This window comes from Streptomyces sp. NPDC048504 (assembly GCF_043200035.1).
Taxonomy (GTDB): Bacteria; Actinomycetota; Actinomycetes; order Streptomycetales; family Streptomycetaceae; genus Streptomyces.
Map to the genome: position 1 here is coordinate 1 of NZ_JBICXA010000026.1, position 56,801 is coordinate 56,801.

Genomic DNA, 56,801 nt, shown 5'->3' on the forward strand with positions numbered 1-56,801 from the left:
GCCCCCCCCCCGCCCCCGGCGGGGCCCCCCGGCCTGGCTTTTTTGGTTTCGCGGGCCGGGGCGCCCGCCGCCCCCCCCCCCCCCGCCGGGCCCCCCCCCCCCCCCCCCCTCCGCTTGCCCGCCCACCCCGCACATCCCCGGCACACAGCGAGGAGTCCACGATGACGATACCCAACTCCCGTGACACGGCGGCCGGTTCGCCCGACACACCCGTGGTGCGGTTCGGCGCCGGTGCGGTGCGCGGGCGGCTGGAGGACGGGCTGGCGGTCTTCCGCGGCATCCCGTTCGCCGAACCGCCCGTCGGGGAGGCCCGGTTCCAGGCACCGCGGCCGGTGCGCGGCTGGGACGGCGTGCGCGAGGCCGGCGACTTCGGCCCGCCGCCCCCGCAGGAGTCCGGATTCCAGGGCCGCCGGGGCGTGTTGGAGGCGGCGACGGGCGACGACTGGCTGACCGTCAACGTGTGGACACCCGCTCCCGATCCGGCGGCCCGCCGGCCGGTCATGGTGTGGATCTACGGCGGCGCCTACAAGTTGGGACACGCGGGCAGCCCCGGCTACGACGCCCAGCACATCGCCCGGGACGGTGACTTGGTGGTCGTGACCTTCAACTACCGTGTCGGGATCGAGGGGTTCGCGCGGATCGACGGCGCCCCCGCCAACCGCGGGCTGCTCGACCAGGTAGCCGCGCTGGAGTGGGTGCGGGAGAACATCACCGCGTTCGGCGGCGACCCCGGACAGGTCACCGTCTTCGGCGAGTCGGCCGGTGCCGGGTCGGTGGCCTCCCTGCTGGTCATGCCCAGCGCCGCCGGACTGTTCCGCCGGGCCATCGCGCAGAGTCCGCCGAGCCCGATCTTCTCCGACCCGCTGGCCAGGGACATCGCGTCCGCCATCGCCGCCGAGGCGGGACTGCGCCCCACGGCCGCCGACCTCGCGACCGTGGACCCGCGTCAACTTCCCGCGGCGGGCGAGACGTTGAGCACCAAGATGCACCAGTACGAGGACCGGTGGGGCGGCCTCGCCCACACGCTGAGCCCCTTCGCACCGGTCGTCGACGGCGAGGTGCTGCCCACCACACCCTGGCAGGGTGTCGCGGCGGGCGCGGCGCGGGACGTGGACCTGATCCTGGGTCACAACCGTGACGAGTTCCGCCTGTTCACCGCGCTCGGCGGCCAACTCGGGAAGATCACCGAGGAGGACGCGGCATCCGCACTGCGCTGGTTCGGCCCGGGCCCCGAGGCCGAACAGGCCTACCGCACCGCCTTCCCGGACGCCTCCCCGGGCGAGCTGTACGAACTCGCCCACTCCGACCGGGTGTTCCGCATGCCCTGCCTCCACCTGGCGGATGCGCAGGCCGCCGCGGGCGGACGCGTCCACGTCTACGAACTCACCTGGCCCGCCCCGGGGTTGGGCGGAGTGCTGGGTGCCTGCCACGGCCTCGACATCCCGCTGCTGTTCGGCACGTTCACCGCCGACCTGGGCAATCTGCTGTTCGCCGATGTCGTGCCCTCGCCCGAGGCGTTGGCGCTGTCGTCCCGTTTCCGGGCGTCCTGGACGGCGTTCGCACGGACGGGTGACCCGGGGTGGCCCGCGTACGACACCGAGCGGCGGTCGGTGCAGGTGCTCGACGCGGAGCCCGTGGTCACGGCGTATCCGGAGGAGACCTCGCGGCGGCTGTGGGAGGGGTATGCCTTCGGTGCGGTGACGTTGGCCGAGGAGACCGGGAAATCCGAGTAGGCGGCCTCGATCGGCGGGGTGAGGTGCTGCGGTCGGTGGCGTCACGCGGGCGTGGACAGTCGTGAGGGGCCACGCCCATGCCGGAGGGCGCCACGCCCATGCCCGGTCGGCGAGCAGTTCCTCGCCCCTGCCGGCGGTACGCCCGTCTCCCCCTCACGTCACCCCAAGTCCTCGCCCTTCCCGGCCACCATCCGCTCCAACCGGTCGAAGCGCTCATGCAGAGCCCGCACCGCCTCCTCGCCCAACTCCTCCGCCCCGTGCGCGAGATGATGCCGACGACGCTGTTCCCTCCCGACGAACCAGGTGGCCAGGGCCGCGGTGACAAGTCCGTAGGTGGTGATGCCGGTGACCATGACCACCGAGCCGACGACGCGGCCCCACAGCGTCACCGGGTAGAAGTCGCCGTATCCGACGGTCGTCGCCGTCTCGATCGACCACCACAGGGCCTTCGGGTACGTCGTCAGATTGGCGCCGCGCGCTCCCTGTTCGGCGGCGACCACCGCCCAGGAACCGACCAGCACCACCACGCCGAGGACCACCGCCGCGCCGCCCGCCGCCTTCAGGTGGAGCGAGCGGCCCTGCCTGCCGAGCAGCAACTCGACCGCCCTGGTGAGGAATCCGGGCAGCATGGTCACTCCTTCGCGTCAGGGTGCCGGGCCGGCGGCCGGAGCTCGTCCCGGCCTGGGGCCAGTGTCGGGGCGGGCGGAGGTACGGGCATGCCGGGCGGGGCGTTCGAGTTGCCGTACGACCTGCGGCGTTGTGCGCTGGGGGCACTGCTTCGCCGCCCGATCCCGACCGCGCCCCACACGACGGAGGCCCCTGCCATGACCGCGGAACCCCGAGCCGTGCCGGAGACCTTCGCCTTCACCTGTGGTGACTGCGGCCACTGCTGGGAGGCCACCTTCCAGGTGATGTTCTTCACCAACCCGACGGACGCCTCCGGCCTGACCACACAGGAGTACGTCGACGAGGAGGGGAAGGCCCTCAGGTCACCCCTCGCCGACGCGATCTGCCCCAAGTGCGGCGGGCGCACGGTGCATGTGCTGGAGGCCGGACTCGCGGCACGGGCGCGCCAAGCGGAGCACGAACCCCGGCCGCCGCACGAGCACTGTCTGCACCTGCCGCACCGGCACTCCGGCCCGCCGGACGACGAGACACACTGACGCGCCGGGCACCCGAGGGACGCCGCGCCGGGGCGTCCCGCTGACCCGAACGACGGACCCACCGAGGTCCCGTCCACCCGGACGGACGGCGATCCCACGCCCCCCGTGACTCACCCGAACGGCCCCCTGCACTGGAGGCCCCGGCGCCCCGATGGTGCGCTGGAGGCACACCTGCCACTCCCCCGGAGGCCCCGCCATGCACCGTCGCCCGCCCTCCCGACCCGCCCGTCCCTTCCGTGTTGTCGCCTCGGTCCTCGCGGCGGGCGCCCTGCTGACCTGCGCGGCCTGCTCCGGGGGAGGCGACAGCGAGGGCAGTGATGCGGACCGCGGGAGCGCCTCGGACGTCGCTGCCTCCCCCCTCGCCGCCGAGTCCCCGCTCGCCTCACCCCGTACCGGGAAATCCGCCTCGCCCCGTGCCACGAGATCCGCCGCCCCCGTCCTCACCCCGGCCGGAGCCACATCCGCGCTCGTCACCGAGGCCGATCTTGAGGACGACTGGACGCAGGTCAAGGGCGCCAACGGCTGGGTCGACAAGCTCGTCATCGGCAGGGTCGACGTTGCCGACTTCCTCACCGCGAAGACGAACGCCGCCGACTGCCAGAAACTCCTCGACGCGCTCTACGACGACACCCTCCTCGGCAAGCCGTCCGGCGCGTCCGCGCTGACCGGGTTCGAGCAGGGCGACTCCCGGCTGCTGTACCAGGTCGCCGCCTACGACCGGGCCAAGCTCGGCGCCTCCCTGAACTGGCTGAAGACGCTTCCGGTGAAGTGCGACCAGTTCACCGCGACCGACTCCAAGGGCGGTCATCGGACGGTCCAGGTCATCGAGGACCCGGTGCCCTCCGTGGGCGACGCCCGCCAGGGTCTCCAGGTCACCGTCACGGGCACGAGCGGCAACGAACCCACCACGCTCACCCTGCAGTTGGCCGTCGTGCGGGTCGGCACCGACGCGATCACGGTCACGTCGGGCGGCCTCGACGGCACGGAGACCGATACGACCAAGGCCGCCGTGCAGTCCGGCACTTCGCACCTGAAGGACGTCCTGGCCGGCCGGACCCCTCCCGCCCAACCCGACAACCTGGACTGACAGTTCACCGAGTCCGCCGCTCCCGAAGAACACGCGCCGGAACATTCGCCCCGATCGTCGCGAACACTTGGGCCGAGTGATCACCTGACGGCACAATGGAGTCGACGGGTCAGACGGGCGAGCAAGGAGCAACGACGTGAGTGACAGCGACACCCCGGCAGAGGGACCGACCCGGCTCAACACCGGTGTGGCGCACAACGCCCGCGTGTGGAACTACTGGATCGGCGGCAAGGACAACTACGAGATCGACCAGCGGGTCGGCGAGCACGTCGCCGGAATGTTCCCGGTGATCCGTGAAGTGGCCCGCGCCGACCGGGACTTCCTCGGCCGCGCGGTGCGCTTCCTCGCCACCGAGCGCGGGGTCCGGCAGTTCCTCGACATCGGCACCGGACTGCCGACGGTCGACAACACCCACGAGATCGCCCAGCGCGTCGCACCCGACGCCCGCATCGTCTACGTCGACAACGACCCGCTGGTGCTGATCCACGCCCGCACCCTGCTCACCAGCACGTCCGAGGGCGTCACCGACTACATCGACGCGGACGTGCACGACCCGGCGGCGATCGTCCAACGGGCCGCCGACACACTGGACTTCGACCGTCCCATCGCGGTGATGATGCTGGGCATCCTCAACTTCATCCTCGACACCGAGGACGCCCGGGAGGTCGTACGCAAGGTCATGGCCGCGGTCCCCTCGGGCAGTTTCCTGGTGCTGACGCACCCGACGTTCGACGCCGATCTCGGCGGCGAGGGCAACGTCCCGGCCATGGAGTTCTGGAACGAGAACGCCACTCCTCCGATCATCGCCCGCGGGCGCGCGGACGTCGCCGCGTTCTTCGAGGGGCTGGACCTCCTCGACCCGGGCCTGGTGCCGTGCTCGCGGTGGCGCCCGGACTCCGACTCCCCGGCCGTGGTACCGCAGTTCGGCGCGGTGGCCGTGAAACCCTGACGGCGACGCCGACCGTGCAGGACGCGACCGTGGAGGACGTATGACCACCCTTGCCGACCCCCTGCCCGGCGGCCGCCCCGGCGAGGTCGAGCGCGCCACCGCGCTGGCCGCGGAGCTGACCGGGCGGGGTGTGCACGGGATCGTCCTGGCCTACGTCGACACCGCGGGCGTAGGCCGGGTGAAGTCGGTCCCGACCGCGAAACTCGCCTCGGCGGCGGCCTGGGGCGTCGGCATGTCTCCGGTGTTCGACACGTTCCTCGCGAACGACTCCATCGTCACCACCGACGTCCTCGGCTCCCCGGACGGCGATCTGCGGCTCTACCCCGACCTCGACCACCTGGCCATCCTGTCCGGGCAGCCCGGCTGGGCCTGGGCCCCGGTCGACCGCGTCACCCAGGAGGGCGAGCGGCACCCCGGCTGCAGCCGAACCTTCCTGCGCCGTACGGTTGTTGACGCGCAGCGCCGGCACGGACTCACCTTCCGGGCAGGCATCGAGATCGAGTGGGCGCTCGGCCTGGCCACGGCACCCGACGGCGCGTTCGTCCCCGCCACGACCGGTCCGGCGTACGGCGCGACCCGACAGGTCGAACTCAGCGACTACGGCGCCGAGTTGCTGTCGGCCCTGGCGACCCAGGGTGTCGATGTGGACCAGTTCCATCCCGAGTACGCGGCCGGGCAGTTCGAGCTGTCGATCGGCGCGCTCGACCCGGTCGCGGCGGCAGACCGCAGCGTCCTCGTACGGCAGACGATCCGCGCGGTGTCCGGGCGGCACGGCCTGCGCGCCTCGTTCACGCCGTCCGTCTTCGCCCAGGGCGTCGGCAACGGCGGCCACATCCACCTCTCCGCCTGGCGCGACGGCGCCAACCTGCACACCGGGGGCGACCGTCGCTACGGCATGACGGCCGACGCCGAGTCCTTCGCGGCCGGTGTCCTCACCCACCTCCCGGCCCTCACCGCCGTGACCGCGCCCAGCCCGGTCAGCTACTTCCGTCTCCAACCCTCCCAGTGGGCCGGGGTGTTCACCGCCTGGGGCCGCGAGACCCGCGAGGCCGCGGTACGCGTCGTCACCGGCACAGCGGGCCAACGCGCCCAGGCGGCGAACCTGGAGGTCAAGCCGGTCGACCTGGCCGCCAACCCGTACCTCGCCCTCGGCTGCCTGATCGCCGCCGGCCTCGACGGCCTGACCAGCGCGGCCGCCCTGCCCGAGGAGACCACCGGCGACCCCGCGCGCCTCGGCGCTTCGGAGGCCGGGACCCGGGGCGTACGACGACTGCCGACCTCCCTCGCCGAGTCCGTCGTGGAGTTCCGCAAGGACGAACACCTGCGGGCCGCGCTTGGACCGGTCCTGGCCGACGCGGTGATCGCCGTACGACAGGGCGAGATCGCGGCCGTGGCGGAGCTGGACGACGAGCACATGGCTGCCGTGTACCGCTGGAGGTACTGACGATGGCCACTGGACCGGTCCACGAGGCACTCGCCGCGCTGGAGTTGGTGGACCACCACTGCCACGGAGTCGTCACCGAGGACCTGGACCGGACGGCCTTCGAGCCGCTCCTCACCGAGGGCGACGCCTGGCCCGGTAGCGGGATCTCGCCGTTCGACAGCCCGGTCGGCATCGCCGTACGCCGTTACTGCGCACCGGTGTTGGACCTGGAGCGGCACGCGCCCGCGGACGAATACCTCGCCCGGCGAACCGAGTTGGGGCCGCACGAGGTCAACCGGCGCTTCCTGGCCGCCGCGGGTACCGGCGTCTTCTGCGTCGACACGGGGTTCGCACCACACCGCATCACCTCGCCCGCCGAACTCGCGGAGGCGGCGGGCGCGATCACGCATGAGGTCGTACGACTTGAGACGGTCGCGGAGTCCGTGGCCGCGCGGGGCGTCGAGCCGGACGGGTATGCCGACGCGTTCCGGACGGCCGCGCTGGACGCGGTGCGGCGGCCGGGGGTGGTGGCGGTGAAGTCGGTGGCCGCGTATCGGACGGGGTTCGATCTCGACCCGGCCAGGCCCTCGGACGCCGAGGTGACCGGGGCCGCCCGCGTCTGGCTGGCCCGTGGCGGGCGGCTCGAAGACCCGGTCCTGGTACGGCAGTTGCTGTGGACCGCGGTCGACCTGGGGCTCCCGCTCCAACTCCACACGGGGTTCGGCGACAACGACATCCGGCTGCACCGCACGGACCCCGCCCTGCTCACGGACTGGCTGCACCTGACCGCCGGCACGATCCCGGTGCTGCTTCTGCACTGCTGGCCGTATCAGCGTCAGGCCGGATACCTGGCGGCCGTCTTCGAACAGGTGTACCTGGATGTGGGGCTCACCCTGCACCACGTTGGACCGGTCCGGGCGGGGGCGGTGCTGGCAGAGGCGATGGAGATCACACCGTTCCGCAAACTGCTGTACAGCTCCGACGCCTATGGTCTTTCGGAGTTCTATGGGCTCGGAGCACTGGCGTTCCGCCGGGGACTGGGGGATCTGCTCCAGGAGCGGGTGGACGCCGACGAACTGGGCCTGCCCGACGCTCTGCGGCTGGCACGCTGGGCGGGGGCCGACAATGCCCGCCGGGTCTACCGGCTATCCGACGGACACTGAAAGTATGATCAAGCAATGTCTGACATGACCGATACCACGCCCGGTTGGCTGTCCGCCGACGACCTCGAACAGGCACGCGCCCGCATGCCGATCCTCTACGTCGAAGCGGTGCCCGTCCGCGTCGACGACAACGGGGAGGTGACCAGCATCGGACTGCTGCTGCGCATCGGCCCCGACGGCACCGTCAACCGCACCCTGGTCTCCGGCCGCGTACTGCACCACGAGCGGGTCCGCGACGCCCTTCTGCGTCACCTGGAGAAGGACCTCGGCCCGGTCGCGCTGCCCCGGATCCCGACCTCGCTGCAGCCGTTCACCGTCGCCGAATACTTCCCGACGCACGGCGTCACGCCGTACCACGACCCCCGCCAGCACGCGGTGTCCCTCGCCTACGTCGTACCGGTCACCGGCGACTGCCGGCCCCGCCAAGACGCCCTGGACCTCGTCTGGTTCAGCCCCGAGGAGGCTGCCTCGGAGGCGCTGCGGAGCGAAATGCCGGGCGGGCACGGGGTGTTGCTCAAGCAGGCGCTGGCGCACGTGGGTTGTGTGTCCTGACGAGGGCACTCAGCCCGTGACACCTCCTTCCGTGAGGCCCGCGAGGACGCGGCGCTGCAGGACGAGGTGGACGAGGACGAGCGGCAGGCTGGTCAGCACTACATGAGCGAACACCAGATTCCAGCTGACACCGTGCGTGGACGAGGAGGCGAAGGAGTACAACGTCAGCGGCAGCGTGGCCGCCTGGGAGCCACGCAGCGGGAAGCGCACGAAGCCGGTGGCCAGGAAGATCACCGCCCCGAGCCGGGTGCCGGCGATCACCAGCAGGTAGCCGAGACGCGATCCGTTGAGGCCGAGCTGGGTGAGGACGTAGATCGTCGGGATGATCGTCGGGGGCAGCACGATCGACAGCGCGGACGTGTAGTACGCGAACCGCAGCGTCCGCGAGTCGGAACGGGCGTACGCCCAGGCCGCCATGGAGCCGGGCAGCAGCACGGCGAGAATCGTCGGGACGGCCGGCAGCGCACTGTTGCGCAGGCCTGTGAAGTACGAGCCCTTGTCGATCACCGTGTGGTAATTCGCCCCGGTGCTCCAGTGCGTGGGCCAGCTCATCGACAGGACGCTCGCATCGCCCTCCGTCTTCAGGGAGTTGACGATCAGCAGCCAGAACGGGACGAGGATCCAGGGGATGGCGAAGAGAGTCAGGCACTCGTACCGGACAACCCCCTGGTCTTCAAGGCGATTGCGCTCACATCGGTACCTCCCGTCGGCGCAGCCAGCTCATCAGCGGGACCGCCGTGACGATCACCATCAGCGTGACGACGAAGCTCAGCGCGCTCGCCGTACCGAAGAAGCTCTGGCCGTACTGGGGGTGGACGGCGACGTTGAGTAGGGCCGTCGCGCGGCGGAAACCGTCACGGCGCGTCTCGCCGAGCTGCTGCGGGAACTCTGATCCCAGGCGACGCGGCCCCCGGTTCAAACCGGAGGCCGCGCCATCTCAATCGACCCTCGTTCTCAATCAGCCCTCGTTGTACGTCAGTTCTTGCCCTTGGTGACGACCCACTTGCCGCCCACCCAGTTGCCGACCGTCTCGTAGCCGGAGCGGAAGGAACCGAGCCAGTCGAGCTTGAGGCCGGCCTCGGCGGTGGACTTGACGGGCGTGTAGCTGCTCGCGTCGGTGGCCGGGCCGCCGGTGGTGTTCTTGGCGTGGTACGGGAAGGGGTAGACCGGGCGGGAGGCGGTGGTGTTCCCGCTGCTGTCGACCGACTTGGTCGTCAGGCTCGCCGGGGCGTCGCCCTTCGTGACCCAGTCGGTGATCGCCGTCAGCGCGTCGAAGGTGTCGGGGCCCTGGCCGCCGCCGCAGTGTGCGACGCCGGGGAGCAGGAAGAGGCGGGCGAAGGTCTTGGTGTCCGTCTCGCCGCCCATGATCTTCTCAACTGCCTTGTAGTAGGCCATCGTTCCCACGGCCGGGATGTGCTGGTCGCCCAGGCCGTGCCAGAGGATCAGCTTGCCGCCGGCCTTCTTGAACGCGGTGAGGTCGGGGTCGGTGGCGTCGTACATGCCCTCGCCCAGCCGCATGACCTTCTTGTAGTAGGTGGCCGTGAACTTGATGTCCTTGTACGTCAGGGTCGGCTGCGGGCTGTCGAAGATCTGGTAGCGCAGGGTCTCCCGGACGAAGCTGATGTCGCCGCTGGCACCGGTGGCGGCGGCCGGGGTGATGATCCCGGCCCAGTTCAGCTCGGAGCCGCGCAACTGGTAGCCGGGGTAGAGGAGTTGGCCGTGCTCATCGGTCGGTCCGGCGTAGATGCGGCGCAGGGTGGTGACCTGGTCGGCGGTCAGGCAGTACGCGTCGGAGGTCGAGGTCTGGCCGGCCCCGCACTGGATGGTGCCGGGGTCCCAGGTGCAGCTCAGCGGGTCGGCGATGATGCCGTCGGCGGGGGCGCCGCAGCCCTTGAGCACGGCCTGGTGGAGGTCGGCGTTGGTGATGGTCGCCGGGCCACCGTTCAGGTACACGGACTGGGCGGTCCAGGCGTGCGAGAAGGTGTTCAGCGCCGTGAAGTTGTTGGCCGGGGCGCCGGCGATGATGCCGTCGAAGTCGGCCGGGTAGCGCTGGGCCTCGGTGAGGGCCTGGTGGCCACCCTGGGAGCAGCCGTCGAAGTAGGAGTGGGTGGCGGCCTGGCCGTAGTACTGCTTGATGACGGCCTTCGCGGCCTGGACCAGTTCGTGGTCGGACTCGTAGCCGAAGTCGGCGCGCAGGGTCGGGTCGGTGGAGAACAGGCCGCCGCCCTGGTAGTGGCCCTCGTCGCTGGAGGCGACGGCGAACGCGCCGGTGGTCAGCGGGACGCAGCCGGCCGAGGCGGGGGCACTGGTGACACTGGTGTTGCCGCAGAGGCCGCCGCAGCCGACCTGGAGGTAGTTGGCCTGCCAGCCGGCTTCGGGCAACTTGATCTCGAAGTGGAGTTGCGGGGCGATCACGCCCTTGACGTCACAAGCGGCCCAGTTTCCCAGGGCGTTGGCGCTCGCGGCGAGTTCGGTGGCCGAGGTGATCTCGAAGGGCACGCCGGGGACGGCGGCGGCCAGGTCCAGTTGGGCGACGCCGGAGCAGGACATGGCCGGTGCGATGCCCGAGGTCGGGGTGCTCGCCGAAACGGCCTTCGCCGAGGCCGAGTTGGCGGCCTGCGCGCTGCCGGTCGTGCTGTTGGCCAGCGCCACGCCCGCACCGGTCACCAGCGCGACGACTGCGGCGAGGGCGGCCATGGAGGTGGCCGAGTTCCACCGACACCGTCTGAACAACTTGGGCATGCTGGGTACTCCGTTCGATCGCCGGATCGGGGTCGTGCAGGCACGGCGAGGAACGTAGCTGTCAGTCGATCCGCGAGCAATAGCGTCGACGCTATTGTTGACGATTTAGTCGAAAGCTTTGGCCCGACATCGCTGACCAGGCCCGGAGCCGACGCCCGCCACGACGTCAGCTTTCTTTTTGCGCAACTCATTGATTGTACCGACCGTTAGGTCTAATTTATCGGCTCTCTGGACCTTCGCTCCGCTCACTTACGGAAGGCCGCCGATGTCCCAGACCCAGCTCACTCCCCCACGGGACGAGGAAAGATCACCCTCGACGACCCGCAATGTCCTCGTCATCGTCGCTCTCGTATGGACCGTCCAACTGGTCGCGCTCATCGCCGCGTTGTCCGGCATCGCGCAGGCCGACGTCGCGATCCACTTCAGGACCACCGAGATCGCGTGGTTCACCCTGATGACCCTGCTGACCGGGACGTTCTTCCTGCCGTTCGCCGTCAAGGCCGCCGCCGTCTTCGGCAAGAAGCGCGTCCTGCTCGCCGCCACGGGGCTCGGCTTCATCGGCGACCTGGTCGCCGCCGTCGCCACCGACTACCGCACCCTGCTGATCGGCCGCGGCATCGCGGGCATCTACGCCGCCAGCGCCCCGCTCGCCTACGCCATCACCCGTGACGTGTTCCCGCGCAAGTGGGTCGGGGTCGCCAGCGGGATCCTGGCCGGCGGTGTCGGTCTCGTCGCGTTCGGTGGACCGTTCCTGTCCGGCTGGCTGCTGGACGACCACGGCTTCCGCGGCGTCCTGTGGTTCATGGCCATCAGCACCGCCGTCAGCTTCCTGCTGGTCGCGGTCTTCGTGCCGGAGAGTCCCATCCGTGCGGCGGCCGGCCGGATGGACTGGGCCGGCGGAATCCTCCTCGGCGGCGGCGTCACGGCGCTCATCTACGCCGTCGGCCAAGGCTCGCACTGGGGCTGGGGCAGCGGCAGGTTCATCGGCTATGTCGTCGGGGCGGCGATCGCGCTGATCACCTTCGTCCTCGTCGAACGGCGGGTCGCGGAGCCCCTGTTCCCGCTCTCCATGACCCGACGCCGCCCGGTGTGGACCGTTCTCCACGCCACCTCCATCGCGGCCGGCTCGCTCAGCGCCGTCGGCGTGGTGATCCAGCTGCTGATCCTGATGCCGAACATCCCCACCGTCTCGGCGGGCCTGGGCTGGTCGGGAACCCACAACGCCATCGTCACCAGCCCGATCAGCGCCATGATCATCGTGGGGGCCGTCGGTACCGGCCTGCTCTCCCGCCGGGTCGACGCACGCATCCTCCTGGGTACCGGCGCCGCGCTCGCGGTCCTCGGCTACGGCATCGGCACCCATCTGCACCACAGCGCCCCGCAGATCATCGAGATGGGCGTGATCGCGGGGCTGGGCACGGGCATCGTGATGGCCATCGCGCCCATCATGATCATCGAGGTCGTCACCCCCGAGGAACAGGCACTCGCCAACGGCGTCCAGACCCTCGGCCAGGGCGTCGCCCAGATCGTCGTCTCCCAACTGGCCTTCGTCGTGATGGCGCAGCACGGGGCGGTCCTCAAGGGCACCCAGTTCTACCTCGACGCCGGTTTCACCAACGGGCTCTGGCTGGTGGTCGGTTGCGTCGCCGCGGGCGCGCTGCTCGTCGCTCTGATCCCCAGGAGCAAGCGCCTCGACGAGGTGGAGGTCGGCCAGGCCGTCGCCTGACACCGCCGGCACAACCACTGGCATGCGGAAGGCCGTCCTGCCGGTGACGGACGAACGGCCTTCGGCGTGCGGCTGGTTCAGCCGCTCCGCACGTACTCCGCCGCCGCGTCCAGCAGCCAGTCCGTCAGATACCCGGCGAAGGACGAACGGACCAACACCCAGAATCCGGCGCCGGGTTCGTCCCGGGCGACCAGGACGACCTGAGCGCGGGCCAGGGTGGTCTGGGCGCAGCGTCCGGGACCGAAGGCTCGCGGGTGCAGGTCCAACGGGCAGCCGTGGGCCAGCAGTTCGCGGGCGCGGGCGCCGGAGACGAGGAGGGTGGTGCGCTGGGCGGAGACGTCGGTGACGGCGCTGTGTTCGTCCCCGGCCGCCGCCCGGATCCGGTGCTCCACGTCCCGCTGGGTGTCCGGCGGTCCGACCACCAGCCACTCGTCCGGGCCGAGCCACAGCACGGTCAACTCCTCTGCCTGCACGACCGTGTTGGGCTCAAGAGGCAGGGACAGACCGAGCGCGAGTCCTACGGCGTCCGCCGCCGCGCCCTTCGCGTCGAGCCGGAGGTTCACCTGGGCCAGGAAGGGCAGTTCGGCCAACCGGACCGTGCGGCCGGAGGAACGGGTCGTGGCCGCCAGTCGGTCGGCGGCGCCCGCGAGGGGGCTGCGGCGCGGGACGGAAAGGGCGGTGTCAGCCATCGCGGCGGGCTCCCTCGGGGTCGTAGAGGACGGGGCTTGCGACGGTGACCGGGATCAGCTGGTCGCCCACCGGGGCGTAGAGGCGTTCGCCGATGCGGTCGCGGCCGCCCTTGATCAGGGCGAGGGCGAAGGTGCGGCCGAGGGCGGCGCTGCGGTAGCTGGAGGTGACGTGGCCGAGCATCGGGACAGGCGGGGCGGGCAGCACGCTGTCCGCGATCAGTTGGGTGCCCTCGGGGAGGAAGGTGGCGGGGTCCTCGGGGAGAAGCCCGACGAGGTGTTTGCGGTCGGGGCGGACGGCGTCGGCTCGGGCGAAGGAACGCTTGCCGATGAAGTCGGGCTTCTTCTTCGACACTGCCCAACTCATGCCGAGATCCTGGGGAGTCACGGTGCCGTCGGTGTCCTGGCCGATGATCGGGTAGCCCTTCTCGGCGCGCAGGACGTGCATGGTCTCGGTACCGTACGGGGTGATGCCGAAGGGGGCACCGGCCTCGTACAGCGCCTCCCACAGGGCGAGGGCCTCCCACGGTGACACGTTGATCTCGTAGGCGAGTTCACCGGAGAAGCTGATCCGGCACACCCTGGCCTCGATGCCGGCGACGATCGTGTCCCGCCACGCCATGAAGGGGAAGTCGTCGTTGGCGACGGCCAGTTGGGGTGCCAGCGAGCCGAGCACCTCGCGGGAGCGGGGGCCGACCAGGGCGACGGTGGCCCACTGCTCGGTCACCGAGGCGCAGTGGACGCGGAGTTCGGGCCACTCGGTCTGGTGCCACTCCTCCATCCAGTCCAGAACGGCGGCCGCGTTGCCCGTGGTCGTGGTGACCAGATAGCGGTCCGGAGCGAGGCGGATGGCCGTGCCGTCGTCGAAGACCATGCCGTCCGGACGGCACATGACGCCGTAACGGATCATGCCGACCTTCACGTTGCTCATCATGTTGGTGTAGAGCCGGTCGAGGAAGACGGGTGCGTCCGGGCCCTGTACGTCGATCTTGCCGAGGGTGGAACCGTCCATGAAGGCGACGCCCTCGCGGGCCGCCGCGCACTCGCGCAGGACTGCGGTCTCCATGCTCTCGCCGTCACGCGGGTAGTACCAAGGCCGTTTCCACTGGCCGACGTTCTCGAACAACGCGCCCTGCATGACGTGCCAGTCGTGCAGCGCGGTCGTACGGATCGGGTCGTGCAGCGCGCCCCGGTCGCGGCCGGCGAGGGTGGCGAAGGACACCGGCGTGTACGGCGGGCGGAAAGTGGTCGTGCCGAGCAACGACACGTCCACGCCGAGGAGTTCGGCCACCACTCCGCCGGCCAGGACGCCTGAGGTCTTGCCCTGGTCGTTGGCCGTGCCGGCCGTCGTGTAGCGCTTGGTGTGCTCGACCGAGTTGAGGCCGGCGGCGGTGGCTCGGGTCAAGTCGGCGACGGTGACGTCTCGTTGGAGGTCCACGAAGCTGGGGGCGTCGGTGGGGCCGGGGACGACGAAGACCTGCATCGCGGGGGTGTGCGGTTCTGTGGTCACCTGGGGCAGGGAGGGCAGTTCGGCGGCGTAGCCCTCGGCCTCTATCGCTCGGGTGCCTGCGGCTGCGCCCTGCAACAGGGTTCCGGCCAGGTCGAATTCACCGTTCGCGCTGCCCGCGACCTCTACCAGCTGGCGGCAGGTGTCGGGGACGAAGGTGCCGAGGGTGTCGTCGTAGCGGAGTTTGCCGCCTGCCTGGCTGAAGAGGTGGGCGACCGGGTTCCAGCCGCCGGAGACCAGGAGGAGGTCTGCGGTGAACTGCCTTGTCGTGGCCGGGGTTTCGCCGTACGGGGCGACTGTTACGGCGGTCAGGCGTGGGGCGCCATCGGTGCCCACGACTGCGTGTCCGGGCAGTACTTCGATGCCTGCCTCGCGGGCCCGGCTCGCCCACTCGTCCGGTTCAGACGGGCGGGTGTCCACTATCGCCGCGATCTCTACGCCTGCCGCCGCCAGGTCCAACGCGGCCGCGTACGCACTGTCGTTGGTGGTGAAGACCACGGCTCGGCCACCCGGTAGAACGCCGTAGCGATTGATGTACGCGCGGGCCGACGCTGCGAGCATTACCCCGGGGCGGTCGTTGTCCGGGAAGGCGAGGGAGCGTTCGTGGGCGCCGGTTGCCAGGACTACTCGGCGGGCTCGGATGCGCCAGACGCGTTCTCGGGAGACGTGGGTGGGGGCTGCAGCGCCCAGGTGGTTCGTGCGGCGTTCCACGGCCAGGAGGTGGTTGTCGTCGTAGTGGCCGAAGACTGTGGTGCGGCGGAGGATGCGGACCTCGGGGGCGGCGGCGAGCATCTCGCTCAACCCGCCTACCCAGTCGAGGTGTTGGGCCGTGTCCAGGAGGCTGCCGCCCAGTTCGGGGCGGTCGTCGGCGAGGATTACCCGGGCTCCGGTGCGGGCGGCGGCGGCCGCGGCGGCGAGGCCGGCCGGGCCTGCGCCGACCACGAGCAGGTCGCAGTGGGCGTGGGCGGCGTCGTAGCGGGCCGGGTCGGGTTCCGTGGCCAGGCGGCCCTGGCCGGGGAGGCTGGTGGCGACCAGGCCGTCGTAGAGCTCGACCGTTGTCGCGGGGAGCATGGGCTCGGGGAACGGGGCCTCGATCTGGATGACGGCGTTGGGTTCTTCGACTCCGGCGGTGAAGATGCCTCGGGGGCGGCCGAGTTTGATGCTGGTGCCGGTTTGGATGACACCGTTCGCGAGGAGGGCGGAAGCGAGGGTGTCGCCTTTGCAGCCCTGGTATTCGGTGCCGTCGAAGGTGAAGGTGAGGGGGGTGTCTCGGTGGATTCGGCCGCGGATGGGGTGGCGGAACGGATGGCCCGCGGCAGAGCCGCTGATGGATGCAGCGCCCCCGCCGCCCTTACCCGTCCCATCCTCCAGGGGCTCTGCCCCTTCGACCCCGCTCCCAGGGGGCTCCGCCCCCTGGACCCCCGTCGGCCCTGAAGGGGCCTCGTCCTCAAACGCCGGACGGGCTGAATTTGCGGGCCTGCGCTGAACAGTGGACGCCGGACCGACTGAAGTTGCCGACCCGCGCTGAACAGCGGCCGTCGGACGTGGCTCGGAGAGGACCGGAGAATCGGCAACCGCCCCCCGCCCACTCAGCGTTGGCCGCTCCTCACCCGCCCGGTACACCCCCAGGATCTCGTTCGTCGCCGTGTCCCGCACCGCGTTGAACCATCGGCGGCAACCCGCCGCGTGGTTCCAGCGTTCCGCGAAGGGGCCCTTGGGGTTGTCGCGGAAGAACAGGTAGCGTGCCCACTCCTCGTCGGTCAGGTCGGCCGGGGTCTCCGGGTAGGCGACGTGGGCCTGGCCGCCGTAGTGGTACTCGGCCTCGTCGCGGGGCCCGCACCAGGGGCAGGGGATCAGCAGCATGGTTGGGCTCCCTAGTGGGCCACCGCGGCGGCGCCGTGCTCGTCGACGAGCGCGCCGGTGGTGAAACGGTCGAGCGAGAAGGGGGCGTTGAGGTGGTGAGGGGTGTCGTGGGCGATGGTGTGGGCGTAGACCCAGCCGACGCCCGGGGTGGCTTTGAAACCGCCGGTTCCCCAGCCGCAGTTGAGGTACAGGTTGTCCACCGGAGTCAGGCCTACGATCGGTGACGCGTCCGGGGTCACGTCCACGATGCCGCCCCAGGTGCGCAGCACATGCGCCCGGGCGAAGACCGGGAACAGCTCCAGAGCCGCGGCCATCTGTTCCTCGATGATGTGGAACGCTCCACGCTGGGTGTAGGAGTTGTACGAGTCGATGCCCGCGCCCATCACCAACTCGCCCTTGTGCGCCTGGCTCACGTACACATGGACCGCGTTGGACATGACCACCGTGGGGTGGACGGGTTCAAGGAGTTCCGACACCAGTGCCTGCAACGGGTGGCTTTGGAGCGGGAGTTGGATGCCCGCCATCGCTGCCAGGACGGACGTGTGGCCTGCCGAGCAGAGCGCTACCTTGCCCGCCGATATCGGGCCGAGTGTGGTCTGTACGCCCACCACCCTGCCGTCGACTATCTCCAGGCCCGTGACTTCGCAGTTCTGGATGAGGTCGATGCCGGCCGCGTCGGCGGAGCGGGCCAGGCCCCACGCCACGTGGTCGTGTTTGGCGATGCCCGCACGTGGTTGGTAGGTGCCGCCCATCACTGGATACCGCACGTCCGGTGAGGTGTTGACGATCGGGCAGACCTCCTTGACCTGCCGTTCGTCGAGCCATTCCGCGTCCACGCCGTTGAGGCGGTTCGCCTCGACTCGGCGCACGCTGTCGCGGACGTCCTGCAGACTGTGGGTGAGGTTGAGGACTCCGCGCTGGGAGAAGAGGATCGGGTAGTCCAGCTCTTCCTCCAGGCCCTCCCAGAGTTTGAGCGAGTGTTCGTAGATGCCCGCGCTCTCGTCCCAGAGGTAGTTGGACCGGATGATCGTGGTGTTGCGGGCCATGTTGCCGCCCGCCAGCCAGCCCTTCTCCAGCACCGCGACGTTGGTGATGCCGTGGTTCTTCGCCAAGTAGTGGGCGGTCGCGAGGCCGTGGCCGCCGCCGCCCACGATGACGACGTCGTACGAGCGTTTCGGCTCGGGTGTGCGCCAGAGCCAGTCGGGGTGTTCGGGGAGGTCTGCGCCCGGGGTGCGGGGGGTCATCGGCGGTCGCCTTCCTCGGACAGGTGCGGGTAGAGCGGGTGCTTCGCGGCCAGTGCCTCCGTGCGGGCGCGCAAGTCCGCGATGTCCGGGGCCGGTTGGAGGGCCAGTGCGATCACGTCGGAGACCTCGGCGAAGTCCTCCTCCGTGAAGCCTCGCGTGGCCAGCGCCGGGGTGCCGATGCGCAGGCCGGACGTGACCATGGGCGGGCGCGGGTCGAAGGGCACTGCGTTGCGGTTGACGGTGATGCCGATCTCGTCGAGCAGGTCTTCCGCCTGCCTGCCGTCCAACTCCGAGTCGCGCAGGTCCACCAGGACCAGGTGCACGTCCGTGCCACCGGTGAGGACCTTCACCCCAGTGGCTGCCACATCGGCTCGGGTCAGGCGTTCCGCGAGGATGCGGGAGCCGGCCAGCGTGCGGGACTGGCGTTCCGCGAACTCCGGTGACGCCGCGACCTTGAACGACACCGCCTTCGCGGCGATGACATGCTCCAGGGGGCCGCCCTGCATCCCGGGAAACACCGCCGAGTTGATCTTCTTGGCGAGGTCGGCCTCGTTGGTGAGGATGACTCCGCCGCGCGGGCCGCCGAGGGTTTTGTGTGTTGTCGTCGTGGTCACGTGGGCGTGCGGGACGGGGTTGGGGTGCAGGCCTGCGGCGACGAGGCCCGCGAAGTGCGCCATGTCGACCATCAGCAGGGCACCCACCTCGTCGGCGATCCGCCGGAACGCCGCGAAGTCCAACTGCCGTGGATACGCCGACCATCCGGCGATGATCATCTGGGGGCGGTGTTCCTTCGCGAGGCGCTCCACCTCGTCCATGTCGACCAGGTTGTCGGTCTCCCCCACGTGGTACGGCACCACGTTCAGCATCTTGCCGCTGTAGTTGAGGCGCATGCCGTGGGTGAGGTGTCCGCCGTGGGCGAGGTCAAGGCCGAGGATCGTGTCGCCTGGCTTCAACAGGGCGAAGAACACTGCCGTGTTGGCCTGCGCGCCCGAGTGCGGCTGGACATTCGCGAAGCCCGCCCCGAACAGGGACTTGACCCGCTCGATGGCCAACCGCTCGGTGACGTCGACGTGTTCGCAGCCGCCGTAGTAGCGGCGGCCGGGGTAGCCCTCCGCGTACTTGTTGGTGAGAACCGAGCCCTGCGCCTCCAGCACGGCGGAGGGCGCGAAGTTCTCGGAGGCGATCATCTCCAACGTGGACTGCTGGCGGTGCAGTTCGGCGCGGAGCGCGGCGTGGACCTCGGGATCCAGTTCCGCCAAGGGGGTGTTCAGCGCGTTCATACGGCGTTCGCGTCCTTCCGGCTAGCCGCGGAGGCGGGACATCGTCGGGTCGAACAACGGCTCCTCGGCCACGACGGCCTCGACGCGCTGGTCGAAGTAGCCGATGTGCAACGTGGTGCCGGGGGTGGCGAGTTCGGCCGGGAGCCAGGCGTAGGCGATGCCCTTGCCGATGGTGTAGCCGTAGGCGGCGCTGGTGACGTAGCCGACGGCGCGCTCGCCGTCGTAGACCGGTTCCTTGCCCAGGACGACGGAGTGCGGGTCGTCGATGGTCAGGCAGGTCAACCGGCGGCGCACGTCGGTCTTTCGGCGTTCCAGTGCCGCCTTGCCAATGAAGTCGCCCTTGTCGAGTTTGACGGCGAAGCCGACGCCGGCCTCGTAGGGGTCGTGCTCGTAGGTCATGTCGGTGCCGAAGGAGCGGTAACCCTTCTCCAGGCGGAGGCTGTTGAAGGCGCCGCGGCCCGCGATGACACCCCCGAGGGGCTTGGCCGCCTGCCACAGGGTGTCCCAGAGTTTCTGGCCCTGGTCGGCGGTGGTGTACAGCTCCCAGCCGAGTTCGCCGACGTAGGAGAGGCGCATGGCGGTGACCGGGACCGTTCCAATGTAGGCCTGCTTGGCGCGGAAGTATTTGAGGCCCTCGTTCGTGAAGTCCTCGTCCGTCAGGGGCTGGAGGACCTTGCGTGCCAGTGGGCCCCACAGGCCGATGCAGCAGGTGCCGGGGGTGATGTCGCGGACCTGGACCGTTCCATCGGCGGGCAGGTGGCGGGTGAACCAGTCGAGGTCGAGGTTGCCGTTGGCGCCGACCTGGAAGCGGTCGCGGGCCAGGCGGGCGACGGTGATGTCGCTGCGGATGCCGCCGTCCTCGTCCAGCAGGAGGGTGTACGTCACCGAGCCGACCGATTTGGCGACCTTGCCGGTGACCAGGGCCTCCAGGAAGTCGGCGGCTCCGGGGCCGGTCACCTCCAGGCGTTTGAGGGCCGTCATGTCGTACATCGCGACGGTCTCGCGGGTGGCCTGCGCCTCGGCACCGACGATGGGCGACCAGTACTGGGCGGCCCAGTCGTTGGGGGTGGGGATCGAACGGCCTTCCAGCAAGGCCGAGTTGGCCTCGTACCACTGGGGGCGCTCCCAGCCGTTCGCCTCCAGGAAGACCGCGCCGTGTTCCTGCTGGCGGGTGTGGAAGGGGCTGGTGCGGATCGGGCGCGGCTTCCCGGACGGCTGGAGGGGGTGGAGGATGTCGTAGACCTCGACGAAGTTCTGGCAGTCGCGGGCCAGGACGTATTCGGGGGCGAGTTGGTGCTGTTCGAAGCGGTTGACGTCGCACTCGTGGAGGTCGAAGGACGAGCAGTATCCGTCGACCAGCCACTCGGCCATCGCGCGGCCGACGCCCGCCGAGTGCGTGACCCAGACCGCCTCGGCGACCCAGAAGCCCTTGACCTCCGAACTCTCCCCGAGGAGGGGGAAGTTGTCGGTGGTGAAGGAGAACAGGCCGTTGATGCCCTCCTCGACCTTCGCGTCCCGTGTCGCGGGGAGCAGCGACTGGGTCTCCGTCCAGGCGGGCGCGAAGTCGTCCTCCGTGAACTTGAGGACGGAGGGCATGTCGTCGGCCTCGCCGACCGAGAGGATGTCGTCGGCCGAGATGGGCATGGGGCGGTGGCCGTAGTAGCCGATGCCGATGGCGTCGAAGCGGTCGCGGTAGTAGAGGTCGGCGTCCTGGTGGCGCAGGATCGGGCGGACGGCCTCCTCGGTCTGGCCTGCGAGGGCGGGTACTGGACCGGTCCAGGCGAGTTGGTGACCGAGCGGGGTCAGCGGGAGGTTCATGCCGACCATGCGGGCGATCTTCGGGCCCCAGATGCCGGCGCAGCACACGACGATGTCGGCGGGGAGCTCGCCCTGGTCGGTGAGGACGCCGGTGACGCGGCCGTCGGCCCGCTGGACGTCGAGGACTTCGTGGCGGGCGAGGAAGGTCACGCCGCGCTCGGTCGCCCGGCGGATCTGCGCCTCGACGGCCAGGACGGCTTTCGCGAGGCCGTCGGTGGGGACCAGGAGGCCGCCGAGGACCCGCTCCGGGTTCACCAGCGGGTGGTGCTCGACGCACTCCTCGGGGGTGAGCAGGCGGGCCTCGATGCCCCAGGCGGTGATCCAGCCGTGGCGGCGGTGGAGTTCGGCGACGCGCTCGGGGGTGGTGGCGACTTCGAGGCCGCCGACCTGGAGGAAGCAGGGCTTGCCGTCGACGTCGAGGGAGCAGAACTTCTCGACCGTGTAGCGGGCCAACTCGGTCATGGTCTTCGAGGAGTTGGTCTGGAAGACCAGTCCGGGGGCGTGCGAGGACGAGCCGCCGGTGGCGGGCAGCGGGCCCTGGTCGACCACGGTCACTTCGGTCCAGCCTCGTGCGGAGATCTCGTCCGCGAGCGCCGCCCCCACGACGCCCGCTCCGATGATGACCACTCGGGGTCCCGCCATCGCCGCACCTCCGGCTAGAAAGCAATCCGGTTGCTGTCTGCGCAACATGCTTCAGGTTGCGCAACTCAATGTGCCCGGCGCGAGGAGTGGGTGTCAAGGGGTCCCGTGACGTCGGACGGCGCCCCTGTCACCGGCCGGAACACGGCGATGCCCGACGGGCGGTACGCATCTGCGCGCACCGCCCACCGGGCATGGTCAACCGTCTTGTGCCGCCGCCTACTTGAGCCAGGCGTCGACCTTGGCCTTGTTGGCGTCGACCCACTTCTTCGCCGCGGCGTCGTCGGTCAGCTTGTCCTGCGCTATGTACTTGGCCACGGTGTTCTGGTCCTCGTTCGTCCAGTTGAAGTTCTTCACCAGGTTGTAGGCGGGGCTGCCCGACTTGGCGAACTTCGCGCTGACGATCTTGTCGAGGTCGTAGACGGGATAGTCGCAGGCGATCTTCGACGCGACGGCGTCACAACCTGTCGTGTACGCGGGCAGCGACACCTTCTTGAGCGCGACCTCGGAGAGGAACCACTGCGGCTCGTAGAAGTAGCCGATGACCCACTGCTTGTTCTTCTCGGCGGTGCGGAAGGCCTGGATGAGCGCGGTCTCGCTGCCCGCGTACACCACCTTGAAGTCCAGCTTCAGGTTCTTCACCAGCGCGGCGTCGTTGGTGACGTACGACGGGTCTCCGTCGAGGAGTTGGCCCTTGCCGCCCGACTCGGAGGTCTTGAACTTGGACGCGTACTTGTTCAGGTTCTTGTAGTTGAGGATGTCGGGGTGGGCTTTCGCGAGCCACGGCGGTACGTACCAGCCGATGATGCCCTTGTTGCCGGTCTGGCCGGCCTCGACGGCGGTCTTCTGGCCGGTGATGTACTTCTTCTTGAGGTCGTCGTGACCCCAGTTCTCCAGGACCGCGTCGACCTCGCCGGTGCCGAAGCCCTGCCAGGCGATCTCTTCCTTCAGGTCCTTCTTCTCGACCGTACAGCCGAGTTGGTGCTGCGCGACGTACGCGACGACCGCCGCGTCCGCCTCGTAGCCCACCCACGGGTTGACCGCGAGGTTGAAGGTGCCGCACTTGCCCGAGCTGCTGCTCGATCCCGAGGAGGTGTCGCCGACCTTCGCCCCGCCGCACGCGGTGAGGGTGAGGCCGAGGACGGCCAGGCCGGCCGCGCCGGTTCGCCAGTGTCTTGCCATGGTGTCGTGCTCCTTTAAGCGCTGGTTCGGCGCGCGGCCGCCTGAGTGATCCGGTCGAACATGACTCCGAGCAGCACGATGGCGAGCCCCGCCGCCAGCCCCTTGCCGTACAGCTCGCCCTGCGAGAATCCGGCCACGACGTCGTAGCCGAGGGCGCCGGCTCCCACCAGGCCGCCCACAACAACCATCGACAGCACGTAGATCAGGCCCTGGTTGGTCGCGAGGGTCAAGGCGCTGCGTGCCATCGGGAGTTGAACCTTGGTGATGATCTGCCAGGTGTTGCACCCGGCCGCGGTGGCCGCCTCGACGGTGGTCTCGGGCACGGCCCGCACCCCGTCCGCGGTGATCTTGATGGCGACCGGTACCGCGTACACGACGGCGGCGACGATCGCGGTGAAGCGGGTCGCCCCGAACAGCGCGAGGAACGGCACGAGATAGACGAACGGCGGCATGACCTGCGCCGCGTCCAGCGTCGGCCTGAGCAGCCGGTCCACCATCGCGCTGCGCCCCATCCACACGCCGAAGGCGATGCCGAACAGCATCACGATCACGGTCGCCACGACGGTCGAGGCCAGCGTGGTCATGGCGTCCGACCACACTCCGGTGCCGACAAGTAGCCCCACGCAGACGGCAGTTGTGACCCCGGAGCGCCAGCCGCCGACCACCAGGCCGATCCCGACGAGCGCCGCGCCGACGAGCCACCACGGCGAGTCGGTGAGCAGCGACTGGAACGGGTTGAGCAGACCGTTGGTGAGCGCGTTGCGGAAGGCGTTGGTGACGCCCGACAGGTTGTCCTGCACCCACGTCGTCACGCTGTTCGCGGCCTTCGTGATGTGGGTGCCGGTGCTGCCGTCGCCGGGGAACTGCGCCGCCCACAGGTAGGTGTGAGACAGGTAGATCAGGACCACGACACCCACCGCGCCCGCTCCGAGCAGCGGTCGGCGCCACTTGAGGAAGCGGCCGGTCGAGTTCCGGGCCTGTTCCGTGCGGGTGCTCGACGCCGTCGTGACGCGGTCGAGGACGATGGCCATGATCACGATGGCCAGGCCGGCGTTGAAGGCCGTACCGACGTCGAGCGTCTGCAGTGCCTGCATGACGGTCTTGCCGAGTCCGGGCGCGTCGATCAGGGCCGCGATGGTGACCATCGCGAGTGCGGCCATGATGGTCTGGTTGACGCCCATCACCACGGTCCGCTTGGCCATCGGCAGCAGCACCTTGAGCAGTGACTGCCAGCGCGTCGACCCCATGGAATCCGCCGCTTCCACGGTCGTCTCCGGTACGGAGCGGATGCCGTGCGCGGTGATGCGGATCGCCGGCGGGGCCGCGTAGATCACCGTGGCGATCACGGCGGAGGCCGGGCCGATGAGGAAGAACAGGGTCAGCGGGGCCAGGTAGACGAAGGTCGGCATCGTCTGCATGAAGTCCAGGAAGGGCGTCATGATCCGGTTGAACCGGTCGGACAGCCCCGCCCACACGCCCAGCGGGATCGCGAACAGCAGCGCCACGAGGACCGCGGAGAGGGTGAGCGCCAGGGTGTCCATGCTCTCCTGCCACAGCCCCTGCAGCCCGAAGAAGGCGAAGCCGGCCATGGCGAGGAGCGCGACCCGCCAGTTGCCCACGGCCCAGGATGCGAAGCCGGCGATGCCGACGACACCGAGCCAGCCGATCTGCGGCAGCGGGCGGTCGCCGCTCGGCTGCGAGATCAGGTCCTGGACGAAGGTCACCAGGTTGTCGATGACCAGGCGGATCTCGTTGAAGAAGTAGAGGAAGAGCGGGTTGGAGTTGCGGTTGGCACCGACCGAGTCGTTGAGGTCGTTGAACCACCGGTGCAGCCCGGTGAGATCGGCCGCCGCGAGCGTCAGCGTCTGCTTGCCGCGCAGCACGGCGAACAGCACCAGCCACACGACGAGGATCGCGCCCACCATCATGGGCCGGGTCACCTTGCGTCGCGGGCTCTTCAACTCCGGTGCGGTGTCCGCGACTTGCTGTGCGGGCTCCGGCTTCTCCACGGCGACGGTCATCACGCGTCGCCTTCCTGCCCGGCGACGACCGCGAGGATCTCCTCGTCGCCGACGATGCCGAGCAACTTGCCGTTCTCGACGACCTTGACCGGCTTGTCGGCCGCGAGTACGGCACGGGTGGCTTCCCGCACTACGACGTCCGGGCCCAACTCGGGCCCGTCCAGGGCGTCTCCGTCCACGGCGGGGCGCATGATCCAGCGCAGGGTGAGGACGTCACCGCGCGGCACGTCCTTCACGAATTCCCGTACGTAGTCGTCGGCGGGGGCGCCGACCAGTTCGTCGCCCGTACCGCACTGCACCATCTTGCCGTCGCGCATGATGAGGATGCGGTCGCCCAACTTGAGGGCCTCGGACAGGTCGTGGGTGATGAACACCATGGTCTTGCCGACCTCGTGGTGCAGCCGGATGACCTCGTTCTGCATGTCACGGCGGATCAGCGGGTCGAGCGCGGAGAACGGCTCGTCGAAGAGGAGCACGTCCGGGTCACCGGCCAACGCCCTTGCGAGACCGACGCGTTGCTGCATACCGCCGGAGAGCTGGTCGGGGTAGGAGTTCTCGTACCCCGACAGTCCGACCAACTCGACGACTTCCAGGGCCCGTTTGGTGCGCTCGGCCTTGCTCATGCCGCGGATCTCCAGGCCGAACGACACGTTGTCGACGACCCTGCGGTGCGGCAGCAGCCCGAAGTGCTGGAAGACCATGGAGAACTTACGGCGCCGCAGCTCGCGCAGCCGCTTGGCGTCCGCGTCCCGGATGTCCTCGCCCTCGAAGACGATCTCACCGGCGGTGGGTTCGATCAGCCGGGTCAGACATCGCACCAGGGTGGACTTCCCGGAGCCGGACAGCCCCATGACGACGAAGACCTCGCCGGGCGAGACCTCGAAGTTCACATCGCGTACGGCGGCGGTGCAGCCGGTGCGGTCCATCAGCTCACGGCGTGTGAGCCCGCACAGTTCCTCGGAATCGGGTACCTGCTCTGCCTTCGGCCCGAACACCTTCCACAGCTTGCGCACGGATATGACCGGGGTGGGGGCCGAGTCCTGGGGAGTGCCGCGCCGCTGCGGCACCTCGGTCTGTGCTGGGGTCACGATCGACCTCTTTTCGGCGTTCAGCCGCGGAACCAGTGTTGCGGCCGGGGTTGGATGTTCTGCCAGATGTGCTTGGGCTCTCGGTACTCGTCCAGGCCGGTCGGTCCCAACTCCCGGCCCACGCCCGAGTGTCCGAAGCCACCCCATTCCGCTTGCGGCACATAGGGGTGGTAGTCGTTGATCCACACCGTGCCGTGCCGCAGCCGCCGGGCGACCCGCTGGGCCTTCCCAGCGTCCTGCGTCCAGACGGCGCCGGCGAGTCCGTACTCGGTGTCGTTGGCGATGCGTACGGCGTCGTCCTCGTCGGTGAACCGCTCGACGGTCAGCACCGGCCCGAAGGACTCCTCGTGCACCACCCGCATGTCCTGCGTGCACGCGTCGAGCACGGTCGGCGGGTAGAAGTGCCCGTCGGCGAGGGCGAGTTCGACGGGCCGCTCACCACCGCAGCGCAGCACGGCGCCCTCGGCGATCCCGGCCGCGACATACGCCTCGACCTTCTCCAGGTGCTGCGCGGAGATCAACGCCCCGGTCTCGGCCTCGGGATCGAAGGGCCCGCCGAGCCTGATCTGCCGCGCACGCCGCACGACTTCGTCCACGAACCGGTCGTGCAGCGAGTCCTCGACGATCAACCGGGCGCCGGCCGAGCAGACTTGGCCCGAGTGCAGGAAGACGGCCGTGAGCGCGAAGTCCACGGCCGTCTCGAAGTCGGCGTCGGCGAAGATGACGTTGGGGTTCTTGCCGCCCAGCTCCAGCGCCACCTTTTTCACGGTCGCGGCGGCGGTGGCCATGATGCGTTTGCCGGTCTCAAGGCCCCCGGTGAAGGAGACCATGTCGACGGCGGGGTCCTCGGAGAGCGGCGCCCCCGCCTCGGGTCCGGCACCGAGCACGAGATTGGCGGCACCGGCGGGAAGCCCGGCCTCCTCCAGCGCGCGCATCAGCAGGATGGAGGTGGAGGGCGTCAGCTCGCTCGGCTTGAGTACGACCGTGTTCCCCGCGAGGAGCGCCGGAGCGACCTTCCAACTGGCCTGCAACAGTGGGTAGTTCCAGGGCGTGATGAGCCCGCACACGCCAACGGGCTCGTAGACGACCCGACTTACGGCGTCGTCGCGTCCGGTGTCGATGACCCGTCCGGCGTCGGTGCCGCCGATCCCGCCGTAGTAGCGGAAACAGGAGACGACATCGGCGATGTCGTACTCGCTCTCCACCAGCCGCTTGCCGGTGTCCAGCGACTCGGCGCGGGCGAACTCCTTGGCGTCGCGCTCAAGGATGTCGGCGGTGCGCAGCAGCAGCGCGCCGCGCTCCCGCTCGGGGGTACGCGGCCAGGGTCCTTCGTCGAAGGCGCGGCGGGCGGCGGCGATCGCGGCCTCGGTGTCGGGACGCGTTCCCTCGGACACGGTCGCGGTGAGCGTGCCGTCGGCGGGACAGCGGATGTCGCGGTGACCGCCGGCCACCGCATCGCGCCATTCTCCGTCCACATACAGGTCTGCCACGTGTGGAGCCCTTCGAGCGAATTTCGTTGCGCATCGTGCACCGTATTGCTTGTGGTGGAACACCCTGGCGAATGTGCAGACATACGTCAAGGGGTTGGCAGATGACGATTTCGCCATGCCTCCCATTGCCCGGCCGCCCCTTGACCGCGAGCGGCGCCCGGCCCAACCATGTTGCGTATCGCTCACCATGTTGCGCAACACGCACCGACGGAGGCCGCCCATGTCCCCTCGACCGCACCCTGGCCGCGAATTCGTCCTCACCCTCTCGTGTCCGGACAGCGCCGGACTGGTCCATGCCGTGAGCGGCTTTCTCGTCCGGAACTCCGGCAACATCCTGGAGAGCCAGCAATTCGATGATCGGCTCAAGGGCCGCTTCTTCATGAGGGTCCACTTCGACGTTTCCGATCCAAACGCCGACCTGAAAACACTGCGTTACCGATTCGGCCCGGTGGCCGAGGCGTATCGCATCTCCTGGTCCCTCCGGGACGCCGCCACCCCCACCCGGACCCTGATCATGGTGTCCAAGTTCGGCCACTGCCTCAACGACCTGCTGTTCCGCAAGCGCACCGGCGCCCTCAACATCGAGATCCCGGCGATCGTCTCCAACCACCGCGACTTCGAGGGCCTCGCCGAGACATACGGCATCCCCTTCCACCACATCCCGGTCACCAGGGACACGAAGGCCGACGCGGAAGCACAACTCCTCGAACTGGTACGGGAGTTGGACATCGACCTGGTGGTCCTGGCCCGCTACATGCAGATCCTCTCCGACGACCTCTGCAAGCAGCTGGAGGGCCACGCCATCAACATCCACCACTCCTTCCTCCCCAGTTTCAAGGGCGCCCGCCCCTACCAGCAGGCGTACGACCGAGGGGTGAAGCTCGTGGGCGCCACGGCGCACTACGTCACGCCGGAACTGGACGAGGGCCAGATCATCGACCAGGACGTGGTCCGGGTCGACCACTCACTCGACCCGGAGGAGCTGGTGACGGTGGGGCGGGACGTGGAGGCGCAGGTGCTGGCGCACGCGGTGAAGTGGCACAGCGAGAGCAGGGTGATGGTGTACGGGAATCGGACGGTGGTGTTCCGGTGAGGGTGGGCTGTATACGGCTGCTGGGGGCGGGACTTGCGCAGGGGGCGGCACAATCCAGCCTGTCGCGGCAACGTGAAACGCGGGCCGACCCCCTCAGCCCGTCCGGCGTTCGAGGACGAGGCCGTTCAGGCCGAAGCGGGGGTTGGGGGGGGGGGGGGCCCCCCCGCCCCCCCCCCCCCCCCCCCCCCACAACCCCCCCCCCCCCCCCCCCCCCGGGGCGGGGGGGGGGGGGGGCGCCCGGGGGGGGGCGGGGGGGGGGGGGGGGCCCCCCCCCCCCCCCAACCCCCGACACCCTCAGCCTCTCAACGCCCGGCCCGCTTACCCCGCCTGCTTCCGCTGCGCACCCCGGTGCCGGTAATACACGGCCGAGGACGGATCAAGCGGCTTCTTGCCCAGGATGAGATCCGCCGCCTTCTCCGCGATCATCATCACCGGCGCGTAGATGTTCCCGTTGGTCACGTACGGCATCACCGACGCGTCCACGACCCGCAGCCCCTCCACCCCGTGCACCCGCATGCTGCCGGGATCGACGACGGCCATCTCGTCCGTGCCCATCTTGCAGGTGCAGGACGGATGCAGAGCGGTCTCCCCTTCCTTGGCGACCCACGCGAGGATCTCCTCGTCGCTCTCCACGGACGGCCCGGGCGAGATCTCCCCGTCGTTGTACGGGGCGAGCGCGGGCTGGTTGAGGAGCTTGCGGGCGACCCGGATCGACTCGACCCATTCCCTACGATCCTGTTCCGTGGACAGGTAGTTGAAGCGCAGCGCGGGATGCTCCAGCGGATCCTTGCTCTTGATCTTCACCGAGCCGATCGCGTCCGAGTACATGGGCCCGACGTGTACCTGGTAACCATGGCCACCCGCCGGCGACGAGCCGTCGTAGCGGACCGCGATCGGCAGGAAGTGGAACATCAGGTTGGGGTAGTCGACGTCCTCGTTGCTGCGGGCGAAGCCGCCGGCCTCGAAGTGGTTGGTGGCGGCGGGCCCCTTGCGGAAGAGCCATTGCAGGCCGATGAAGGGGGCACGCCACTTCGCCATGTACGGCTGCATGGAGACGGGTTGCTTGCAGGCGTACTGGATGTACACCTCCAGGTGGTCCTGCATGTTCTCGCCGACGCCCGGCAGGTCGTGGACGACGTCGATGCCGAGCGCGGTCAGCTCCTCCGCGTTGCCGACGCCCGAAAGCTGAAGCAGCTGGGGGGAGTTGATCGCGCCGCCGCACAGGATGACCTCGCGGGCGCGCACCTGGCGGACCTTGCCGCGATGCCGGTACTCGACACCGACGGCCTTCTTGCCCTCGAAGAGGACACGGGTGACCATCGCGCGGGTGGTGACGGTGAGGTTGGGCCGCTTCCGCACAGGCTTCAAGTAGGCCTTGGAAGCGGACAGTCGACGCCCCCGGCTGACGTTGCGGTCGAAGGGCGCGAAGCCCTCCTGCTGGTAGCCGTTGACGTCGTCGGTGCGCGGATAACCCGCCTCCTGCACGGCGTTGAGGAACGCGCCGAACAACGGGTTGGAGGCGGGCCCGCGTTCGAGGACGAGCGGGCCGTCGTGGCCGCGGAACTCGTCGTCGGGATCGGCCGCGAGGCAGTTCTCCATCCGCCGGAAGTACGGCAGACAGTGCGCGTAGTCCCAGCTCTCCATGCCGGCGTCGGCGGCCCAGCGCTCGTAGTCCATGGGGTTGCCGCGCTGGAAGATCATGCCGTTGATGCTGCTGGAACCGCCGAGCACCTTGCCGCGGGCGTGGTAGACGCGCCGGTCCCCCATGTGGGGCTCGGGTTCCGACTCGTACTTCCAGTCGTAGAACCGGCTGCCGATGGGATAGGTCAGCGCGGCCGGCATGTGGATGAAGACGTCCCAGGGGTAGTCGGGCCGCCCGGCCTCCAGGACCAGCACCTGGTTGCCCGGGTCCGCGGAGAGCCGGTTCGCCAGTGCGCTGCCGGCGGATCCACCGCCGACGATGACGAAGTCGTATTGCAGGGGAGCCATGATCTCTCGTCTCGCTCGCGCCGTAGATACGCGAGGCATGCTAATACGAGTATCGCTATACGCACTAGGTTGCGCGCCACGCAACCTGAGGGCACAGGTTTCCGCACTGTTTCCCGGCCCGAGTCCCGTTTTTCCAGCCCGAGTCCCGATCGGATCCCCGCGTTCCTCAGATGCTGAAGCGCTCCCTGCCGAGGAGGGGGCGCACCCGGGAGCGGAAGCCGGCCGTGCGGAAGGGGTGCTGGAGGAGGCCGGGGCGCAGGTGCTGGGCGAGTGCGGCGGCGATCATGCCCTGGCCGAGGGCGAGGACGGAGTCGCTGACGCGGCCGTTCGCGGTGTCGACGGAGTCCCGGAAGCCGTAGCGGTCGTCGTAGGCGCCGAAGTCCCGTGCCAGTGCGGTGAGGTTGGCGAGGGCCTCGGGCGCGGCGTACGGCAGGGCGAGGAACGAGGCGTGCGGGGTGACGACGCCGAGGGAGTTGTAGCCGTCCTCCTGCATGCCGATCGCGTCGACGCCGTACTCGCGGTAGCCGCCCTCGGGGATGTTGGCGGGCGAGAAGCCCCAGTAGCCGTACTTGGCCTCGTCCAGGCCGTGTTCGATCTGGCTGCGCACATAGCGCTGGTGGGTGGTGACCCACGAGTACGGCGACCAGGCGGCCTCGGGCACGAACAGCGGGACCATCAGCGCCTCGAACATCGAACCGCCCCAGGTGGGGACGAGCTTGCGGCCGCGGTAGGTGTAGTGACCCTCCCACACCCGTACGCCGTCGATCGTGACGTAGGAGCCCTCGGGTTCCTGTTCCTGTCCCATACCGGGCAGGAGGCTGCGGAACAGGTGCCAGTAGTGCTCGTCGGGGAGGGAGTTGTCGGCGATGCCGAGGTAACTGGCCATCCTGGGTTCGGTGTTGAGGGCGCCGTAGTGGTGGCCGGTGGGTTCGCCCTTGCCGGGCTTGTCCGGCCAGAAGCCGCCGCGCAGTTGACCGGGTCCGGCGACCGGATCGGCCGGGTCGCAGTTCCGGGTCGGCGTCGGCGGCGATCTTCAGTCCGGTGACCAGCCAGGCGTTGTCGACGGTGGAGAGGAAGGGGCGCAAGGGTCGCCTGTCCCGGGCCAACTGGTGAGGACCGAACCGTCTCCACACGACCGGCGCACCGTCCTGGTCACCGGCACCAAGCGCGGGCACGACCTGCGGGTGTGGGACCAGTGGCCGGCGCGATCCGGCAGATATCCCTGGATGTGGCCGTCACCTGCTTGGCCACCACAGGTTCCGACGTGATCGTCGGACACGACCACGGAGTTCTCGGACTCCCGCTCACAAGGCAGTGAACCGACCCCGTTCAAACCCACCGTCCGCGCCCCCAAATCTCTGACTGCCCGTCAGGACGCCTCACCAACTCGCCGATGAGCTAACCCAGTTGAGTTCCGCTCCCCTCAGCTTCGCCGCATCCACAGCTGGCGCGGCGTACGACGGTGACCAGGAGCATCAGCGACACGGGCTCCTTGTCGGACGCTCCGCTGAGTCGCTGTACGAGGAGTTCGGCCGCCTGCTACCCAGCCTCAGCATGGGCTGACGCACCGTCGTCAGGGCCGGCCGCACGAGCCGGCCGAGCGGGATTCCGTCGAAGCCCGTCACGACCACGTCCTCGGGGACGCGCAGCCCCCGCCGTTGCAACGCGTGCAGGGCGCCGACGGCCATCTGGTCGTTGGCGCGAAGAGGAGGGCCTCGGGCAGCGGGCCGTCGCGGTCGGCCAGAGCATCCACCGCGTCGGCCACGTCGGCCTGCCTCACTGGCGGCCGAGGCCCTCGCCGCCGGCCGGATCGTGGTGATCTACCCCGAGGGCGGACTCCCCCGCCGCGGGGACTCCGCCGACCGCGGACCCGGCAGCTTCCGCACGGGTCTGGCCCGCCTCGCGGTCACCACCGGCGCGCCCGTCGTCCCGCTCGGACACGCCGGTGCCCGCCGGATCGTCTCCGGCGGACGGGTCAAGCAGATCGCCGGTGTCGTCACCGCGCCGCTGCGCCGCCCGGACCTCCATGTCCGCCTCGGCGAACCCGTCCACCTCACCGGCGACATCGACGAGGCAACCGCACGCGCCCGCACGGCAGTTGAAGCTGCCTGGCAGCAGGCGGTCGGTCAACTGCCGTCCTCCCGCAGGGCGTCGAACCCGCAGGCGTGAGGCAGGGTAACGCGCCGACCATGACGGACCGCCGGCGCCGAACATCCCGGGACGCCGACCAAGTGGCATTGCCGGCGGACCCGGAGCGCTTCAAGGCGGCTACGGCGTCGTCCTGCCCTCCCGCGGAGAACCCTTCGCCCCACGGAACGGCACCCATGAACACCCGTCCGGCCTGCCCGAGGGCGACCGGATACAGTGCGCGAGACGGCAGCCCGGTCAGATAGGGGAAGCGTGACCGACACCAACAACACCCGCCCGGCCGATGGCGAAGTGCAGGCTCCGCGGCGGAGCCGACTGCTGCGCCTGATGCGCTACCTCCCTCTGATCGCCCCCGTCCTGCTGTGGGCCGTGCCCTGCTGGGTGCTCCTGTACACCGGCCAGCACTGGCCGTTGCCCGTCGCGCCGGCCGGCACCGCTCTGTTCGTCCTCGGCCTCGTCGCCATGCCGCTCGCGATGGGGCGCGGCCACGGCCGGCGTCAGCAGGACCGGGCCGCGATCGTCGGGGACACCCTGCTGGGCGCCAGTTGGGTGCTGTTCACCTGGTCGGTGCTGCTCGGCATCCTGCTGCGGCTCGCTCTGACCGTGGCCGGTGTCGGCGACGGCCAGGACCGGGCGCGCATCGTCACGTGGGCCGTCCTCGGCACCACCGCCGTGCTGCTCGCCTGGGGATACGCAGAAGCCCGCCGCGTGCCACGCGTGCGCCGCCTGGACGTCCAACTCCCGCGGCTGGGCGCCGGGTTGGACGGCACCCGCGTCGCCCTCATCACCGACACCCACTACGGCCCGCTCGACCGCGCCCGCTGGTCGGAGCGGGTGTGCGAGACGGTGAACACCCTGGAGGCCGACCTGGTCTGCCACACCGGCGACATCGCGGACGGCACGGCCGAACGCCGTCGCGCCCAGGCCGTCCCGCTCGGTACCGTGCGTGCCACCCAGGCCCGGGTGTACGTCACCGGCAACCACGAGTACTACAGCGAGGCCCAGGGCTGGGTCGATCTGATGGGCGAGCTGGGCTGGGAGCCGCTGCGCAACCGCCATCTGCTGCTGGAACGCGGCGGCGACACCCTCGTGGTCGCCGGCGTGGACGACGTCACCGCCGAGTCCTCCGGCCTGGCGGGCCACCGCGCCCACCTCGCCGGAGCCCTGAACGGCGCCGACCCCGACCTGCCCGTCCTGCTCCTCGCCCACCAGCCCAAGTTCATCGACCGGGCGGCAGCGGCCGGCATCGACCTCCAGCTCTCGGGCCACACCCACGGCGGGCAGATCTGGCCCTTCCACCACCTGGTCCGCATCGACCAGCCCGCCCTCGCCGGCCTCAGCAGACACGGCACCCGCACCCTCCTCTACACCAGCCGCGGCACCGGCTTCTGGGGGCCACCCTTCCGCGTCTTCGCCCCCAGCGAGATCACCCTGCTCGTGCTCCGCTCCCCGCACCCGCCCACCTCGCCGTAGCACTGGCCGGGCCGGCACGTCCACTGAGCGCACAACCTGTGCACAGATTCCCCGGAACTCCGGGGAACCCGCAGGTGGAAGCGGTACGCCTCCGGCGCATGAACCAGCAGCTACCAGGCGAAAAGACCTGATCAGAGTCCGCATCGTAAACAGGTTGTACCGCACTACGCGTATAGTTTCGCTGTGAGCAACTACAGTCCAGATACTGAAACGACAGGTTCGCAGTCCGGCGGAGTGCAGTCCGTGGACCGTGCCATCAGCGTGCTGGAGATCCTGGCCCAGCGTGGCGAGGCCGGTGTCAGTGAAGTGGCCGGCGAGATCGAGGTTCACAAATCGACCGCGTTCCGGCTGCTCGGGGCGCTGGAGGCGCGCGGTCTGGTGGAGCAGGCGGGCGAACGCGGCAAGTACCGGCTCGGCTTCGGGATCGTGCGGCTGGCCGGCGCGGTCACCGGCCGTATCGACATCACGCAGCAGGGCCGGCCGGTCTGCGAACGCCTCGCCGAGGAGATCGGCGAGACCGTCAACATCGCCGTCATGCAGGAGCAGTTCGCGATCAACCTGTACGAGGTCCGCGGCCCCGGCGCCGTCACCGCGCACAACTGGGTAGGAGAACTCACCCCGTTGCACGCCACCTCCAGCGGCAAGGCCCTGCTGGCCCACCTGCCCGCCAAGGAGCGCACCGCGCTGCTGGCGGAGGCCGGCCTGAAGAAGGTGACCCCGCACACCATCACCTCGAAGTCGAAGCTGGAGAAGAACCTCGCCGAGGCCCGGGAGCGCGGATACGCCTGGACGCTGGAGGAGTTGGAGCTCGGACTGCACGCCATGGCCGCCCCGGTCCGCAACCGCGACGGCGAGGTCATCGCGGCGGTCAGCGCCTCGGGACCGGCGTACCGGTTCACCGAGGAGCGCCTGCACGAACTCGCCCCGATTCTGGTCAAGGGCGCCGAGGAGATCAGCCACCGCATGGGCTACCTGGGCTGAAACCCCCTTGGCTCACCCCTGGTTGTTGATCCCCAGGCGCTCGTTCACCCAGTCGTGGAACGCTCCAATGTGGTGCTCGCTCGGCACCAGCACCCCGCCCTTGGCGTACATCCGGGAGCTCATCCCGGGCTGCGTACGCTCGCACGCCTCGAAGTCCTGACGGTTGACCCGGTCGAAGAGTTCCACGGACCGGCTGACATCCTTGCCGCTCTCGACGACGTGCGGGAGATAGAGCCAGTCGCACTCGACGATCGTGCGGTCGACGGCCACCGGGTACATCCGGTGGAAGATCACATGGTCGGGGACGAGGTTGATGAACACCTGCGGCTTGATGGTGATCGCGTAGTAGCGGCGGTCCTGGTCGTCGCTCACCCCGGGGATGCGGTCGAGGCCCTCCGAGCCGTCGACGGTGAATCCCCGCACCTCCTCACCGAACTCGGCGCCGTGGCCGACGTAGTACTGCGCGGCGTAGCCGTCGGCGAACTCCGGTAGCACCTCGGTGAGTTCGGGATGGATCGTGGCGCAGTGGTAGCACTCCATGAAGTTCTCGATGATGAGCTTCCAGTTGGCGCTGACGTCATAGACGATGCGCCGGCCCACCGAGAGGTGGTCGATGTCGTAGTGGTCGAGGGACTCCACGTCGCCGAGCCGGGTGACGACCTCGCTGATGACGTCCTCGTCGAACGACGGCGGGTTCTCCGCCAGGTTGACCCACACATAGCCGAGCCATTCGCGGACGGCGACGCTCACCAGGCCGAACTCGGTGCGGCCGACGTCGGGCATCTTGGTGAGGTTGGGCGCCGCGACGAGCTTGCCGTTCAGGTCGTACGTCCAGGCGTGGTACGGGCATTGGAAGGCGCGTTTGACCTCGCCGGTCTCCTCGGTGCAGAGCTTGGCGCCGCGGTGCCGGCAGACATTGAAGTAGGCGCGTACCGAGTTGTCGCGGGCGCGTGTGACGAGAATGCTCTCGCGGCCCACGTCCACGGTCCGGAAGGCGCCGGGCTTGGCGAGTTCGGAGGAGCGCACGGCACAGAACCACATCGTCTCGAAGATGCGCTCCTGCTCCTGCTCGAAGATTCCCGGGTCCGTGTAGGAGGAGCCGGGCAGGGTGGCGATCAGGCTGTCCGGCAGACTGGTCGAGGTCACAGAGCACTCCTCGGAGAACGTCGTGGGTCGGTCATTCACACGCCGGGAAGAGCGACTCCGGACGGCGTAGTTGAACGGTGTGCTTACGGGTCAACTCACCGTGGCGGCAAGCTGTTTGCGCCACCGCATGAACAGCCGCGGCTGGTTCATCGCGAGCACGGCGACCGGCTGCCCGGCACACCGGTAGACGGCGAGGAAACTGCGGTCGCCGGTGGCGCCCTCCTCGACGGTCACACTGTCGGCACCGGCCGCGTGACCGGCGAACTGGATCTTCACGCCGTACTGGTCCGACCAGAAGTACGGCGGCCGCGACGCCCCCGCCTCCACGGCACCCCACGACAACAAGGCGGCCACGGCCGCCTCGGGCCGCTCCCGCGCCCCGGTCCAGTGCTCGACCCGCCGGTGCGAACCCGCCCGCGGGTCGTACCAGTTGGCACAGTCTCCTACGGCGACCACACCGGCGAGGCTGGTCCGGCCGTCGGCGCCGCACTTGACGCCGTTGTCGAGCTCGACGCCCGAACCCTCCAGCCACTCGACGCAGGGACGCGCGCCGACACCGACAACGACCATGTCGGCGGGGACAGTTCGCCCGTCCTCCAGCAGCACCGCGTCGACGCGGGCCTCCCCGCTCAGCCCTTTGACCCCGACACCGCACAACAGCCGTACGCCGTGGGCCTCGTGGAGGGCGGAGACGATTCCGCCCATGGTCTCGCCGAGCGGGCCCGCCAGGGGGGTCGGTGCCGCCTCGATCACCGTCACGTCGAGTCCGAGGGCGTACGCCGTGGAGGCGACCTCGGCGCCGATGAACCCGCCGCCGATCACCACCAGCCGTCCGCCCAGGGCGAGTTCGTCGCGCAGGGCGCGGGCGTCGCCCAGGGTGCGCAGGGTGTGCACCCCGGCCAGTCCGTCCGTGCCGGGCAGGTTCCGCGCCACCGCGCCGGTCGCGACGACGACACCGTCGGCCCGCACCTCGCGCCCGTCGCCGAGGAGCAACACCCGCTCCGTACCGTCGACTTGGAGCCCGACGGCACGGGCACCGAGCAGCCACTCCGCCCGCAGGTCCTCGTCGTCCGTCTCCAGCAAGAGATCGTCTTCGGCGACGGTCCCGGCGAGGAACTCCTTGGACAACGGCGGTCTGTCGTAGGGGCGATGGGGTTCGTCGCCGATGACGACGAGCCGTCCGTCGTAGCCCTGTTTCCGCAGCGAGCGCGCCGCCGACAACCCGGCCAGCGAGGCGCCCACCACGGCCACGGTCCTCACGCGGGGCCCCCGGCGAGCCGGGCCGCGACGCAGGGCGGCAGGTTCGGGGCGTCCGTGGACGGCACGACGTAGATCATGCCGTCCTGGACCAGAACCTCGTGCGTACGCACCGGGCGCTTGGCCGGCGGGGCGTCCACGGCGCCGGTCCGCAGGTCGAACTTCGAAGCGTGCAGCGGGCATTCCACCTCGCAGCCCTCCAGCCAGCCGTCCGCGAGCGAAGCGTCCTGGTGGGTGCACGTGTCGTCGATGGCGAAGACCTCGCCGTCGTCGGTGTGGAACACCGAAACCGGCGGATCGATGTCGAGCCGGTAGGCCTCGCCTCGCGGCAGATCCACGAGAAGGCACGCGGGAATCATCATGACACCTCGGTGCGTATAGCGAAACGGATTGCGGTAAGCGCAACGTCAGTTTGAGGGCGGCCCCAAACCGTTGTCAAGGCATTCAGAGGCCACGCGAAGGCCTTACCCAGTGTTGCTTTTCACGCAACATCGCGCACCCTCAGCAACACCCGGCAGGGTTCAGAACCCGCGGTCGATCCACTCCTGAAGATGCGGAGCCTCGGCGGCGACGGTCGTCGTATCCCCATGTCCGGTGTATACGACGGTGTCCCCCGGCAGGCCGAGCAGCCGGTCCCGGATCGAGTCGACGATGGTCGGGAAGTGGGAGTACGACCGCCCCGTGGCCCCCGGCCCGCCGGCGAAGAGCGTGTCCCCGCTGAAGAGGGCGTTCAGAGCGGGCACGTACAGACAGACGGCACCGGGCGCGTGCCCGGGCGTGTGCAGCACGGTCACCTCGACCCCCGCCACCGCCACCGCCTGCCCGTCGACCAGTTCACCGTCGGGCGCCCGGTCCGGGTGGGTCTGCTTCCACAACGGCAGGTCGTCGGGGTGCAGCAGGACCGGAGCGCCGGTGCGGTCGGCGAGGTCGGGCGCCGCGTCGATGTGGTCGTTGTGCGCGTGGGTGCAGATGACGGCGGTGAGCCGACGGTCGCCGACCGCCTCCGCGATGGCGTCGGCGTCGTGCGCGGCGTCGATGACGACGACCTCGTGATCGTCACCGATGATCCAGACGTTGTTGTCGACGTCCCAAGTGCCACCGTCGAGCGTGAACTGCCCTGCCGTGACGAGGTGTTCGATACGGGCGGCCATCACAGCACCACCACCGAACGCAGAACGTCGCCGCCGTGCATCCGCTCGAAGGCCTTCTCGACGTCCTCCAGTGCGATGGTCTCCGTGACGAAGGCGTCCAGATCCAGCCGCCCTTGGAGATAGAGGTCGATGAGCATGGGGAAGTCGCGGGAGGGCAGACAGTCGCCGTACCACGACGACTTCAGCGAACCACCCCGCCCGAAGACGTCCAGGAGCGGGAGTTCGAGCTTCATCTCGGGGGTCGGCACGCCGACGAGGACGACCGTGCCCGCCAAGTCCCGGGCGTAGAAGGCCTGTTTGTACGTCTCGGGGCGCCCGACGGCCTCGATGACGACATCGGCGCCGAAGCCGCCGGTGAGTTCGCGGATGGCCTCGACGGGGTCGCTCGTCTTGGAGTTGACGGTGTGCGTGGCGCCCAGCGAGCGGGCCTTCTCCAGCTTGCGGTCATCGATGTCCACGGCGATGATCCGCGCCGCACCCGCGAGCCGGGACCCGGCGATCGCCGCGTCACCGACACCGCCGCACCCGATAACCGCGACGCTGTCACCGCGCCCGACGTTGCCGGTGTTGATGGCGGCGCCGATGCCGGCCATCACGCCACAGCCCAGCAGCCCGGCGGCGGCAGCCGACGCGGCCCGGTCGACCTTGGTGCACTGGCCCGCCGCGACCAGGGTCTTCTCGGCGAAGGCGCCGATACCGAGAGCCGGAGAGAGTTCGGTGCCGTCGAGCAGGGTCATCTTCTGCTTGGCGTTGTGGGTGTTGAAGCAGTACTGCGGCCGTCCGCGCCGACAGGCGCGGCAATTCCCGCACACGGCACGCCAGTTGAGGATCACGAAGTCGCCGGGGGCAACATCGGTGACGCCCTCCCCCACCGACTCCACCACGCCCGCAGCCTCGTGCCCGAGCAGGAACGGGAAGTCGTCGCTGATACCGCCCTCGCGATAGTGCAGGTCGGTGTGGCAGACCCCGCAGGCCTCGACCTTCACCAGCGCCTCGCCCGGCCCGGGGGCGGGGACGACGATCGTCTCCAGGCCGACGGGGGCACCCTTGCCTCGCGCGACGACAGCACGGACCTGATGCGTCATGGCCACTCCTCCGCTGATAGGAGACCTGAGCAGAACGTTGCTCATTACGGCACGCTTCGCACGTGCCGCAACACAGCATCACGGAGGGCAGAACGGGGGTCAAGGATTCGGGTCGGCGCACACCGCCGGCGTCACCGGCCGCCGATCCCCCGTAGAAAGGTGTCGACGACCATGTCGGCGGCCTGGGCATCGGTGAGTTCGGGCAGCTGCTGCGAGGCCAGGTGCATGAGCTGCGGCAGCAGTGAACTCGCCCATGCGACAGGGACGTCGGCGCGCAGCAGCCCCTCGCCGATGGACCGTTCCAGGAAGGTGTCAACCTCGCGGATCACGGCGTCACGCCGCCCGCGGATCGTCTCGTCGGCCTTCATCCGGGTGAGCTCCACGGGCCACGTGCGATTGACGCCGATGATCCCCTCGACGTACCGGTGCAGGGCGACGGCGACGGGAGCCTCGCGCAGCCTGGCGTCCTCGACGGCCCGCTCGATGGCCTCGACGCGGGCCTCGTAGATGGCGGCCAGCAGTTCCTCACGGGAGGCGAACCGCCGGTAGACGGTGCGCCGGTCGACACCGGCCTCGGCCGCGATGGCGGCGATGCTCGCACCCGGATCGGCGGCGAGCATGCGCGCTCCGGTCGTCAGGACGGCTTCGAGGTTGCGTACGGCGTCGGCTCTCACACGCCGAAGCATAGCCCGCCATGTGGAACCTAACCTGCCTAACACCTCGCCAGTGAGGCCGTCTGACACTCAAGTGCTACATTTAAGTGACAGATATCGAGAACGATCGATCGCCCATCAGCCGCCCGGGAGAGAGCACATGATCACCTACGACCGACTCTTCATCGCGGGTTCGTGGACCGTTCCAAGCAGCCCCGACCTCCTCGACATCCGCTCGCCGCACGACCGCACGGTGATCGGCCGCGCCGCGCAGGCCCGCCCCGCCGACATGGACCGGGCCGTGGCCGCCGCCCGCGCCGCCTTCGACGAGGGCCCCTGGCCGCGTACCGCACCCGCGGAACGCATCGCGGTCATCCGGCGGCTGAACGCGCTGCGCGAGGCCGACGCCGAGAAGATCGCGGCGCTGATCTCGGCGGAGAACGGTTCGGCCGGCTGGTTCACGCTGGCCGGGCAACCGGGTCTCGGCCGCCAGGCGGGCGCCTACCTGAAGGCGGCCGAGGAGCTCGGCTGGGAGGAGACCCTGACGCCGTCCGACCCCGGCTCCCCCACCCGGAGCGTCGTGCGCCGCGAACCCATCGGTGTCGTGGCCGCCGTCATCCCGTGGAACTCCCCGTTCTCCGCGGCCCTGGCCAAGGTCATCCCCGCGCTGCTCGCCGGAAACACGGTCGTCCTCAAGGTGTCCCCCGAGAACTCGCTGAGCATGGGCTTCCTCGCCGGACTGTTGGAACGGGCCAAACTGCCGGAGGGCGTCATCAGCGTCCTTCCCGCCGACCGCGAGACCAGTGAGTACCTGGTGTCGCACCCCGGCGTGGACAAGATCGCGTTCACCGGCTCGACCCGGGCCGGCCGCCGGATCGCGTCCATCGCGGGCGGGCAACTGAAGCGGGTCAGCCTGGAGCTGGGCGGCAAGTCGGCCGCCGTCATCCTCGACGACACCGACGTCCAACAGGCCGTACAGGGACTGAAGTTCGCGTCCCTGTTGAACAACGGCGAGGCCTGCATCGCGCAGACCCGCGTCCTCGCGCCGCGCAGCCGCTACAACGAGGTCGTCACCGCTCTCAAGAACCTCGTCGAGTCGCTCAAGGTCGGAGACCCGAACGACCCCGACACGTTCATCGGCCCGATGGTCCGCCCCGACCAACAGCAGCGCGTACGCGACTACATCGAACTCGGCATCAAGGAAGGCGCCCGCCTCGTCACCGGCGGCCCCCAGGTCCCGCCCGGCCTCGAAGGGGGCAACTACGTCACCCCGACCGTCTTCGCCGACGTGGACAACTCGATGCGGATCGCGCAGGAGGAGATCTTTGGACCGGTCCTTGTCGTCGTCCCCTACGACGACGAGAGCGACGCCGTACGGATCGCCAACGACTCGGAGTACGGCCTCTCCGGCGGGGTGTGGTCCGCCGACCAGGCCCGCGCGCTCGCCGTCGCCCGCCGCCTGCGCACCGGCACGGTCACCGTGAACGGGGCGCCCATCGCCTTCGACGGCCCCTTCGGCGGCTACAAGGCCAGCGGAATCGGTCGCGAGTACGGGGCAGTCGGGCTCGCGCAGTACGTGGAGTACAAGACCGTCACCCTCACCCCGGCCGTTTCATAAGCCATCGGTGTCCGCGATTTCAGCCCGCGCAACCAAGGGAGCCCATCCGGTCAAATACCCAGAACCGTACGGGCGGTGAGGAAGTAGATCACCAGTCCCGTGGCATCGACCAGGGTCGTCACCATCGGGGCCGACACCACCGCGGGGTCGATGTGGAGGCGTTTGGCCAACAGGGGCATGGCGCCACCGACCGTCGCCGCCCAGCCGCAGATGATCACCAGGGTGATGCCGACGACGACGGCGATCTGCGCGCCGACGAACAGCGTGCCCAGCACCATCCCGAGGGTGGCCAGCATCGTGCCCAGCACCACATCCACCCTGCACTCGCGCCAGATGACCGCCGGCAGATCGGAGACGCGCACTTCACCCACGGCCAGCGCACGTATCGCGGCGGTGGCCGCCTGCGCTCCCGCGTTGCCGCCGGTGCCGATCAACAGCGGGATGAACATGGCCAGTTGGGTGGCCTTCTCCAGCGTGCTCTCGAAAGCCTCCGTCACGGTCACCGTGAGGGTCGCGGCCAGCAGCAGAAGCAACAGCCACACGACCCGGTACCGCGCCAGCTGCCAGACGGACGCCGCCATGTAGTGCCCCATCCAGGGAGCCGCCCCGGACTGCAGTACGACATCCTCCGTGTCGCTCAACTGGGCCACGGGGCCGGAGAGGTCGGCCAGCCAGCGGGTGGCACGTCCGCCGCGCCCGGTCGCGTCGACGACGAGGTCGGCCGTCAACTCCCGCTCCGCACCGCCTTCGCACTCCACGACCCGGACACCGGCGACCCGGGATCCGTCCGACGCACCGAGCAACCCCGCGGCCTCGCACCGGTCGATGATCTCCACACCGGGCAACTCCCTCACCCGCGCCCGGATCTGTCCCTCAAGCTGAGACCGGGTCGGCTGGTAGATGGGCGTGGGGTCCGCGTAACGGCCCTCCTGGCACAGGAGGTGACCGCCCGGCGCGAAGTACATCTCGGTGGGTTCCCGGACGACGGGGACCCCGCCCGCCTCGAACTCCTCAAGCAGTCCGGGGAACATCTCCTGGAGCCCCCGGGTGCCGGCGGCAGAATCGCGTGGGCGTGCCGTCCTTGCGGCAGCCGCGCCGGTTCTCGTCCGTCTCCGGGAGGACGTCCCGGTCGACCACGGTGACGCGGTCGAAGGTGTCGGACCGCACCCTGGCGGCGAAGAGACCGGCGATGCTGGCTCCGAGAACCACGCAGTGGCCGCCGCGGGCAGGCGGCTCCTTGGGATCATGCGGACGTGCGGTGTCGTCAGACATGCGATTCCTCTGCTGTCCGTGAGGCGGGTGACGGGGCTGATTTCCCGGTTGCGCCGACGGGAAGAGCTCCACGTCGGCCGTGAATCCCTCATTCCTATTCCACGGAGCAGGGCCTCACTGAAGGATGTGTGCATGCTGGATGACCTGGACCGTGCCCTGATCCACGCGCTGCACATCGACGGCCGCGCGCCTTTCAGCCAGATCGCCGCCGCCCTCGACGTCTCACCGCAGACCGTCGCCCGTCGCTACCGCCGGCTGCGCACCGAGGCTTCCCTGCGGGTCGTAGGACTTCCGGATCCCCATCAGGCGGGTCAGACGCAGTGGCTCGTCCGGCTCACCGCGGCGGCGAGTTCCGCTCAGGACCTGGCCTACGCGCTCGTCCGCCGACGGGACACGTCGTGGGTGAAACTCACGTCCGGCGGCACCGAGATCGTCGCGATCATCCACGCACCGACCGAGGCCGACGCGGGCAACTCCCTGCTGCTGCGTGACATCCCGCGTACCAGCAACATCACCGCGGTGTCCGCGCACTGCATTCTGCACACCTACCTCGGCGGTCCGACGAAGTGGCGCCGCAGCGCCGACACGCTGGACGAGGCGCAGCAGCGCGTCCTGCGCGAGCACGACGCGGCCGACACCTCGTACGTGCCCGTGCCGCGCCAACTCACCGAAGCCGACGCGGGCTTGCTGGTCGCTCTCCAGAAGGACGGCCGGGCCACGCACGCGGAACTGGCGCAGGAGACGGGCTGGTCCCCGGTCACCGTGGCGCGCCGGCTCGCCGATCTGCAGGCGGGCGGTGCCATCTTCTTCGACGTCGAGGTCGACACCGGCCACTTCGGTGCCAACACCAGGGCGCTGCTGTGGATGTCGGTGAGCCCGGCGCAGCTCGAGAACGTGGCGACGACACTGGCCGACCACGACGAACTGGCCTACGTCGGCGCGACCACGGGCCCCACCAACCTGGTGGCTCAGGCCCTGTGCCGCGACCCCGCCGACCTGCACCACTACCTGGCCCGGCGGCTGGGTTCCCTGGACGCCATCCACACCCTGGAGACCAGCCCGGTCCTTCAGAACCTCAAGGCGTCGAGCCCCATCATCACCGATCTGGCCCGCACCAGAATCCCCCCTTCCCCTGCCCGTACACGGATCTGACGGCCTGTGACCCACAAGCCACCGGCACGCCGAAGCGGCGGCCCGGAGGCCGCCGCACACACCCGGCGGGATATCGCGCCGCTAGGACCTGTCCGGCGGACCATGCCGCAGACGCGGGGCCTGGCACGCCCATCTGCCGGTTGTCGTCGGTCTCCTGCGACCTGATCCGCCGGGCAGGTCCTAGTGCCCGGATCCCTCGTCGGCCGGAGCGTTCTTGTCGATCATCATCCGACTGGCCGCGAAGCTGACCACCACCAGCGCCACGGCGACCCAGAAGGCCAGCTGGACGGCATGCAGGGCGGACCGGTCACCACCGTCACCGGCGCTGCCGAGGTAGACACTGCCGAGGACCGCCACCCCGAGCGTCGCGCCCAGTTGCTGAACCGCGTTCAGCAGACCGGCGGCCGAGCCGATCTCCTGCGGCTGGAGCGGCTTGAGCGCGATGGTGAAGAACGCCGGACTGAACAGGCCGACTCCGAGCCCGACGACCGCGAGCGCGAACAGCAGCGGCGTCGGGTACGTGTGCGCGTCGGCCGTGTGGTAGACGGCGATGGCAGCGAGCGCGCCGATCAGCAGAACGGCCAGCCCGAGGGACATCATGCGGTGGCCGTAACGCCTGACCAGGTGTGCGCCGGCCACCCAGGAGGCGACGGCCAGGCCCACCGACCACGGAGCGAGGGTCAGCCCCGCCTTCAACACGTCTGTGCCCAGACCGAGTTGGAGCTGAAGCACAATGACCATCATCAGACCGTTCGTGACGGCGAAGAAGGACATCGACGTCACCAGTGCGGCCGGGAACCCGTGGTGGGCGAACAGACTCGGCTCCACCAGCGGGCTGCGTCCGGCGGCGGCCACGTGACGCTGGTGCACCGCGAACACCGCCATCAGGCACAGCCCGGCCACGATGGCCGTCCAGCTCCACCCCGACAGGGCGGTCAGGTCGGCGCCGATCAGCGGGTAGACGAGGAGGCCGATGCCGGCCATGGCGAGCAACGTGCCGGTCACGTCGAGGCTGGGCCGCTTGGGGGCACGGTTCTCCATCAGCTTGGGCGCGATCGCGAGGACGACGACCGACACGGGGATGTTCACCAGGAACGCCGCGCGCCACGAGGAGCCGAACAGGTCGGCGTGGGTGAGCACTCCGCCCAGCACCGGCCCGCAGACGGCGGCCAGACCCATCACCGGCCCGATGCTGCCCAGGGCCTTGGACATCTCGGGACCGGCGAACATCGTCTTGATCAGGCCGACGGTCTGCGGAATGATCACCGCCGCCGCGGCTCCCTGCACCACGCGGAAGGTGATCAGGAGCCCGACGGTGGGCGCTGCGGCGCAGGCGGCGGACGCGACCATGAACCCGGTGACGCCGATGACGAACAGCCGCTTGCGCCCGGCGATGTCACCGAGCCGGCCGCCGGTGATCAGCAGCACCGCGAACGGCAGGGTGTAGGCGGTCGTGAACCACTGGATGTCGGAGACCGACCCGCCCAGATCGGCATGGATCTTCGGTGCGGCGACCTGCACGATGGTCGCGTCCAACAGGTTCATCGCCTCACCGAGCAGCAGGGCGGTGAGCGCCGGCCACCGCCATCGGTACGCCGTGGGGTTCGGCGACAACACACGCTCAGCAGTCATCAGGGGATTCCTCTCCACCGTTGTCGACGCGCCGGCCCGGCCTCGGCGAGCGAGGCTTCGTGGCCGACCACCACTGAGCCTGGCGGCGAGGAGAAGGGGTGCTCCAGCCAGAGTGGGGACTTGGTGGATTCCTTCCATCGGTGCCACCCCTGGAGTCGATTTCCCACAGGCCCACCGGGTGGGAGTACGACATCCGCGGCACCGTCGTCCGGCCCCGGGGCCGGGCATGCGGTGTGAGGTTCCTTCAACGGGGCGCTCCCGATGGAAGAAATGCTCCAGTCCACCGCCGTCACTGGAGCAGCGCACGTGATCACTTCACGCTGGGGTTCCCCGGCCGCCACCGGCGATCCGGGGCTCGACCCGTCACGTTCATCCTGTTCAGGAGCGCGCATGGCCGTAGTGCCCGCCACCCAGAGAGAAGTCCGCCTCCTCACCAAGCCGACCGGGCTGCCCCGTCCGGAGCATTTCGGTGTGGTCGAGACCCCCGTCGTACCGCCAGGGGAGGGCGAGGTGCTGGTACGCAACCTCTTCTTCCATCTCTTCTTCCACGTCTTCGCCACCCTGCGCATCCTCATCGCGGGTGCGACCCAGGACACCCCGTTCCCGGTGCTCGACGCCGGTGACACCCTCGTCGGCGCGGCGATCGGCGAGGTGGTCGAAGCGCCGGAGGGCAGCGGCCTCAAGTCGGGCGACCTGGTCTCGCACTGGCTCGGCTGGCGTGAGTACGCCGTCGTACCGGAAGCCGAGTGCACCCGGCTGGACCGCACGGTGCTGCCGGATCCGGTCGCTCACCTCCAGCAGGGCTGGACGGCGTACGCGGCGCTGACCCGCGGGGTCGAACTCCGCCCCGGAGACACCGTGTTCGTCTCCGCCGGCGGCAGCGGCATCGGTTCGATGGCCGGCCTCGTCGCCCGGCAGCTGGGGGCGGGGCGGGTCATCGCCAGTGCCGGTTCGCAGGAGAAGGCCGACCGGTTGCGGACCGAACTCGGCTACGACGACGTGGTGGTCCGCGGCGCGGGACCGCTCGCCGAGCAGCTGGCGAAGGCGGCACCCGACGGCATCGACGTCTGCTTCGACAACGTCGGCGGGGAACAACTGCGGGCGGCCGTCGACGCGGCGCGCCCGGGCGCCCGGTTCGTGCTCATCGGCGCCCTGTCCGGGCAGCTGGCACCGGAGGGCACCGGAACCACGGCCCCCGTCGAGCTGGACTCGCTGCCGCTCATCCACAAGCGCATCGAGATGCGCGGCTTCAGCTCCGACGACTACGACGACAAGGACGAATGGACCGAGCGCTTCGGTGCGTGGCTCAGGGCCGGGGAGATCACCTTCCCCCATGTACGCGTCAAGGGCATCGAGAACGCTCCCCGAACCCTGCTGGAGGTGATCGAAGGACGGCACATCGGTGCCGTCGTCGTCGAGCTGTAGCTCCGTAACCGCCCCGTTCGCCAACCGAGTCAGGAGTCCCAGTGTCGCGAGCCGCAACCGAGGTCCTCGACCTTCCCATCGACGTCACGCCCGAGCCGGACGAGCTGATCCGAGCCGCCATGGCGTGGCACTTCGGCCCGGAGACGGGGTCACCGTTCTGGCTGGAACGGGCCAAGAGTCTGCCGTTCGATCCACTCACGGACGTCAGGACCCACGACGACCTCACCCTGTTCCCGAACATGGCGGCCGAGCTGCGGGACGTACCGCGCAGGACCTCATACCGCGTGGGTACGGTCGATCGCCCGACGTCACAGGGGTGTTCGAGAGCGGCGGCACCACCGGGGCGCCGAAGCGCGTCGTCCTGCTGCGGGACTGGCTGGAGCGGATGCTCCACTGGAGCAACCTCAACCTCGACGCCCACGGCTTCGAGCGGGGTGTCGACTGGCTCGGCCTGGTACCCAGCGGCCCGCACATCGTCGGCGAGTACTTCCGCAGGTCCGCGGCCACCCACGGACGGTACGGGTTCACCCTGGACCTCGACCCCCGGTGGGTGAAGAAACTGATCGCCTCGGGCCGCCGGGCCGACGCGGACGCCTACGCCGAACACCTCGTCGACCAGGCGGCGTTCGTGCTGCGCACCCAGGACATCGGCGTGCTGACGATCACTCCCCCGCTGCTCGAACGCATCGCCCGGCGGGACGACTTGACCGAGCTGGTCAACGAGAAGGTCCGGGCGATCCGTTGGGGCGGAACCCAACTGGACCCCGACTCGCGCCACCTCTACAAGACCGAGGTCTTCCCCGATGTCGTTCTGTGCGGGAACTACGGCAGCACCATGATCCTCGGCTTCGCCGGCGAGCGCCCGGGGCTGCCGGACGACGCCGGCTGTGTCTTCGACCCGTACAGCCCGTACGTCACGTTCTCCGTCGTCGACCCGAAGACACTGCGCCCGGTCGTCCACGGAGACCGGGGCCGCGTCCTCGTGCATCACGTGAGCAAGTCGTTCTTCCTGCCCAACAACCTGGAACGGGACACCGCGACCCGGATCGAGCCGCTCACCGGACACGCGGGCGACGCCGTGGCCGACATCGCGCCGGTGACGACCTTCGAGAACGAGGCCGTGATCGAGGGGGTGTACTGATGACCGGGCCCCGTTCCGACGTGGTCCCGCTCGACGCCCTGGGGCCCCGAGGGCCGTACCGCGCACGCAACCGCCTGGCCGTGTCCGGCGTGGCGGGCCGGAAGAGCGCCGAACTCAGCCTCGTACCGGCCCTGTTCGTCGATCGCACGATGAAGGCCCTGCACCGGGCCAGCACTCCCCCGCCCGACGAGCGGATCGGCATGATCGGCCGGGCCGCCGAACTCTTCGCCACCGCCACCCTGGACGGCCTGACACCCGACGAGTACGCCCACCGGGTCAGCCGGGTCGGCGGAACACCGATCTCCGTGGTGCGGGCCACCGCGACAGCCATCTCGGCACGGCTGCGCAAAGCCCACTTCAGCGTGGAGCACGCCAGGCCGACCGGTGCGGTGCACCGGTGGGACGATCCGCTGACCCGCACCGGGCGCGCGGTGTGGGTGCGGCGCGGGAACGTGTTCGGGGTGCACGCGGCCGGCAACCATCCCGGACCGCACAGCCTGTGGCCGGAGGCCCTCGCTCTGGGCTACCGCGTCGCCGTACGGCCGTCCCGCCGTGAGCCGTTCACTCCCCACCGCCTGGTCACGGCTCTGCGCGCGGCCGGCTTCGGCGACGACCAGGTGGCACTCCTGCCGACCGACCACACGACGGCGGACGCCCTGCTGCGGGGCTCCGATCTCGGGCTGGTGTACGGGGGCGAGGACATGGTGCGCAAGTACGCGGGCGACCCCTCGGTGCTGCCGCAGGGACCTGGCCGGTCGAAGATCCTGCTGACCCGGGAGGTGGACTGGCGGGAACACCTCGACACGATCGTCGACTCGGTGAGCGGTCACGGCGGCACGGGCTGCGTCAACACGACGGCCGTCTTCGTGGAGGGTGATCCCGCCCCGCTGTGCGCCGCGCTCGCCGAACGCCTGGCCGCCGTCCCGAGCCTGCCACCGGAAGATCCGGCAGCGGTCTTCCCCGTCCAGCCACTGGCCACCGCCAAGGCCCTCGAAGCCCATCTCCTGCACCGGGCGACCGGCACCACGCCGTGGCTCGGCGGCGACGGCGTACGGGACGAACTCGGCGACGGCAGCGCCGTACTGCGCGCCGCGGTCCACCAGCTCGACCGGCCCGACGCTCCGCAGGCCGCCGTGGAACTGCCCTTCCCCTGCGTGTGGGTGGCGCCCTGGACACGTGCGGCGGGCCTCGCGCCGGTGCGCGACAGCCTGGTCCTGACCGCGGTCACACACGACGACCGGCTGGTGGCCGAGCTGGTGGAGGAACCGTCGATCAGCAACGTGTACGTGGGGAAGCATCCGACGTACTGGATGGACTCCGGGCTGCCGCACGACGGCTACCTCGCCGAATTCCTCATGCGGTGCAAGTCGGTGATCAGGGACTGACACCGGTTCCGTCGCCCGTTGGCGTTGAATCCCCACCGCCCCCGCCGACGGGGGAGCTGCTTCCCTCCCCGTCGGCGGCCATGTTTCATCCTGCCCCGCAGGATGCGTGAAGGATGGTGTGCGAATGCTCGACGAACTCGACCGCGCCCTGATCCACGCGCTGCACATCGACGGACGCGCCTCCTTCACCCACCTGGCCACCGTGCTGGCGGTGTCCCCGCAGACGGTCTCCCGCCGCTACGACCGGCTCCGTGATCAGGCCGCTCTGCGGGTCGTCGGACTGCCCGACCCTCAGCTGACGGGCCACGAGCAATGGCTGCTGCGCCTCACCGCCGCCCCCGAGACCGCCCTGGACCTCGCGCACGCCCTGGTGCGCCGCGCGGACACCTCATGGGTGTACCTCACCGGAGGGGGCACCGAGATCGTCGCCGTGCTGGAGACCCCCCTGGGCACCGCACACGGCCACTCCCTGCTCCTGCACGAACTGCCGCCGAGTGTGGGTCTCACCGCCGTCTCCGCCCACCACCTGCTGCACACCTACCTGGGCTGGCGCACCCCATGGCGCATGAGCGCCAACACACTGACCCCGCGTCAGCAACGCATGCTGGGCGGAAGGACGTTCACCGGGTACGGCGGGACGCGGCACCCGGACCACCACCGCCAGGTCCAGCTGTCCCCCGCGGACCACGCCCTGATGGACGCGTTGCGACGGGACGGGCGAGCGGCCGTCGCGGAACTCGCCGCCGACACCGGCTGGTCACCGGCGACGGTCTCACGGCGGCTGGATCACCTGCGCGCCTGCGCGGCGATCTTCTTCGACATAGAGATCGACCCCGTCCTGCTGGGCGGGAGCGTCAAGGTCCTGCTGTGGATGGCGGTCGCCCCGGCTCATCTCGACGAGGTGGCGGAGTCCCTGTCCCGCCATGACGAGCTGGCCTTCGTGGCCCACACCACCGGCCCCACCAATCTCGTGGCCCACGCCCTGTGCCCGGACAGCGCCGCGCTGTACCACTACCTCACCCACGGCCTGGGCGCGGTCAAGGCGATCAGCACTCTGGAGACGGCACCGGTGCTGCGCACGCTCAAAGCGGTAGGGACGATCGCACCCCCCGGACCGCCTGATCGCCGAGGCTGAACCGTGCGGAGATCCTCGCAGGAAACACGTCACCGCGAAGGCGGGCGAGAGAAGCAGCAGTTCAGAGGCGGTTTCGGGGCGCCACCAGCCGGCCGCCGGCTCCCCGGGACCGCGGCGGTCACGGGCCGCGTAGGCGTGCAGGACCCCGGCCGCGTGTCCACCGTCGAAGAACGGACCACCGGCGAACACCCGCGGGAGAGGGAACAGGCCGAAGGTCAGCGCGGTCACGATCCCGAGGTTCCGTCACTCAAGGGTGCATGACGATCTTTCCCACGTGCTCCCTGCGGGAGAGTTCCTCCTGCGCCCGGGCGGCCTGGGTCAGGGGGAAGGCCGCGGCGATGACGGGCCGCACCTCGGCGCGGCGGGCCAGGTCCATGAGGAGGCCGAAGTGGGTGGGCGTGTGCATCGAGGACCCGATGGCCTGGGCGTTGTGCAGGTAGAGGCGGCGCACGTCGAAGGTGACGTCGTGGCCGCCGAGTGCGCCGGCGATGACCCACCGGCCCCCTTCGCGCAGCAGCGGCAGCACCTCACTCACCAGTTCGCCGGCCACGACGTCGAGGGCGATGTCGAGGCCCTCCGGAGCGGCGGCGCGGATCAGCTCGGCGACGTCTCCCGCGCGATCGACGACTTCGTGCGCGCCTGCCTCGCGCACCGCGTCGATCTTCGCTCCGCTGCTGATGGCGAGCACCCGCGCGCCGCGCGCACGGGCGATCTGCACCAGCGCGAGGCCGACACCGCCGGACGCTCCGGAGACCAGGGCGGTCTCCCCCTTCCACAGCCGGCCTCGTTCGATCATGCCCAGCGCCGTGCCGTAGGCGGTCGGCAACGCCGCGAGCTGGTCGTCCGTGAGCGGGGATTCCGTCACGTCGTGCACCCGCTCCACCGGCGCCGTCACGTACTCGGCGTATCCGCCGTCGCGTTCGCTCCCCATCAGGCCCACCGGGTTGGCGTCCGGCCCGTCGGCGTCGTAGATCGCGGGGTCGACGACCACCCGGCGTCCGACGAGGCTCCCGTCCACCCCGGTCCCGGCGGCCACGACGCGGCCGGCCACGTCGGCGCCCTGGATACGCGGGAAGTCGATCGGGCCGCGCCAGCCCGACAGCGCCTTCGGGTCTCCCGGACGGCCGTAGGCGCCCTCCCGGGTCCACAGGTCGGTGTTGTTCAGGGCTACGGCGCCGACCTGGACCAGGACCTCTCCCGCCCGCGGATCAGGGACGGCGACCTCCGCCGACTCAAGAACCTCCGGCCCTCCGTGACCCGTGATGCGCACCGCTCGCATGACCTGGGACGCGCTCATCGCCTGAACCTCCTCGCAGGTATACTGATCTGTGAACATCTCCCACCGTACACCGATCAGTGAAGGGGCCCGCAGTGCAGGAAGCGCGGCCATTGACGCCGGCCGGGCGCCGGATCGTGGCGGCCGCGGAGGAGCTCTTCTACCACCGCGGCATCACAGCGGTCGGCGTGGATCTGATCGCCGAGCACTCAGGGGTGACCAAGCGGACCCTGTACAACCAGTTCGGTTCGAAGGACCACCTCGTGGCGGCCTACCTCACGGGCCGCGACCAGCGCTGGCGGTCACTCGTCCGTGCCGCCGTCGACGCCGCCGACGATCCCGTCGAGGCCGTCACCGCTCCCTTCGAGGCACTGCGGACCTGGAGCGAGACCAACACCCGCGGCTGCGCCTTCATCAACGCACTCGCCGAACTCCCCGACCCCGCCCATCCCGCACACCGCATCGCCGCCAACCAGAAGCTCTGGCTGCTGAACCTGTTCGAGGAACTCGCCGTCGCAGCGGACTGCCCGCACCCGGCCACCCTCGCCACCCGACTCCTCGTGCTGCACGAGGGTGCTCTCGCCACGCAGCCCCTCTCGCTCGACAGCCTCCCGGCCAGCACGGACCTGGCACGAGCCCTGGTCCGAGCCGGCACATCACCCCGCCGCTAGAGCGTTTTCGGCAAGGTGCCGCCGTTCGGCCAGGCCGGGTCGGGCAGCGTGCCGGACATCACGGCCCCGGTCATGATCCGCGGGACTTGGCCCTGCTCTCGGATACCTCCCTCTCCGCCGCTCGGCGCGCTCACGGTCACGGGGTGCGGCGGGACAGCGTGCACGGGAAGAGGCGGGAGTGAGTGTGACTCGCCCCGTACTGAGCACTCGGAGAGCGGGGACGCACGTCATGCACCCCGCGTTGATTCCGAGGCGAGGAGATCAGTGATGCCGGCAGGTTCCAGCCCCAAGCGGGAACGGCAGTACGAGCACATCAAGGACAGTGCGAAGAAACGCGGAGCCTCCACCGGACGCGCGAAGGAGATCGCCGCGCGGACCGTCAACAAGGAGCGGGCTCGCTCGGGCGAGGCACAGCAGGCGAGCAAGACCTCCACCCAGGACAAGAAGTCCGCCTCCCAGCGCGGGGGCGAGCGCTCGCACCGTGGCCCCGTGAGCCCCACCAAGGACCAGCTCTACGAAGAGGCCAGGAAGCGCGACATCCATGGCCGCTCGTCCATGAACAAGCAGCAGCTGCGCAAGGCCCTCGGCCACTGACCCACCACACACGCCGCAGACTCGCGACATCGTCCCGAAGAAAGGCGCATCACCATGGCTGACAAGGCCCTCGACGGCCACCGCGTACTGGCGCTCGTCACCAACTACGGAGTCGAACAGGACGAACTGCTGGTGCCGCTCAAGCGGCTACGGGCGGACGGTGCGGACGTCACCGTCGCCGCCGCTACGGCGGACCCGGTCCAGACCCTGGTGGGAGACAAGGACCCCGGCGAAACCGTGGAGCCCGACGCCACCTTCGACGTGGTGGATCCCGACAGCCACCAGCTGCTGCTGCTTCCCGGCGGCACCCTCAACGCCGACCAGCTCCGCCTCGACGACAAGGCGCTCGCCATCGTCAAGGCGTTCGTCGCCTCGGGCCGCCCCGTCGCCGCGATCTGCCACGGCCCTTGGGCCCTGGTCGAAGCAGACGCCGTCCGGGGCAAGACCCTGACGTCCTACGCCTCACTGCGCACCGACATCCGCAACGCCGGAGCCGCGTCCTGGGTGGACGAACCCGTGGTCAGCGACACCGCGGGCGGCTACACCCTGATCACCTCCCGCACGCCCAAGGATCTCGACGCCTTCCTCGACGCGATCGACAAGGCCCTCATCGGTTCCTGAACCAGAAACCCGACCCGCGGAGGGCAGCCACATTCCGTGCCCTACGGCCCTGTCCACGACGGCGCTCCCGCTCGGGGACGCCCATCTCGAAGATTGGACCTTCCATGCTCAAGGCCATAGCTGACGTACTGCGCTCGATCGGGGGCGCGATCGCCACCGTCGTCACCCTGCCCTTCCGCGCCGTCGCCCGACTCTTCGGCGGCGCCTCCGACAGCGCACACGGCCATCACTGAGAAACCCGATGCTCTCCGCCTGCCCGCTCTGGGGGCGACGCGCCCAGTGTTCCGGAACTGCTGGGCGTCCATGCGGGCAGGCGTTCACGCCGAGGCGACTCCGGGCCCCCGCGGACCGATGCGCCGATTTTCATGCCCCAGGCGAGGACGCGGAAAAGCTCGGCTACCAAGGGTGGCAGCGACACTCATCGCCGTAGCGCTGTACCTGTTCCTGCCCCAGCGGCTCCTGATCCCCCCTTGCTATGTACTGCCGACCCTGGAGTGTGTGCTGCTCATACCTCTCGCGGCGAGCAGCCTCCTCGTGCTGGGAACCCTGATCCATGAGCTGGTGTCCGCCGAAGTGAAGGACGGCCGGGCCCAGTTGGTGGCCTCGCTGCAGATCTGGCTCACCAACATCATCGTCCTCGGTCTGGCCTACTGGGAGCCGGACCGGGGCGGCCCGGTCAGCCGGACCCAAGTGCCCCGTGAATCACTGCCGTTGACGGACTTCCGCTTCTCTCAGGACGAGAACGACGACGCCGTTCAGGAGGTCTCCGACGGCGCCGGCAAGACACCCGGCTGGGTGCCCATGTGGAGGGCGTCGCCGCTCTGGTGACGTCGCTCCTCGTGATCGCCCGCGCGGTCAGCATCCTGCACTGAAGCTGTTCCGGCGCTCTCACCAGCAGGGACCGCCCATCGTCCAAGCCCCACAAAGGCACCGCCAGTTCTGGTCCCTGGGGCTACGGATCCCGTGTCACCGAATCGGGCTGGAAGCCCGCAGATGCCCAGGTGCTCCAGCGGTCAGGTCGCCGCCGTCACCGTGCGGATTCGGAATCACGCTCACGCGGCAGTGCCGCCGGCGACGGCCGCGGCCGTCCGTCGCGCCGTGCGTCGTGCTGCGCGAGGGCGGACAGCAGTGCTTCGACCGTCATCCCCGCCTCGGCCGGATGCCGCAGGATGGTCCCCGGTTGGATCCGATACGCGTTGGTCCGACCCTCCCGGGTGTGGGTCAGATAGCCGTCCTCCTCCAGATCCGAAATGATCTTCTGGACGGCCCTCTCGGTGAGCCTGCAGCGCGCGGCGATATCACGGATGCGGGTGCGGTGATCTTCGGCGATCGCGGCCAGCACCCGGGCATGGCTGGTGAGGAACGTCCATCCTGTGTGCGTCTCGGATACTTCACCCATGAACCCCAGCATAGGGCGCAGGTTTCGCGCATACAAAGACGCGAAATAGATTTCATGCATCTCTTGACGTGTTTCATGCGCCGGACGAAACTTGTATCGGCAGAGGACAGGCGAAGGCTTCGGGAGCGACCGCCATGCCGGAACACGACCCTTCCGCTCCGCCCAGGAGCAGCCCAGCCGTCCGGGCGACTCCGCGCGTCCCGGCGGCGGTCGACCCGTCGGCCTTCCTGGAGATCGTGACGCGTCCGGCCGGGAACCGGACGGTCGTGGCGGTCTCCGGAGAGATCGACATCGATACCGAACAGACGCTGCAGCGCGCCCTGCGTCTGGCGCTGGCCCGATCGTCCGAAGGCGTCGACCTGGACCTGACCGGGGTCGGTTTCTGCGACTGTTCCGGCCTCAACGTCCTGCTGCGCGTCCGCCACATCGCCCTGGCGGACGGCAAGACGCTCCGCATCCGGGCCGCCGCTCCAGGGGTCGAGAGACTGCTGACCCTCACCGACACGGCATCGCTGTTCACCCACGCGCGTGCCCCCGTCAACGGGGTGATCCACGACTGGCACGGACATCGCGATCATTCCGCTGCGACGCACGACCTCATGGAGGAGAACGGCGTGTCCGACGAGGCCGAGGAGTTGCGCGTGGAAGTCGTGCAGCTCAAGCGCGCGATGCTGACCCGGCCGGTCATCGACCTGGCCCGCGGAGTCCTGATGGCCTCCTTCGGCCTCAGCCCCGACGACGCCTGGAACGTCCTGGTCGACGTCTCCCAGCACACCAACACCAAACTCCACCGACTGGCCGAAGACCTCGTCGACTCGGTCAACGGGCCGCCGCTGCCCGAACACCTGCGACAACAGATCTCCACGGCGGTCACCGAACTCTCACGCCCGGCGTAGAAAGGATGTTTCCCGCCACGTTCCACGGCCACCCGGGGGGCGGACGACCCGCCACCCGTGAGGAGAGCACCATGACGGAGTTCGGCTACTTCCTGTCCTGCGAGGAACACGGTCCCGCTGCATTGGTGGAGCAGGCCAGGATGGCAGAGCAGGCCGGGTTCACGTCTCTGTGGATCTCGGACCACTACCACCCCTGGAACGACAACCAGGGACAGAGCCCGTTCGTCTGGTCCGTTATCGGCGCGCTCTCAC

The 56,801-nt window shown here is 69.8% G+C and carries 50 protein-coding genes and 2 pseudogenes (1 of these 52 running past the window's edge); 25 read left to right on the plus strand and 27 right to left on the minus strand.

The genetic code is table 11. The features are described 5' to 3' along the window. Positions 1 to 161 precede the first annotated feature (161 nt). Positions 162 to 1,733, plus strand: a complete 1,572-nt coding sequence (locus ACGFY9_RS44955) for a carboxylesterase/lipase family protein (RefSeq protein ID WP_393764333.1) — start codon at positions 162 to 164, stop codon at positions 1,731 to 1,733. Between the two features lie 158 nt (positions 1,734 to 1,891). On the opposite strand, the gene ACGFY9_RS44960 is transcribed toward ACGFY9_RS44955, so the two are convergent. Then, positions 1,892 to 2,362, minus strand: coding sequence for a potassium channel family protein (locus tag ACGFY9_RS44960; RefSeq protein ID WP_393764335.1), 471 nt, complete (start codon positions 2,360 to 2,362; stop codon positions 1,892 to 1,894). 195 nt (positions 2,363 to 2,557) lie between these two features. Between ACGFY9_RS44960 and ACGFY9_RS44965 the strand changes: the two genes are divergently transcribed. The 6 genes from ACGFY9_RS44965 to ACGFY9_RS44990 all read left to right on the plus strand — a co-directional run bounded on the left by ACGFY9_RS44965 (position 2,558) and on the right by ACGFY9_RS44990 (position 8,070). Further along, complete coding sequence (locus ACGFY9_RS44965; RefSeq protein ID WP_393764337.1) at positions 2,558 to 2,896, plus strand: hypothetical protein; 339 nt, start codon at positions 2,558 to 2,560, stop codon at positions 2,894 to 2,896. A 196-nt stretch (positions 2,897 to 3,092) separates the two neighbouring features. Continuing rightward, positions 3,093 to 3,983, plus strand: coding sequence for a hypothetical protein (locus tag ACGFY9_RS44970; RefSeq protein WP_393764339.1), 891 nt, complete (start codon positions 3,093 to 3,095; stop codon positions 3,981 to 3,983). 136 nt (positions 3,984 to 4,119) lie between these two features. Then, positions 4,120 to 4,932, plus strand: a complete 813-nt coding sequence (locus ACGFY9_RS44975) for an SAM-dependent methyltransferase (RefSeq protein WP_393764341.1) — start codon at positions 4,120 to 4,122, stop codon at positions 4,930 to 4,932. Between the two features lie 40 nt (positions 4,933 to 4,972). Further along, the gene (locus tag ACGFY9_RS44980) at positions 4,973 to 6,376 is read left to right on the plus strand and encodes a glutamine synthetase family protein (protein WP_393764343.1); all 1,404 of its coding nucleotides are present in this window, start codon (positions 4,973 to 4,975) and stop codon (positions 6,374 to 6,376) included. A 2-nt stretch (positions 6,377 to 6,378) separates the two neighbouring features. Further along, on the plus strand, positions 6,379 to 7,518 hold the full coding sequence (locus tag ACGFY9_RS44985) for an amidohydrolase family protein (protein ID WP_393764345.1): 1,140 nt from the start codon (positions 6,379 to 6,381) through the stop codon (positions 7,516 to 7,518). A 24-nt stretch (positions 7,519 to 7,542) separates the two neighbouring features. Next, entirely contained in the window at positions 7,543 to 8,070 is a 528-nt protein-coding gene (locus ACGFY9_RS44990; protein WP_318020245.1) for an NUDIX hydrolase family protein, read from the plus strand. Between the two features lie 9 nt (positions 8,071 to 8,079). On the opposite strand, the gene ACGFY9_RS44995 is transcribed toward ACGFY9_RS44990, so the two are convergent. The 3 genes from ACGFY9_RS44995 to ACGFY9_RS45005 all read right to left on the minus strand — a co-directional run bounded on the left by ACGFY9_RS44995 (position 8,080) and on the right by ACGFY9_RS45005 (position 10,812). Further along, complete coding sequence (locus ACGFY9_RS44995) at positions 8,080 to 8,622, minus strand: hypothetical protein (RefSeq protein ID WP_393764347.1); 543 nt, start codon at positions 8,620 to 8,622, stop codon at positions 8,080 to 8,082. 136 nt (positions 8,623 to 8,758) lie between these two features. Beyond that, positions 8,759 to 8,989, minus strand: coding sequence for a hypothetical protein (locus ACGFY9_RS45000; RefSeq protein ID WP_393764349.1), 231 nt, complete (start codon positions 8,987 to 8,989; stop codon positions 8,759 to 8,761). Between the two features lie 56 nt (positions 8,990 to 9,045). Continuing rightward, a complete protein-coding gene (locus tag ACGFY9_RS45005) occupies positions 9,046 to 10,812 on the minus strand; it encodes a tannase/feruloyl esterase family alpha/beta hydrolase (RefSeq protein ID WP_393764351.1) in 1,767 nt (588 codons plus the stop codon). 265 nt (positions 10,813 to 11,077) lie between these two features. On the opposite strand from ACGFY9_RS45005, the gene ACGFY9_RS45010 reads away from it, so the two are divergent. Then, a complete protein-coding gene (locus ACGFY9_RS45010) occupies positions 11,078 to 12,538 on the plus strand; it encodes an MFS transporter (protein ID WP_393764353.1) in 1,461 nt (486 codons plus the stop codon). A 77-nt stretch (positions 12,539 to 12,615) separates the two neighbouring features. Here the strand turns inward: ACGFY9_RS45010 and ACGFY9_RS45015 are convergent, their stop codons facing one another. From ACGFY9_RS45015 to ACGFY9_RS45055, 9 genes are all read right to left on the minus strand, one after another. Next, on the minus strand, positions 12,616 to 13,227 hold the full coding sequence (locus tag ACGFY9_RS45015) for a sarcosine oxidase subunit gamma (protein WP_393764355.1): 612 nt from the start codon (positions 13,225 to 13,227) through the stop codon (positions 12,616 to 12,618). Then, positions 13,220 to 16,594, minus strand: coding sequence for a sarcosine oxidase subunit delta family protein (locus tag ACGFY9_RS45020; RefSeq protein ID WP_393764357.1), 3,375 nt, complete (start codon positions 16,592 to 16,594; stop codon positions 13,220 to 13,222). Before ACGFY9_RS45020 ends, ACGFY9_RS45015 begins: the two co-directional genes overlap by 8 nt. An 11-nt stretch (positions 16,595 to 16,605) precedes the next feature. Further along, positions 16,606 to 17,838 (minus strand): sarcosine oxidase subunit beta family protein, encoded by a 1,233-nt coding sequence (locus ACGFY9_RS45025; RefSeq protein ID WP_393764359.1) that lies wholly within the window; start codon positions 17,836 to 17,838, stop codon positions 16,606 to 16,608. Further along, positions 17,835 to 19,118, minus strand: coding sequence for a serine hydroxymethyltransferase (gene glyA / locus ACGFY9_RS45030; RefSeq protein WP_393764361.1), 1,284 nt, complete (start codon positions 19,116 to 19,118; stop codon positions 17,835 to 17,837). The genes ACGFY9_RS45025 and glyA overlap by 4 nt, the downstream gene beginning before the upstream one ends. A 21-nt stretch (positions 19,119 to 19,139) precedes the next feature. Continuing rightward, positions 19,140 to 21,578, minus strand: coding sequence for an FAD-dependent oxidoreductase (locus tag ACGFY9_RS45035; RefSeq protein ID WP_393764363.1), 2,439 nt, complete (start codon positions 21,576 to 21,578; stop codon positions 19,140 to 19,142). Positions 21,579 to 21,794: 216 nt separating this feature from the next. Then, positions 21,795 to 22,757 carry an ABC transporter substrate-binding protein gene (locus ACGFY9_RS45040; RefSeq protein WP_393764365.1) on the minus strand — a complete coding sequence of 321 codons (963 nt, stop codon included), beginning with the start codon at positions 22,755 to 22,757 and terminating at the stop codon, positions 21,795 to 21,797. A gap of 14 nt (positions 22,758 to 22,771) precedes the next feature. Next, complete coding sequence (locus tag ACGFY9_RS45045) at positions 22,772 to 24,778, minus strand: ABC transporter permease (RefSeq protein ID WP_393764367.1); 2,007 nt, start codon at positions 24,776 to 24,778, stop codon at positions 22,772 to 22,774. Then, positions 24,778 to 25,866, minus strand: coding sequence for a glycine betaine/L-proline ABC transporter ATP-binding protein (locus ACGFY9_RS45050; RefSeq protein WP_366491994.1), 1,089 nt, complete (start codon positions 25,864 to 25,866; stop codon positions 24,778 to 24,780). Before ACGFY9_RS45050 ends, ACGFY9_RS45045 begins: the two co-directional genes overlap by 1 nt. Before the next feature lie 20 nt (positions 25,867 to 25,886). Beyond that, a complete protein-coding gene (locus ACGFY9_RS45055; RefSeq protein ID WP_393764369.1) occupies positions 25,887 to 27,356 on the minus strand; it encodes an aldehyde dehydrogenase family protein in 1,470 nt (489 codons plus the stop codon). A gap of 220 nt (positions 27,357 to 27,576) precedes the next feature. On the opposite strand from ACGFY9_RS45055, the gene purU reads away from it, so the two are divergent. Further along, complete coding sequence (gene purU, locus ACGFY9_RS45060) at positions 27,577 to 28,449, plus strand: formyltetrahydrofolate deformylase (RefSeq protein ID WP_393764371.1); 873 nt, start codon at positions 27,577 to 27,579, stop codon at positions 28,447 to 28,449. A 318-nt stretch (positions 28,450 to 28,767) separates the two neighbouring features. On the opposite strand, the gene betA is transcribed toward purU, so the two are convergent. From betA to ACGFY9_RS45075, 3 genes and pseudogenes are all read right to left on the minus strand, one after another. Further along, positions 28,768 to 30,438 (minus strand): choline dehydrogenase, encoded by a 1,671-nt coding sequence (betA, locus tag ACGFY9_RS45065; RefSeq protein WP_393764373.1) that lies wholly within the window; start codon positions 30,436 to 30,438, stop codon positions 28,768 to 28,770. Between the two features lie 166 nt (positions 30,439 to 30,604). Beyond that, positions 30,605 to 31,564, minus strand: a pseudogene (locus ACGFY9_RS45070) (glucoamylase family protein); the annotation flags it as partial. A 272-nt stretch (positions 31,565 to 31,836) separates the two neighbouring features. Next, a pseudogene (locus tag ACGFY9_RS45075) lies at positions 31,837 to 32,212 on the minus strand (substrate-binding domain-containing protein); the annotation flags it as partial. Positions 32,213 to 32,253: 41 nt separating this feature from the next. Here ACGFY9_RS45075 and ACGFY9_RS45080 point away from each other — a divergent pair. The 3 genes from ACGFY9_RS45080 (at position 32,254) to ACGFY9_RS45090 (ending at position 35,040) form a co-directional block, all read left to right on the plus strand. Then, entirely contained in the window at positions 32,254 to 32,607 is a 354-nt protein-coding gene (locus ACGFY9_RS45080) for a lysophospholipid acyltransferase family protein (protein ID WP_393764375.1), read from the plus strand. Between the two features lie 231 nt (positions 32,608 to 32,838). Continuing rightward, positions 32,839 to 34,059: a metallophosphoesterase gene (locus tag ACGFY9_RS45085; protein WP_393764377.1), complete on the plus strand. Its 1,221-nt coding sequence runs from the start codon at positions 32,839 to 32,841 to the stop codon at positions 34,057 to 34,059. A 234-nt stretch (positions 34,060 to 34,293) separates the two neighbouring features. After that, the gene (locus tag ACGFY9_RS45090) at positions 34,294 to 35,040 is read left to right on the plus strand and encodes an IclR family transcriptional regulator (protein WP_393764535.1); all 747 of its coding nucleotides are present in this window, start codon (positions 34,294 to 34,296) and stop codon (positions 35,038 to 35,040) included. Positions 35,041 to 35,052: 12 nt separating this feature from the next. Here ACGFY9_RS45090 and ACGFY9_RS45095 read toward each other — a convergent pair whose 3' ends face one another. The 6 genes from ACGFY9_RS45095 to ACGFY9_RS45120 form a co-directional block, all read right to left on the minus strand. Further along, complete coding sequence (locus ACGFY9_RS45095; protein WP_393764379.1) at positions 35,053 to 36,186, minus strand: aromatic ring-hydroxylating dioxygenase subunit alpha; 1,134 nt, start codon at positions 36,184 to 36,186, stop codon at positions 35,053 to 35,055. A gap of 90 nt (positions 36,187 to 36,276) precedes the next feature. After that, positions 36,277 to 37,446 carry an NAD(P)/FAD-dependent oxidoreductase gene (locus tag ACGFY9_RS45100; RefSeq protein WP_393764381.1) on the minus strand — a complete coding sequence of 390 codons (1,170 nt, stop codon included), beginning with the start codon at positions 37,444 to 37,446 and terminating at the stop codon, positions 36,277 to 36,279. Continuing rightward, on the minus strand, positions 37,443 to 37,805 hold the full coding sequence (locus ACGFY9_RS45105; RefSeq protein ID WP_266766476.1) for a bifunctional 3-phenylpropionate/cinnamic acid dioxygenase ferredoxin subunit: 363 nt from the start codon (positions 37,803 to 37,805) through the stop codon (positions 37,443 to 37,445). Before ACGFY9_RS45105 ends, ACGFY9_RS45100 begins: the two co-directional genes overlap by 4 nt. 159 nt (positions 37,806 to 37,964) lie before the next feature. Next, on the minus strand, positions 37,965 to 38,594 hold the full coding sequence (locus ACGFY9_RS45110; RefSeq protein WP_393764383.1) for an MBL fold metallo-hydrolase: 630 nt from the start codon (positions 38,592 to 38,594) through the stop codon (positions 37,965 to 37,967). Then, positions 38,594 to 39,679, minus strand: coding sequence for an S-(hydroxymethyl)mycothiol dehydrogenase (locus ACGFY9_RS45115; RefSeq protein WP_393764385.1), 1,086 nt, complete (start codon positions 39,677 to 39,679; stop codon positions 38,594 to 38,596). The genes ACGFY9_RS45110 and ACGFY9_RS45115 overlap by 1 nt, the downstream gene beginning before the upstream one ends. A 131-nt stretch (positions 39,680 to 39,810) precedes the next feature. Then, positions 39,811 to 40,299, minus strand: a complete 489-nt coding sequence (locus ACGFY9_RS45120; protein ID WP_393764537.1) for a TetR/AcrR family transcriptional regulator — start codon at positions 40,297 to 40,299, stop codon at positions 39,811 to 39,813. Between the two features lie 193 nt (positions 40,300 to 40,492). On the opposite strand from ACGFY9_RS45120, the gene ACGFY9_RS45125 reads away from it, so the two are divergent. Further along, positions 40,493 to 41,950 (plus strand): aldehyde dehydrogenase, encoded by a 1,458-nt coding sequence (locus ACGFY9_RS45125; protein ID WP_393764387.1) that lies wholly within the window; start codon positions 40,493 to 40,495, stop codon positions 41,948 to 41,950. Between the two features lie 50 nt (positions 41,951 to 42,000). On the opposite strand, the gene ACGFY9_RS45130 is transcribed toward ACGFY9_RS45125, so the two are convergent. Beyond that, positions 42,001 to 42,981, minus strand: coding sequence for a magnesium transporter (locus tag ACGFY9_RS45130; RefSeq protein WP_393764389.1), 981 nt, complete (start codon positions 42,979 to 42,981; stop codon positions 42,001 to 42,003). Continuing rightward, a complete protein-coding gene (locus ACGFY9_RS45135; RefSeq protein ID WP_393764391.1) occupies positions 42,962 to 43,222 on the minus strand; it encodes a hypothetical protein in 261 nt (86 codons plus the stop codon). Before ACGFY9_RS45135 ends, ACGFY9_RS45130 begins: the two co-directional genes overlap by 20 nt. 132 nt (positions 43,223 to 43,354) lie before the next feature. Between ACGFY9_RS45135 and ACGFY9_RS45140 the strand changes: the two genes are divergently transcribed. Further along, positions 43,355 to 44,374: an Lrp/AsnC family transcriptional regulator gene (locus ACGFY9_RS45140; protein WP_393764393.1), complete on the plus strand. Its 1,020-nt coding sequence runs from the start codon at positions 43,355 to 43,357 to the stop codon at positions 44,372 to 44,374. Between the two features lie 180 nt (positions 44,375 to 44,554). Here ACGFY9_RS45140 and ACGFY9_RS45145 read toward each other — a convergent pair whose 3' ends face one another. Then, positions 44,555 to 46,006, minus strand: coding sequence for an MFS transporter (locus ACGFY9_RS45145; RefSeq protein WP_393764395.1), 1,452 nt, complete (start codon positions 46,004 to 46,006; stop codon positions 44,555 to 44,557). A 390-nt stretch (positions 46,007 to 46,396) separates the two neighbouring features. Here ACGFY9_RS45145 and ACGFY9_RS45150 point away from each other — a divergent pair, with 390 nt between their 5' ends. The 4 genes from ACGFY9_RS45150 to ACGFY9_RS45165 all read left to right on the plus strand — a co-directional run bounded on the left by ACGFY9_RS45150 (position 46,397) and on the right by ACGFY9_RS45165 (position 51,092). Next, positions 46,397 to 47,431: an MDR family NADP-dependent oxidoreductase gene (locus tag ACGFY9_RS45150; RefSeq protein ID WP_393764397.1), complete on the plus strand. Its 1,035-nt coding sequence runs from the start codon at positions 46,397 to 46,399 to the stop codon at positions 47,429 to 47,431. A gap of 316 nt (positions 47,432 to 47,747) precedes the next feature. Continuing rightward, positions 47,748 to 48,572 (plus strand): phenazine antibiotic biosynthesis protein, encoded by an 825-nt coding sequence (locus ACGFY9_RS45155; RefSeq protein ID WP_393764399.1) that lies wholly within the window; start codon positions 47,748 to 47,750, stop codon positions 48,570 to 48,572. Then, positions 48,572 to 49,957, plus strand: coding sequence for an aldehyde dehydrogenase family protein (locus ACGFY9_RS45160; RefSeq protein WP_393764401.1), 1,386 nt, complete (start codon positions 48,572 to 48,574; stop codon positions 49,955 to 49,957). Before ACGFY9_RS45155 ends, ACGFY9_RS45160 begins: the two co-directional genes overlap by 1 nt. Before the next feature lie 124 nt (positions 49,958 to 50,081). Continuing rightward, positions 50,082 to 51,092, plus strand: coding sequence for an Lrp/AsnC family transcriptional regulator (locus ACGFY9_RS45165; RefSeq protein ID WP_393764403.1), 1,011 nt, complete (start codon positions 50,082 to 50,084; stop codon positions 51,090 to 51,092). A 247-nt stretch (positions 51,093 to 51,339) separates the two neighbouring features. On the opposite strand, the gene ACGFY9_RS45170 is transcribed toward ACGFY9_RS45165, so the two are convergent. Next, entirely contained in the window at positions 51,340 to 52,389 is a 1,050-nt protein-coding gene (locus tag ACGFY9_RS45170) for a zinc-binding dehydrogenase (protein ID WP_393764405.1), read from the minus strand. Between the two features lie 74 nt (positions 52,390 to 52,463). On the opposite strand from ACGFY9_RS45170, the gene ACGFY9_RS45175 reads away from it, so the two are divergent. From ACGFY9_RS45175 to ACGFY9_RS45195, 5 genes are all read left to right on the plus strand, one after another. Beyond that, positions 52,464 to 53,039 carry a TetR/AcrR family transcriptional regulator gene (locus tag ACGFY9_RS45175; protein WP_393764407.1) on the plus strand — a complete coding sequence of 192 codons (576 nt, stop codon included), beginning with the start codon at positions 52,464 to 52,466 and terminating at the stop codon, positions 53,037 to 53,039. Between the two features lie 267 nt (positions 53,040 to 53,306). Continuing rightward, entirely contained in the window at positions 53,307 to 53,633 is a 327-nt protein-coding gene (locus ACGFY9_RS45180; protein ID WP_393764409.1) for a plasmid stabilization protein, read from the plus strand. Between the two features lie 54 nt (positions 53,634 to 53,687). Then, complete coding sequence (locus ACGFY9_RS45185) at positions 53,688 to 54,254, plus strand: DJ-1/PfpI/YhbO family deglycase/protease (protein ID WP_393764411.1); 567 nt, start codon at positions 53,688 to 53,690, stop codon at positions 54,252 to 54,254. A gap of 104 nt (positions 54,255 to 54,358) precedes the next feature. After that, positions 54,359 to 54,487 (plus strand): LPFR motif small protein, encoded by a 129-nt coding sequence (locus tag ACGFY9_RS45190; protein ID WP_266732075.1) that lies wholly within the window; start codon positions 54,359 to 54,361, stop codon positions 54,485 to 54,487. A 172-nt stretch (positions 54,488 to 54,659) separates the two neighbouring features. After that, positions 54,660 to 55,082: a hypothetical protein gene (locus tag ACGFY9_RS45195; protein WP_393764413.1), complete on the plus strand. Its 423-nt coding sequence runs from the start codon at positions 54,660 to 54,662 to the stop codon at positions 55,080 to 55,082. Positions 55,083 to 55,281: 199 nt separating this feature from the next. Here the strand turns inward: ACGFY9_RS45195 and ACGFY9_RS45200 are convergent, their stop codons facing one another. Further along, positions 55,282 to 55,653, minus strand: coding sequence for a helix-turn-helix transcriptional regulator (locus ACGFY9_RS45200; protein WP_393764539.1), 372 nt, complete (start codon positions 55,651 to 55,653; stop codon positions 55,282 to 55,284). A 134-nt stretch (positions 55,654 to 55,787) separates the two neighbouring features. Here ACGFY9_RS45200 and ACGFY9_RS45205 point away from each other — a divergent pair, with 134 nt between their 5' ends. Next, positions 55,788 to 56,549 carry an anti-sigma factor antagonist gene (locus ACGFY9_RS45205; protein WP_393764415.1) on the plus strand — a complete coding sequence of 254 codons (762 nt, stop codon included), beginning with the start codon at positions 55,788 to 55,790 and terminating at the stop codon, positions 56,547 to 56,549. Positions 56,550 to 56,620: 71 nt separating this feature from the next. After that, positions 56,621 to 56,801, plus strand: the 5' portion of a protein-coding gene (locus ACGFY9_RS45210; protein WP_393764417.1) for an LLM class F420-dependent oxidoreductase. It continues 776 nt past the right edge of the window; 181 of the gene's 957 nt are visible here — the first part of the coding sequence; its start codon is at positions 56,621 to 56,623; the stop codon falls past the right edge of the window.

Coding starts and splice junctions, on each gene's coding strand:
- ACGFY9_RS44955 (WP_393764333.1), top strand. CDS start 162: ATGACGATACCCAACTCCCGTGACACGGCGGCCGGTTCGCCCGACACA.
- ACGFY9_RS44960 (WP_393764335.1), bottom strand. CDS start 2,362: ATGCTGCCCGGATTCCTCACCAGGGCGGTCGAGTTGCTGCTCGGCAGG.
- ACGFY9_RS44965 (WP_393764337.1), top strand. CDS start 2,558: ATGACCGCGGAACCCCGAGCCGTGCCGGAGACCTTCGCCTTCACCTGT.
- ACGFY9_RS44970 (WP_393764339.1), top strand. CDS start 3,093: ATGCACCGTCGCCCGCCCTCCCGACCCGCCCGTCCCTTCCGTGTTGTC.
- ACGFY9_RS44980 (WP_393764343.1), top strand. CDS start 4,973: ATGACCACCCTTGCCGACCCCCTGCCCGGCGGCCGCCCCGGCGAGGTC.
- ACGFY9_RS44985 (WP_393764345.1), top strand. CDS start 6,379: ATGGCCACTGGACCGGTCCACGAGGCACTCGCCGCGCTGGAGTTGGTG.
- ACGFY9_RS44990 (WP_318020245.1), top strand. CDS start 7,543: ATGACCGATACCACGCCCGGTTGGCTGTCCGCCGACGACCTCGAACAG.
- ACGFY9_RS44995 (WP_393764347.1), bottom strand. CDS start 8,622: ATGAGCTGGCCCACGCACTGGAGCACCGGGGCGAATTACCACACGGTG.
- ACGFY9_RS45005 (WP_393764351.1), bottom strand. CDS start 10,812: ATGCCCAAGTTGTTCAGACGGTGTCGGTGGAACTCGGCCACCTCCATG.
- ACGFY9_RS45010 (WP_393764353.1), top strand. CDS start 11,078: ATGTCCCAGACCCAGCTCACTCCCCCACGGGACGAGGAAAGATCACCC.
- ACGFY9_RS45015 (WP_393764355.1), bottom strand. CDS start 13,227: ATGGCTGACACCGCCCTTTCCGTCCCGCGCCGCAGCCCCCTCGCGGGC.
- ACGFY9_RS45020 (WP_393764357.1), bottom strand. CDS start 16,594: ATGCTGCTGATCCCCTGCCCCTGGTGCGGGCCCCGCGACGAGGCCGAG.
- ACGFY9_RS45025 (WP_393764359.1), bottom strand. CDS start 17,838: ATGACCCCCCGCACCCCGGGCGCAGACCTCCCCGAACACCCCGACTGG.
- glyA (WP_393764361.1), bottom strand. CDS start 19,118: ATGAACGCGCTGAACACCCCCTTGGCGGAACTGGATCCCGAGGTCCAC.
- ACGFY9_RS45035 (WP_393764363.1), bottom strand. CDS start 21,578: ATGGCGGGACCCCGAGTGGTCATCATCGGAGCGGGCGTCGTGGGGGCG.
- ACGFY9_RS45040 (WP_393764365.1), bottom strand. CDS start 22,757: ATGGCAAGACACTGGCGAACCGGCGCGGCCGGCCTGGCCGTCCTCGGC.
- ACGFY9_RS45045 (WP_393764367.1), bottom strand. CDS start 24,778: ATGACCGTCGCCGTGGAGAAGCCGGAGCCCGCACAGCAAGTCGCGGAC.
- purU (WP_393764371.1), top strand. CDS start 27,577: ATGTCCCCTCGACCGCACCCTGGCCGCGAATTCGTCCTCACCCTCTCG.
- betA (WP_393764373.1), bottom strand. CDS start 30,438: ATGGCTCCCCTGCAATACGACTTCGTCATCGTCGGCGGTGGATCCGCC.
- ACGFY9_RS45105 (WP_266766476.1), bottom strand. CDS start 37,805: ATGATGATTCCCGCGTGCCTTCTCGTGGATCTGCCGCGAGGCGAGGCC.
- ACGFY9_RS45110 (WP_393764383.1), bottom strand. CDS start 38,594: ATGGCCGCCCGTATCGAACACCTCGTCACGGCAGGGCAGTTCACGCTC.
- ACGFY9_RS45115 (WP_393764385.1), bottom strand. CDS start 39,679: ATGACGCATCAGGTCCGTGCTGTCGTCGCGCGAGGCAAGGGTGCCCCC.
- ACGFY9_RS45120 (WP_393764537.1), bottom strand. CDS start 40,299: ATGCTCGCCGCCGATCCGGGTGCGAGCATCGCCGCCATCGCGGCCGAG.
- ACGFY9_RS45125 (WP_393764387.1), top strand. CDS start 40,493: ATGATCACCTACGACCGACTCTTCATCGCGGGTTCGTGGACCGTTCCA.
- ACGFY9_RS45130 (WP_393764389.1), bottom strand. CDS start 42,981: ATGTTCCCCGGACTGCTTGAGGAGTTCGAGGCGGGCGGGGTCCCCGTC.
- ACGFY9_RS45135 (WP_393764391.1), bottom strand. CDS start 43,222: ATGTCTGACGACACCGCACGTCCGCATGATCCCAAGGAGCCGCCTGCC.
- ACGFY9_RS45140 (WP_393764393.1), top strand. CDS start 43,355: ATGCTGGATGACCTGGACCGTGCCCTGATCCACGCGCTGCACATCGAC.
- ACGFY9_RS45145 (WP_393764395.1), bottom strand. CDS start 46,006: ATGACTGCTGAGCGTGTGTTGTCGCCGAACCCCACGGCGTACCGATGG.
- ACGFY9_RS45150 (WP_393764397.1), top strand. CDS start 46,397: ATGGCCGTAGTGCCCGCCACCCAGAGAGAAGTCCGCCTCCTCACCAAG.
- ACGFY9_RS45160 (WP_393764401.1), top strand. CDS start 48,572: ATGACCGGGCCCCGTTCCGACGTGGTCCCGCTCGACGCCCTGGGGCCC.
- ACGFY9_RS45165 (WP_393764403.1), top strand. CDS start 50,082: ATGCTCGACGAACTCGACCGCGCCCTGATCCACGCGCTGCACATCGAC.
- ACGFY9_RS45170 (WP_393764405.1), bottom strand. CDS start 52,389: ATGAGCGCGTCCCAGGTCATGCGAGCGGTGCGCATCACGGGTCACGGA.
- ACGFY9_RS45180 (WP_393764409.1), top strand. CDS start 53,307: ATGCCGGCAGGTTCCAGCCCCAAGCGGGAACGGCAGTACGAGCACATC.
- ACGFY9_RS45185 (WP_393764411.1), top strand. CDS start 53,688: ATGGCTGACAAGGCCCTCGACGGCCACCGCGTACTGGCGCTCGTCACC.
- ACGFY9_RS45190 (WP_266732075.1), top strand. CDS start 54,359: ATGCTCAAGGCCATAGCTGACGTACTGCGCTCGATCGGGGGCGCGATC.
- ACGFY9_RS45200 (WP_393764539.1), bottom strand. CDS start 55,653: ATGGGTGAAGTATCCGAGACGCACACAGGATGGACGTTCCTCACCAGC.
- ACGFY9_RS45205 (WP_393764415.1), top strand. CDS start 55,788: ATGCCGGAACACGACCCTTCCGCTCCGCCCAGGAGCAGCCCAGCCGTC.